Genomic DNA, 57,671 nt, shown 5'->3' with positions numbered 1-57,671 from the left:
AACGCTTTCTAGCCGTAGAAAATAATTTGATATAATACGGATTAATGCTATCGGTGAAAAATTCTCTTGTAATATCAATACATCGGAAATTTTGATGAATTGTCCCATGTCTTTACTCACTATTGCAGAGCACAGATTATCAAGTGTAACATAATCATTGCCGGAGGTTGAAAAGCATAGATCTATATCAGCAAGTTTAAGATCTTTTTTTTTTCCTAGATATAAAACTAATTTTTCAAGCTCTGAATATATAGGCAGTTTGCTATGATTAAAATAAGACTGCAAGTGGTAGATTATCTCACTTGTGCACTCTATATCATTTTGTTTCAAGTAACTTGATATAATATCACAAAGATTACTACCGCTGTCCTTATAGCAGGTAATGACACCGAAAATTTTTGAGCTTTCCATATAACTTTTAGTTGTAGAACTATATGGAAGATCATTTGCTATCATTACTATATAATGATCGCCTATATTATGATCCAATATGTTTCTTAACTCTTTAGATATACTTCCACTGACATTTATCAGCTTAACTAACCTTTTTTTAGTAAACATCGAAATGTTTGCCAACTCGGAAAATAACAAGCCAGGCGACTTATTCACTACTGCAAAATCCATCACCTGAACTGAATACTCATTCAAGTTGGCAATTATTTCCTGTACAAAAATATCGACCTTACTATTGTCACTCCCATGAATTAATACACCACTTAAAGTATCGGGTTTCTCAAGGAATTTTTTAACTTTAGATGGCGTGATTCTCATGCCATCTATATTATATTATCACTACTTGGTGGTACATCATTTGATTGCACATCAGTTTCCAACAATTCTGAGCTTTCTTGATTTGCTGTATTCTGCATATCATCAGACACTTCTTTCTTTCCCGTAACATAATTATAAAAATTTTTTATAGGCTGTCCTATATATCTAGAAAAAAATCCTTCGGCCATATCTTTCACTCCACAAATTAACAATTAGCACATAAAAACAACGTAGCAAAAACTACTTTACGCTCAGATAGTTACACTCATTTGTTAATGAATTATGAACTTCGGAGACCAAAATTAAGTCGATCTACTTAACACCAATCTTATAAAATAAGCAATGATTAAATACACAGCTGCGATAAGTATAATTGCAGGTCCAGTTAATAAGTCAAAACTTGCAGATAATATCAAACCTGATACTCCAGAAATCACAGAAAAAACTGTTGCAACAATAATCATTTGCATTGGAGTTTTTGAAATGAGTCTTGCTGATGCAGCAGGTATTAACAAAAATGCAGCAATGAGTAATATTCCTATTAATTGAGCAGAAATTGCAATAAAGATAGCGAGTATAATCAAAAATTCTAGCCTAACAAAATTAACATGTACTTTCTCAACTGTTGCCAAATCTTGATTAATCGAAATCATCAGCCAATAGCGCCATCTAAATATTAATATCAAAGTAACTATTACGGAGGTTAGAAAAATTGATATTATATTACTTTGGTCAATCATTAATATGTCACCAAAAAGTGAGCTAATAATACTATTATTACCTGATGGAAGAAAAGACATAAGTATTAAACTCGATGATAAAACTACATTGGTAACTATGTTCAATATCGTATCAGCAGAGTATAATTTATTAAAATTAAGAGAAAGTAGTATAGCAAACATAATTGCAATGAGCATTATACTTACCGATGGGCTGATATTAAAGATCAAAGCAAGTGCAATACCAAGCAATGAAGAATGGGACAAACTATCACCCAAATACGATAACCTTTGCCATATCATAAATGACCCTAGAGCTCCTGTGACTAGGCTAATCATAATTACCGCAATTAGACTGTTTATAAAAAAACTCTGTGTAAATATCTCTAACATGCTATCAGATAACTGACAACAAATCTATCTTCAGATATTAAAACGTTATGGGTTCTGCATGCAGAACCCGTCGTCATAAATTCAAAATTTAAATTCTTTTGCTCCATAAGATAAGACTTCATTGAACAATCGCGTATCTTACCAGTACCTATTATCAAAATCTCTATTTCCTCTGTTAAAAAAGATTTAAAATACTCCTTGTTATTTATATCACTTTCTTTCAATTTAATCACCTTTTCAGGAAAAATTATAATTGAGCCATGATATTCTTGATTATTTACCCAAAATCTTTCTTCCCTGTAACCATCTATAAGATTTTTCTTCTTGGAAATTAAGGGCATAAATCAAACCATTAATTCCGTGTCGCACACCCACCATTCTGGATATTCCTTTTTGATATTTGCCGCTGCAGCTTTTGCACTTTCTTCACTATCAAACATTCCAAAACACCCTACACCACTACCTGACATACGAGAAAGTATAGAGCCTTCTTGTGACTCTAGTGTTGATATTACATTCTGAATTTCAGGTACAAGACTTATTGCTGCTTCTTGCAGGTCATTTTTTGTCTCTTTAAGAAGCTCTAACAAATTCTCCTCAGTGTTATCACTCCACTTAATTGGCTGAGAGAAATCCTCTTTATACTTGGAAAATACTTCTGATGTATTCAAAAACTTTTTTTTCGGTTTCACAAGTACCAGACTTGTGGGTAAAGAGCATTGTTTAATGGGGCATAATTCCTCACCAACACCTCTGACAAAAACTGGCTTACTATCTATACTTGCAGGCACATCAGCACCAACGCTTAAAGCTATATCATTTAAAATTTGCCTATCAATGTTCCAAAGCTCTCCCAGCATGCGTATCACAGCTCCAGCATCTGAGGAACCACTACCAAATCCCGCAGCAATTGGTACATTTTTTACAACCTTCACAGTGACTTTAGTGCGTACAGGAGCATGCCTAAGCAGTAGACTCAATGCTTTCGTTATAGTATTATATCGATAATTTATTTTAAACTCAGAGTTTACAAATTGAACTGTAGAGTTATCATATCTAAAGTTTTTTTCTCCTACTTTTATCTCTAAAAAATTAGAAAGTTTAGCAAAGACAACCAAACTTTCAATTAAATGATACCCTCTTTCTTCTCTATTTATAATATGTAAAAAAAGGTTGATCTTTGTAGGAGCCTTTACACAAAAACTTTCCATCTGTATATCTTCACTAACACTATCTTATTTACTATACTTGAAATGCCACTTCAGTCAAACTTTATACACTCCTAATGAGATCAAATACCATAAATCCTAACTTCTCTGTATGGGTAAGTGCATCAGCTGGTACAGGTAAAACAAAGATCTTAATAGACAGAGTATTAAGACTTCTATTAGAGAATAAGAGAAATATTCTCTGCTTAACATTTACCAATGCTGCAGCAAATGAAATGGAGGATCGCATTTACAGTACACTTAGTAAGTGGGCAATATGTCCAGAGGGTATATTGGTCACAGATTTAGAACAATTAGCCCAGTGTGTGACCAGAGAAAATAAAGATTATTTAACAAGAGCAAGAAGGCTTTTTTCTGAACTGGAAAATATTGGTCTTAATATTCAAACTATACACGCCTTTTGTTACAAATTAATCTCCAGCTTTCCTACAGAAGCTGGTATCGCTCCAAATTGTACGTTGAGCGAATGTAAAGAATTGCATTCCATCGTATTTGAAAAAACGCTTCATAATGAAACTGTGCAGGACGATATAAATATCATTGCAGCTGAAATTGATGAAAACAAGCTGAGTGATTTACTCTATACCTTATGTATAAAGAGATCAGCTCTAGAAAATAATTTAGGGTATATCAAAGATAAACTAAGTGCCCCAGATAAGATTCACGATTTACAGAGTGAAACGATTGAGCAGATAAAAAGATTAGCTAAAATATTAAGTGAGGGCAGCAAAAGAGATCAGAGTTACAGTGCGATACTTTATGATTGGTGTAATAGCACAAAATCGTCCGTACCAAATGTTGTCATCCCAGTGCTTGACACTGGGATCCAGAAAAAAAGAAATATGGATCCCAGTGTCAAGCACTGGGATGACAACAAGATAGAGAACTTAGCTAAAGTATTTCTCAAATCAGAATCGTACGAAAAAAAGAGCATATCATCCATTATAACAAAGGGTGCTTTGGAAAAATTTGAAGACGTAGAGCAAATGATAGAAAGCATTCAAAATGCATTGTTTACCCATGTAAAGGATATAAATTCTTATCAAATATTCGCAAGAACCAGTAGTTTACTTAGTATATTTAAAGTATATGTTGATCTATATAATAGTGAAAAATCAAAGAATGCACTGCTTGATTATGATGATATCATCAATTTAGCAACAAATCTCCTTAGCAATCCAGGCTATAAAGATTGGATATTGTTTAATCTAGATCAAAAAATAGACCACATTCTTGTTGACGAGGCACAAGACAATAGTATCAGTCAATGGAAAATTATAACAAATCTCTGCAATGAATTTTTTACCGGTGGTGACGAAAAGAGAACTTTATTCGTTGTTGGAGATGTAAAACAATCAATTTACAGATTTCAAGGAGCAAATCCCCATCTATTTAATTACATGCAGCAATATTTTCACACGAAAACCGGTGGCAGAGATTGGGTATCATGTCAACTTGAAAAGTCATTTCGCTCAACTCCAGAAGTTTTGATGCTTGTAGACAGAATATTTAACAATTTTCGTGAAGAAATATCTTTCAATGATAACAAGATAAAACATATTCCATATAGAGAAAACGATCAAGGGTACATTGAAATCTGGCCGTTACTGCCAAGGTATAAAGAGGAAGAGCAGCAAGCCTTACAAATTCATTTAATACAGAGGAAAGATTATGTAGTAACAGATCGATTACTTGCTCAGGCAATAGCCCAAAGAATTCACAATTGGTTAAACGAAGGGCGGATTTTAGTCGCCAAAGATCGTCATATAGAACCAAGGGATATTATGATTTTGGTACGGCAGCGAAATGTATTAGTTGATTACATAATAAGTGAACTAAAAAAAGTAAATGTACCAGTTATAGGCCGAGATTATTTTAGAATTATGGATTACATAGCTGTGCAGGACTTAATAGCTTTAGCTGAATTTTTGCTCCTCCAGGCAAATGATCTTGCTCTTGCAAATGTTTTAAAATCACCGCTATTTAACTTCACTGAGGATGATTTATTCAATATTGCATACGATCGTAAAGAACAGTCGTTGTGGGAAAAACTTCAAGATTATCAGGAGATTATCTCTAATGAATTAAACTATCTAATTAATTTATCTCAGACAGAATCCCCCCTTACACTATTCACGCATATATTGCGCACAGGCAAGAAGAAATTTGCTGCAAGGCTAGGTCTTGAGTGCTTCGAGATTCTAGACGAATTTATGAACCTCGTATTGCAATTTGAGCACCCATCTCTTCAAGCATTTGTTCAGTGGATCAAAGAAAATAATCCTGAGATTAAAAACGATATGCAATCAGAACTCAATGCTGTACGAATAATGACAATTCATAAATCAAAAGGTCTACAAGCTCCAATAGTGTTTTTAGTTGACACAAATACAGTACCAAGAAACAGCGAAAATATTTTGTTTGATGCAACGGAAGCACCATTTTGGTGTGGCAAAAATAGTAATGCTTATTGTAATCAAGTAAAAAGAGAGAAAAAACTAGAGGATTATAACGAATATTTGCGTTTGCTGTACGTGGCACTTACGCGTGCTGAAGATGAGTTATACATTTTAGGCAAAGAGCCAGTGCAAAAGGGCTCTTGGTATGATCTAGTTATTCAATATGGAGCATTATATGAGAGGAAAAAACTATACTTACAGCCGATATTTAAAGAAAAAGTTGAAGTGCTATGCATGAATGCAAACTACCCTTCTATTTATAAAAAACGTGATTATTTTGATGTTCCAGTGATTTCACCTCCATCAAACCTATCAATGTCATTGCAGCACGTAACGCTGGAACCTGGAGAAAAAAAGCCAGTGTCAAGCACTGGGATGACAGATGAGAATGCTGGAATGACAAAAAGGAGCATTGGGACGACAGACAGCTATGCAAGAGGCTTAATAATTCACAGTATATTGCAATATATGCCCAAGATAGAGAAAGACAGGAGAAAAAATTGGGTTAGGAAATATCTTGATAGCATAAACACTAGTGAAGATAAGGATGAAATTTACAGCAAAATATTAACCTTTAATGAAAAATATGATTACCTGTTCGACTTGGAGGGCAAATCAGAAATTCCACTTAGTGGAACAATTGACGGAAAACCAGTATTAGTGCGGCTAGACAGACTGTGTATAACAGAAGACAAAGCAATCATAATTGACTATAAATCACACCATAACGTTTCTATTTCCTCATTAAATGAAATAAAAAAGCAAATGTTGATCTATAAAACCTTAGTGCAAGAAGTCTACCCAGATAAGCAGGTAGAGTGCGTGGTTATTTGGATGGAAGATTTAACCTTACAATCTTTGATCTAAACTCAAATGTTCGTATAGTAGCTACTTGCATTTGTTGTAAACTCACTTTTACTCTATAGTTATCTTTTTACTACTTTATCTATTTTCTGAACTGATTTTCGTATTAGAAAACATCCAATAAGAAGAATTATAAAAGGAATAAACCATAAAATGTAGGTACTAGATTTTACAGGTGGTACAATGATAATTGAATCTCCATAAGAATTTTTTAACTCTGAAACTATTTGCTCGTTAGTATATCCATCACTGATCTTCTTGCGAATTGTCTTACGCATACCATATGCAACTTGAGACTCAGATTCGGATAATAATTCACCAGAGCATACTGGACACTTTATTACTGCAAATAAGCTACTTGCTCGCTCTTCCATGCTTTCGTCTCTTAGTTTATCATCCAAAGTAAAAGCATTTATGCTTAAATGGAATATCAATGTAAAAAGTAAGCTAATTACTATTCTCATTCTTGGTGAATTGAGTGATAAAATCAGTAGTGGATAATTTTCCAATAAAGCCTGAACCTACATTATTGTCGTACTTTATTGAAAATTGAATGTCGTTATCAGTGATTTTTTCTGATAAGGAAGATATTGATTTTTCCAATTTATCTGCAGTCTTTGAATCATTAGTCATAAACGAAATTAATTCTTTATAATTTGATATGGCTACATTGATTTTATCTTCAAATGAAGATGTAACTAAATTGTAATTACTTACTCCACCATTCGCAGCAATAGAAAAGTTATTACTCTCAATCAAAAATTTTTCTATGTTGAAATTAATCTTAGAAGCTGAAATATGGTTTACAAATTCATAATCTAATTTAGCGTCGACACTAAGGTAATTTTCAGGACTTGCAGTATGTTTATAACGGTAAGTATAAAAATCAAATTCTAGTTTAGTATTTTCATTCAGTTCTTTATCAAAGTGAAATTGAATGTAATTACTTTTATCATTCACTTCAGTTATAACACTTTGCTGATTTTCTAAAACATCACATTTTAATCCATAATCTTCGTAACGAAATGTATCTATATAGTCTATTACAGTGCTATTTCTGTTGAATTTTAATGAAGATAGTAAATCATTTAGTTTAACAACAAAGTGGCTACTCACGTGTGTGTGACACTTTATATTCTTTTTCTCATCACTACGGACAGCAATGTTTACTTTATTGCTTGGTATATAGATATATACTGACTTATCAAATAATCTGTTTTTTATCACTAAAGCTTCAGATGAAACAGTTAATTGCTCATTAGAAAATTTTGGATTCGTTACACGAAAAACTAGGTTAAAAGGAAATCCCTTAAAATCATGTGAAATATCAACTTTTTCGTCATTAATGTAATCAGTTAAAAGACTTTTTACCTTAAATGCAGAAAAATACCAAAAACCACTATACGCTAGAGGAATAAACAAAGGTAAGGAGATGAGAATATAGATAAAAATTTTACGCATTATCCTCTTATTTATCTAATGATATATTTCTTGTACCTCTGGGCACGGTTACGCACAAACCGTCAATATCTTTTGTGATTTTTATTTGGCATCCAAGCCTCGATGTCTCTGTTAAACCGAAAGCTAGATCCAGCATGTCATTTTCCTCATCAGATATAGGATTATGTGTTTCTACAACATCATAAGATTTTGGATCAACAATCACATGGCATGTAGAGCAAGCAAGAGAACCTTCACATGCACCTTCAAGCAGATCTGGATCACTTCTATGGGCTAAATTAAGAAGAGTTTCTCCCTCTGCAGCTTCATAACTTTTCTTACTTCCATCAGGTAAAATAAAAGTAACGGATGGCATACTATTAAAATCTCTACTAATTTCTCTATATTCTACAAATAATAACTAATATTTGCAAACTCTTTGTAATTCCATTGCCTATCTCTTGTCATCTATATTCCTATCAAGAAAGTAAGATAGATACCACCAGCATCTCACAGAGTTGCAAGTATAGAATTTTCTTAGTTTTAGATTTTACTAAATATATTACTGAATTAACATTATTAAACTTGATCTGCCATTTCTTCTGATCTTAAGTTATAATTTTACTAATGCCATTTGATTAATTGCAACTTCAGCATTGCTATCTTTCAATAAATTTGCAGGACTATTACAATGGTATATGATTGCAGCAACAACAATACAACAAACTCCAATTCCTATCCCTAACGCTAACATTCCTGAGTAAACTGCAATAGCTACTTCTAAAGCAACTCCTACTACTGCTAACGTAGAAGCAACTATGATAGAAGTATTACGACACTTAATACGAAGCTCATTTAGTTTATCTAATGCAGTAGTACCATCTTTATATTTTAGCTCTCTTAGTACATCTTTATTTTCACATTTGTTAAGCAACTTCCAAGCATAACTTAACCTTGACGCTTGACCATAAAACCCCTTCTCAACATATTCAACCAAGAGATCAAACGGAGTTTCACCTTGGTCATTTTTAACATCAAATCTCGCACCTGCACTCACAAGTGATTCAACTTTGCAAAGCATTGACTTATCGAAGTGCAAGTTTCTTAAAGCATGATGTAGAGCTGTATCCCCACTTTCATCTTGATAGTCAATTTTATTTTTATGTAAAAAGCAACCAAAAATCTCTTCATTGCAATCGCTTGTCACGATATTTTCTAAAGTAATACTTGAAATTTTTATGTTATTTTCGACTAGGAGATCTAAAGCTTCTTTATGGTTACATTTAACAATAATATCTACTAGTTTATTTAATGCAGGTGTACCTTCTAGCTTCTTTAGCTCATCAGTTTTACAACAACTAAGCACCACCGAAAGATTATTTAATCTTTCTATTTTTTTCTTACGAGAGCAGTATGTAGCATAATTGACCAAGAGATCAAATGGAGTTTCATCTTTGCTATTTTTAACATCAAGCCTTGCACCTTTACTAAGAAGTGACTTGACAAAACCTTGGTATTTTGATTTATCCAAATCCAACCATTTTAATGTATGATGTAAAGATGTATTTCCTTTTTCATCTTTATAGTTGATATTTAATTTATCTAAGCACTCATTAAAAAAATAATCCAAAAAATTTTCAGATTGGTATTCATAAGCATATCTTAAGATTTCATTTAGTGATATTTCTATCCTTCCTTCAAAGAGCTCGAAAAATTCCACACGATCGTACGTAATAGCAATTTGCACTAGAAATGTAATGTCACCAGCAGCAATTGTAACTTTCTTTATTATATCACAAAACTCTTCATACTCATTTGACTGGATATTTAACAACAATTTCGGAATAGTGTCTACATATTCGAGTTCGGTTAATTTTTCAGTCTCTTTAGCTTTGCCCATCTTGCCTATTTGTTTAAAACGCTTGATTACCCTTTCTGATTCCTCTTTGATTAATTTTTGACTTTTCAACAAATACATATTTCATATTTCATAAAAAATTTTCATTCTTTTATTTTCTTGTTTAAGTTTACTTATCAGTTCCATCAGTTTTGCCCGCAACAACTCCAGTTCATCACTACAATCCCCATCCTCATACTTTCCTCTATCGTACTGGCTTCTTGTTGTTGGGTTAGATAACACTTCGTGTGCTACTGATATTTCCTTGAACTTTGTCAATTTCTCTTCAAGTTGAGTCCGTTGATCTTCTTCCGACTGTGATAGTAGCTTTCCGTCCTTCTTCTTTCCTTCTAGCCTATCTAGCTCTTTCACTTCCTCAAGCAATTTATCTGGATGAAGCTTCAATGCTAATTTGCGATATGCTTTTTTTATCTCATCGTGAGTAGCATCTCTTTTTACTCCTAATATTTCATAATAATCAGGCATTTGTTTCTCCACTATTTTGATACATTTTTTATAACATTAGTAATACTATGTCTTTAAAAGAATTGGTACTATATAAGTATTTTAGCAAATATTATAATATTTATCAACAAATTGAGTGAAAATTTAAAGAGTTATTTATGGTAATTGAGGAGCTACAACCGCACGACGTCTGCCGTTAATAACTATTTCACCTATCGCAACTGCTGCAAAAACAAAACAATAATATACTTTTGTTAGTACGATGATAGGTGACAGAGAGGCAATGCTGCTTGCTAGTAATACGTGAGAACCATAAGGTAAGATACTTTTTGTGATAGAAGTAAATATCTCTAATAAGTACGCACTACGGTGTGGTGCAATGTTATATCTTTGCGCAAGCCTTTTAGCAATATTACTAGTTAATAAAATAGCAACAACATTGCTGGAAACTAAAATAGTAAACAGAGATGATATTCCCGCAATCATAAATTCAGCTTGAGTTTTTGTCATATTCACCTTATCGGTGAATATATCTATCTTTTTCTGACTGTATTCGTACATTAAGTGGCTTAATCCACTACTGAAGAGAATAAATATCATTACTTCATTCATCTTATAAAAACCCCTATATATGTCACGAGAATATTCAATAAGAGAATAATCAAAAAAAGCTATTCCTAATATCCCAGCAATAACCATATTAATAGCTAATGTTACCAGAGTGTTTATTTCAAATAAACCCATAATTATTAAAGATATATAAGGGATAATTTTGATTATGGATAAATAATTCAGACTTGAGATAGAAACAACTTCTCTACTATTTGAAATTATTACCAGATAAATAAGTATTATAGCACCTGTAACAGATCCTGTCTTGAGAGTGAGTTTTATTTTATCCTTTACTGAAGCTCCTTGTGAAGAAGTAGCTGCAATAGTAGTATCAGATATCATTGAAAGGTTGCTGCCAAACATAGCTCCACCTATCACAGCTCCAACACCCACTGCACAATCAAAAGCTCCATTTTGTGCTAAATTAACAGCTATTGGTGTTATAAGTGCAATAACTCCGATTGATGTGCCGATTGCACTTGAAATAAAAGTAGAAAGTAAAAACATTCCAGGAAGTAATAATCGTGCTGGAAGAAAGCGAATAGTTAAGTTAGTAATAACATTTATACTACCAAGCGATTCAGTAATAGTAGAAAATGCTCCAGCAAATAGAAAAATCAAACACACGGTAAGAGTAGTTTTATTACCCATACCTTTTATAAGTGTATCAATACTATGCTGAATTTTGTTTTTATTGAATAGAACAGCAAAAAATAATGCTGGTAATAAGCAAACTAACGGTGAAATTTGATGAAGAGGATTGCCAAGTCCGATAAAAGAAAAATAAATACCACTTCCAAGGTATAAAGCTAGAAAGATAATGAGAGGAAGAAATGCAAACACTTATCGTAGTTGAACAAATCGGAAGTATACTAGAACAAGCTATTTTAAGCAATCATCAATATATTGTTTTTCTACCAATTTTGAACATCTTAAGCCATCTACTTTTGAATAAATTCCATTTGCATTTCTTGTATACTATCCTCTATTTGCTTTATTTGTTCTATTAGCCTTTCCTCTAAGTCAAAATTACCGCCCAGCCTTGCTTTAATTTTTTCTTCTTGTAATACATTTAATTCTTTCCGTAATACTATGTTATTCCAGACAGTTTCTGCCGATCTCTTCTCACTTAATTGACTATTTAGTACGCTAGTTTTTTCAAATATAAACTTTATAACACTAGACTCCTGTAGCAGAATTTCTTTATTAAAGTTGCTCTCATTAGTTACCATATTAATTACGCACTGTTGTAATTTTTTCATCTCATTAGTAAATTCGAAATGAGAAAATTGCTCAAAAAATATAGGACGGTTCAAGATTTCAGGAAATTCTACGGCTATACGCAAAATTATGGCCTGATTTTGCTCTGCTTCAATTAGCTCTGGAGATTTATTGTAAAGATACTCACCTTTTGTTGCTTTGCTATTAAAAATCAGCTTTTTAAAGTTTCTTCTTAATTCACTGACCTTATTGTAAAAATAATCTCTATAATACCTTCTAATACTGCTGTTACCGATAGCATTGACATATTTCATGAACTTGTGCTCAAGAATTGAATATTTTTCCGGAGCAAATTTTTCATAATTTTGCAAATTGCTACCAATTATGTGATGCCATAAATATTCAGAGTGCAGTTCTGTTGAGCGGTTAAAAGCGGATAGTACATCTTCCGTCTTATATTCTAGTTCATTGCATATATCGTATGGGTCCTTGTTGCTTGGCAAAGTCACGAACTTCAATGTGTATCCAGGCTCCAGTATCGGCAGAACAAGTTCTGCAATTCGAATAGCAGCATGACATCCAGGACTATCGCCATCCATACAGATAGAAATTTCTTTAGCAAGTTTCCAAAGATTTTTTATCTGCTCTGCAGAAATTGCGGTACCAAGCGGAGCAACTGTATTGCTAATTCCCGCTTGATGTAGTGCTATTACATCCATATATCCTTCAACAACAAATAGATGCTGTTTTTTGCGTATTTCACTCAAAGCAAAGTTTAATCCATATAAATTTTCTCTTTTCTTAAAGAGCTGACTCTCTGGGCTGTTTAGATACTTCGGCTGTTGCTCAGAGTTCAGCGCACGTCCGCCAAAACCAATAACTTTGCCCGTGATGTTGTGTATAGGAAATATCAGCCGATCATAAAAATAATCACGAGAATTCTTATTTATTAACCCAACATCGATCAAAATCTCGTCTTTAATACCAGAGGAGTTCAAATATTCCTTCAAGCCAGAACTTGGTGCATAACCTATCTTAAATTTATCTATGATTTTGAGTGAGATCTTGCGCTGCCTTAAATAAGCCATAACACCTCGATTTTTCTGCGCGAACCAACTTGCAGCTAAATTCAGTGCTGAAAACAGTTTGTCATTTTCTTTAGCAAAACTGAGGTTTTTGGGTAACTCAACACCTGCAACAGATGCCAATTTTTCCAACGCTTCCTTAAAACTTAAGCCCTCAGTTTGTGAAATAAATTCAAACGCATCACCATGAGCTGAGCAACCGAAACAGTAATATAAGCCCTTAACATTGCTGACCGAAAAAGATGGAGTTTTTTCGTTATGAAATGGGCAGAGTCCAACAAAACTATCTCCTCTTTTTATTAACCTAACTTTTTTTCCTACTATGTCGGACAACAATAATTTTGACTTTATAATATCTATATGATCCATTTTACCGAATGAGTAGTGGTAGGATAAAAATTATATAGAATTTATGCATATCTGACTCGAAATTTATTCAGAAAGATCAGGAGAGCTTGACAAAAAGCTCAAAATAAATTACCCATATAAATACCCTTAAGTTGCAATTTCTTATATGTCAGATGTGATATCAGTTGCTTCAGACCACGCAGGTTATGAACTAAAATCAGAAATAAAGGCTTACTTGGAAACTTTAGATTATACAGTGATAGACCGTGGCTGCACTGCTGAACAAAAGAGTGTAGACTACCCTGACTATGCTGCTGAAGTTGTAGAAGATATAACAAACAAAAAAGCAAATTATGGAATATTAATTTGCGGTACAGGTTTGGGCATGAGTACTGTGGCAAATCGTTTTGAAGGAATCTACGCTGCTTTATGTAATAGTGTTGAGATCGCAAAATTAGCTCGCGAGCATGGCAACGCGAATATACTTTGTCTTGGTGCAGGGTTTACTGCGAGTGGATTAGCAAAAGACATAGTCAAACAATTCCTCGAAACAGAATTTTCAAAAGAAAGTAGACATAAAGAACGCCTTGATAAACTTAGCAATATTAGCAAGAAAAAAACCACAAAAACTTATAACGAAGATGAAATATCAAAATTCGCTAAAATAGCAGGTGAATGGTGGAATGAGAATGGCAAATTCAAGCCATTGCACATGATGAATCCTGTGAGAGTATCATACATCGTTGAGAAAATAAAAGAATTAAAAAAATGCGATTTAAAAGAACTATCATTGCTCGATGTTGGTTGTGGTGGTGGCATTTTGTCAGAGTCAATGGCGCGTATTGGTATTAGCGTTGCAGGAATAGATGTATGTGAGGAAAACATAAAAGTGGCACAATCGCATGCGAAGAAAGTAGGGTTAAATATAGAATACACACACACTAGCATTGAAGAGTTAAGCAATGACAAGAAGTATGACGTGGTTTTGTTGATGGAAGTGGTTGAACATGTCGATAATTTAGAGTTTTTCATGAAAAAAGCAATAGAGCTGTTGAAGCCAGAAGGGCTAATTTTTATATCGACGATAAATAGAACTATTAAATCCTTCTGTCTTGCAATAGTCGGCGCAGAGTACATATTAAACTGGCTGCCAAAAGGCACACATAATTGGAATAAATTTCTCAAGCCATCAGAAATTGCAAATCATCTAAGGGAAAACAACGTAATACTGCAAAACATGGCTGGTATGGAATATAATGTAATAAAGCGTGAATGGAACTTGACCAAAGGTGTGGATGTTAATTATATACTTTGTGGAAACGTTGTAACTTGAAATCTCATTCAAGTACTAGAAGGTAATGCAAATATTTTAGGCAGTTTTACTTTACTTAGCAGCTAATTTATCATATGTATTTCCATAGGATATCGCTATATTAGAATATGTTACAATTACTAACCTTACTTGCTGTTATCACTTCGGTTGTATTTTTTGGTCATCTAGTTCCAATGGAAGTGAAAACCTTCTTGTATTCAATAAGCCTTAGTATAAAAGAGATCTTACTATTTATAATGCCTTTTATTGTTTTTGCATTAATCTTTAGTAGTGTTAACAATCTTAAGCAGTCGGCTATAAAGTTTATATTGTTACTTATTATAACGATTTTCTTGTCGAATCTAGCTTCAAGTTTAATAGCTTATTCTGTTGGGTATTTCATCACACAAAACACTTATTCAATACAAGATATAACATATGAAGAAACAATTGTTCCTTTATGGTCATTTAGGATACCTGCATTGCTTTCTAATTTTTATGCCCTTGCTTGTGGATTTGTGTTAAGCATATTAGTGTCCACAATATTACCAAAAAAAAGCAAAGAGCTCTCGAACAAAATGTTAGATTTAACTCTCTTTATTTTGAAGACATTTTTGACGCCAATTATTCCAATGTTTGTACTTGGTCTTGCTTTAAAAATGGAACATGATCAGGTTTTACCCATAATATTTAAGGATTACTCAATAATTTTTATTATTATATCATCTGCAACCTACCTTTATGTTTTTCTCTTATATGGAGCAGCAAATTCGTTCAAGATCACAAGCTGGATAGCTAGTATAGGTAATATGATACCAGCATTTATTACTTCAATGAGCACAATGTCTAGTAATATAGCTATGCCGCTTACTCTTGAAGGAAGCAAAAAAAATGTAAAGCAGCATGATATAGCATCGTCTGTTGTGCCAATAACTGCTAGCTTTCATTTAGTAGGTGATTGCTTTTTTATTATAATACTATCAATGATAATGACTTTTGGTGGTGCATTGTCTGCAACAGACTATGTGACTTTCCTTCTCTACTTTCTGTTATTTAAATTTGCTATTGTTGCAGTTCCAGCGGGAGGGATTATGGTAATGTTGCCTGTTCTTGAGAAGTATCTTAAATTCTCCCCAGAGATGCTTTCATTAATTACAGCATTGTATATAGTATTTGACCCAATAATAACTTCAGCAAATGTTATGGGTAACGGTGCGTTCACTATGATGTTTACAAAGCTCTATGATAAGCTTAAGTGATGTCCATTCTAGCAATTAATACTGTAGGTGCTGGTAGTTCAATAGCAGTAATTGATTACGATGGTAATTGTTTTGTAGAACGCAATTCTGCAAACAATAGTCATGCAGAATCATTTTTTCAAATACTGAATACTTTGTTTGATAAGCATAATTACAGCTACGATAAAATAGACCATTTAGCAGTGATAGTTGGACCAGGAAGTTTTACTGGAATCAGAGTTGGTATATCAACTGCACAAGGTATAAATCTTGCTACAAATAAGCCGTTATATGGGGTTAGTGCCCTGGAAGCTCAAGCATATGCAATATCGCTACTTTGTACAAATAGCAAAAAAAATATTAAAGCTATAATCGAAGATGATCAAAAGTTTTATACGCAGTTATTTGATTTCAATTTGTTACCGCTATCAAATCCTGCTGTAGTAAGTGAACTCCAGCCTGAAACGCACTGCATTACATATATGGATTGCAGTTTACCAAAGTTGGATGCTAGCCATGCAGCGCTATTAGTCCGTTATAGACTAAAAAATAAACAAAAATTAAATGGAGTTGAGGCTCTATATTTAAATGAGCCTCAGTATATGAAATCGTTGCCTATTGCGTAAACACTATTAATTTGGCCAAGTTTGTACATTTGACTTACTCTTTCTTCTGCTACTTCTTTTATACTCATATTTGAATTTTCTACCTCTATAGCATTTTGTGGTACAAACAAATCTTCCTCCCTAAATTTAATACTATTTATATTAGTAACCTTCCTATTTTTTCTTTGCTTTTTTGATATAGTACGCTCTTGTAATATCAATGGATTGCACCTAAGTACTATAGGGAGGATTTTTGTGCTCATTTTTTTACTAAGTTCTACTACTGAGTTATATATTCTTATGTTGTAATCATTATTTTTAATTAATTCATCAACAAATATATAATTTTTTGAGTCAATAGGATAGGCTTCTATTGCCTGAAACATAACATGTGTAGTGTTATATATTCTATCTCGAGCTTCTTTGGAAGTTTGATTATATTCAAGTCCACTTACAATTACTGCATTTATCATACTAGATAATACTATTGCTGTAGAAAGTTTACCACTTCCTGGAAGACCAGTGATATATATGAAAAATTTTGTTAGCTGTTTTTTTATGTCAACGTTTATCATATTATTTTTAATATTAAAACCTACAATTATAATAACATAAAAACAAGGCTTTAAAACATATGAAATATTACATAAAAAGTCGCTTTTATAGTTAAAATACTATGTAATCTAGAAATGTAAACTCTAATCACCTAAGGCAAGTAAAAGTGCTTAGTATTTTAACGTAGGTTCACCTTTTAGTTTGTAATAAACTTTTTTTTACGTATAAATCTTTAGAAAATTTTAGTCAAGAGCTATGTTATTAACAAATAGTGAGTTGAAAAGAGACCTAGTTAACGCCTATCAAATTTTATCTTATCTTAAATTAGATGATCATACGTATACTCATCTCTCTGTACGTTCTGAAGATAAAAAGTCATTTTATGTTTATCCGTTTGGTATACGTTTTTATGAAGTAGATGAAAGTTCATTGATGAAAGTATCGTTTGATGGGAATATAATTGAAGGCAAAGAATATCAATATAATAAAACTGGCTATGTAATCCATGGCTTCATTTATCAAGCAAGGAAAGATATTCAAGCAATTTTTCATCTACATACACCTTCTATTGTAGCAGTTTCTTCTCTCAAGGATGGATTACTCCCAATAAGTCAGTGGGCGCTGCACTTTTATAATAAGGTATCTTACCATGATTATAATTCCCTGGCACTTGATGATACAGAAGGAAAAAGATTAATAGCTGATTTGAAAGAAAATTTTGTGATGTTAATGCGTAATCATGGATCTATAACATGTGGTCAGACTATACAAGAAGCAATGTTTTATACGTATCACTTAGAACAAGCTTGTAAAACTCAATGCCTGACGCTAGCAATGAATAGGGAATTGTCAATTCCAAGTGAAGAAATTTGCTCAAAAGCCGTAAAGGATCTTCTGTCTTTCGAAAGCAATCTTGGTGAGAGAGATTGGCACGCATGGGTTAGGTTGATTAAAGGTAAGTTATAAAAGTTTCTGACTCTTCGATAGATATTAGATTTCTTGCATAACCAGCCAGTCTGAAATCCAATAATGGTTTCACACGCTGTAACTCTTCAATTCATGTAAGAAGTCTAATGTCTCCATCTCTACTTAAGTTAACACCCTTAACTAAGCAGATACAAGTAAATATAGCCCTTCCCATAATAGTCCAAAAAGGTCATAAGAAAGAAGAATCGACAGCATGACGAAAAGATTTGAATAAAGGAATGTTTTTCCTGGTTCTGTTTTTTATAGCAAACCAATAATGTTCAGTTTTGTTAAAATCTGGAGAATATGGAGGAAGATATAAAATTTCTGCACCAACTCCTTTAGCAAATCTTATTAGACTTATGAAAAGTAGCATTATCAAGGATAACAGTTTGTCCAGGTTCCAAAATCGGTGTCAGAAACTGCTCAAACCATTTATTAAAGATATCCATATTGCAGTGGCCTTCAAAGGTTAACGGAGCAATTATTTTTCTTCCACTTAAGGCTGCAACCATGCTAATTCGTTGAGTTTTCTTCCCAGATTTTAGGGCATAAAACCGCTGTCCTTTCTGGCAATACCCATAGGTTCAGTGTCCAGACTCATCTATATACACTAATTCTTTAGGTTCTTTTGTTGCTATAACCTTTGAAAATTGAGCTCGCTTTTCTTCATTTCTTTCTTTATATCCGTAGGTCTTTTTTTTCTTGTGAATCCTATATTTTTAAGTGCTCGATGAATTGTTTGTCTACTAATATTGCCCCAGCATCTCTGACTGAGTTTTGCCACCTTGCTCATTTGCAAATTCGGCAAATGCATTCCAGTCGGTAATTTTATGCCACGCTTCCAGGCTTTTTTGACTGAAAATCTCCCGTTTTCTCACGTCTTTTCTTCCACTCATATAAAGTTGTTTTTCCGATCTTAAATCTCTTGGCAACAGTTTCTCCACTCTCTCCTTCATCCAATGCTTCCATTACCTTTTTTCTTAAGTCATAACTATATGCTACTGGCATCCTTACCTTCCACTACTATCAATCCATATCTTACTCTTTTTGGACTATTATGAGAAGGGCTATAACTAGTAAGTTTTTTCAATCCTGCTCCACAGCAAATTTTAATGCTATGTGAGTAGTTATAGTGCTGTTAACAATTAAAATGACAAAAACTAAGATGGTGATTAGTAGTGTATAAATATTCAAGGATAAATTTTCAAATTGAGTTAGCAATTTGAAATATACAAAAGTTGGCATTATCATTGGCAAAACAAGAATTTGCGACACTCCTGATGCTAAGTTATTTCGACCAATCATCAATGCATTTCCAGTAGCTGAAATATTAATGATTATCAGCGTATTAAATAATAAAGACACTCCAACTGCTATTGAATGTTCAATATTATTGCCTAGAATTGCAAAGCTGAACATGAAAGAAATCACTGAAATCGGTAACCCAAATAACAACCAGTGAGCGAAGATTTTATAAGCAACTATCAGCCTAGAAGAGAGTGGCTGTAAAAAGATTTGCTCTAATATTCCATCATGATAATCAGATGTAAATAAATTATTTGTAGAGATCTGCAAAACAAATGTAGCACATATCCATGTTAATGTTAATATGACTTCTTGTTTACTGTTGTTTTCAAGTGTATATGAAGATAAACTTAACATTATAATAAAAATACATACTATATAAGTAAGATTATTATCATTTATTACTAATTTTTTTACCAAACTAATCATACCAGGATTTTAAATGTTTATTATAAATTATAGTGTTTACTTTGAGGGTAGTATAATTTTTTGTGTTTACAAGTTATATAAGTTTTAATATATTTTATTGATAATGCTATGGAAAAATTAATAAAAATAAAGTTACCGGAAGATTACGTTCCTTCAGAAAATGAAGAATATATGAACGTAAAACAACTGGAATACTTTAGCTTAAAGTTACAATCAATACTCTCTGAACTGGAGAAACAAGATCTAGAAGATAGTAGTATTTATTCTGATAGTGAAAATGGAGAATTAATTAAGCGCCGAAAAGATAGAAAAGAAAAAATTAAGGAGGCGTTGGAAAAAATAAAATTAGGCATTTATGGTTACTGCGATGGAACGGGAGAAGAAATAGGAGTCGAAAGACTTAAAGCTAATCCGCTTGCTATGTATTGTATTGAAGAACAAGAGAGAATAGAAAAAGAAAAGAACGTGTATAACATTAATGATTAGAACTTGTCGGGAGTGTTAAATAAACTGTGTCAAACCGAGAAGTAAAGTAATAAATTGATAAAAAAATGGAGGTTTGACAATGAGTCAAGCAAACACAACTACCGGTTTGGTAGACTATAAAGAATTAGAAACAAATATCTTATCATCTATACGAGAAGGAAGACCATTGATAGGAAGAGATGGAGCATTAACACCATTTATAAAAAAACTGCTAGAGGGAAGGCGAGATAGAAAACCATTTGTCGGCTGAAAGCGAAGAAAACAACCGAAGAAATTCAAAGACTTTACGGACAAGTATTTGAACTATTGACACCAAGAGATAGAGAAGGAAGTTTCGAGCTACAAGTAGTCAGAAAAAGGCAAACAACCGAACTTGAAGCAAAGGTTTTAAGTACATATGCCAGTGGCATGGGATATAGCATCGCATGTAGAAGAAATATAAAATATCTGCAGCAGAGATATCAAGTATTACTGACAAATTGTTACCGGTAATCAACGAATGGCGCAGTCGTCCGCTGCAATCTGTATATCCAATAGTGTTCATGGTTTTTTAAGGTCAAGGAGGACGGGCATTGTGTAAGCAAATGTATGTATAACATATTAGCAAAATGGCAGAAAAGAAGTTTTGGGTTTTTATTTGGCTGAAAGTGAAGTTCTGGTTGGGAGTACTAAATGACCTAAAGGAGAGAGGAGTAGATGATATTCTGATAGCTTGTGTTAAAAAGCTTTCCTACAGCTATAAATAGCGTATTTCCTAAAGCAGAAATGTATAGTACATCAGATAAGAAATTCACTGAAATATGTATCGAGCAAAAGTTTTCATGAATGATTTGAAAAAAACATATCAAGTAGAGAAATAGCCGAGAATTATTTACTTGAACTGGAGGAAAAATGGGGAGAAAAATATACTTTAGTTTTGGGAGAATAATTGGGAAAATCTGTCTAGTTATTTTAAATATTCCGGCCCTGTAAGAAAGTTAATTTATACCACAAATCCTATTGAAGGGTTACATAGACAGATCAGAAAATTTACTAAAACTAAGGGCTCATTTACCAGCACAAATGCCTTGCATAAACAGGTATATTGTGCTATAAAGAAGGCAGGAGAGAAATGGACTATGCCTATACATGATTGGGCTTTAACTATCTCTCAACTTGATATCTTTTTTCCTGGTAGGTTAAAAATCGAGTTGAACTAAAAATGCGATTTGACACAGTTTATTTAACACTCCCTGCAACGGAGTTATCGTAATAACACCCCTTATGTACGTTGCATGAGCAAATTGGTCAAATATACGAAAGAGTTATAATACAGATTTTACTCAAAAAATATTGAAACAATCTCACACATCTTAAACTAAGTTCTCAATTTCTCAAAGAAATCTTTTAACAAAAGAGAACATTTTGTTTCTAATATTCCACCATAAACTTCAGGTATGTGGTTACAGAATTGAAATATTCTAGTGCCGTTTTCAACTCCTCCACCTTTGGGATTGTAAGCCCCGAAGTACAGACGTTTAATTTTTGCAAAAGAGATAGCTTGAGCGCACATCGGGCACGGCTCTAACGTTACGTACATTTCAGCTTCATAAAGCGTGGAAGTTGAAAATGCTTGTCTAATTGTTAACATTTCTGCATGTGCAGTTGGATCATTAGATATATTGTGTGCAGAGGAGATGATATTGTTTCCATTAACTATTACAGCACCTATTGGCACTTCGCCATCTTTCTGAGCAAGTTTTGCTTGCTCTATGGCAAGTTCCATGTATTGGTACTTAAACATTAGGTGCTTGGGTAAATATAATTTTCTTTTCTTGGCTTTTCTATTTTTTCTAGGTTATAGAATTCACTAAGGACTATTGTCCTTTTTACAAGGCTATCTATTTCTCGCTTTAAATATTTTTTTATTTCTTCTACCGATTTTAGTTCGTTTATAGCTACAACTACTTCTTCCATTATATCCTCTATAATTTGATCCTCCTCTAATTTATATATTATTTGTTCTACATGCCTATTCAATTCCTCGAAGGTCGCAGATCCATATGTAATGCTATCTTTACTATTTCTTAGTAACATTTTTTACCTCTCTATTAGAATAGAGTTTATTCAGTTCTATTAAACTCTATTGTTAATAGCTGCCTTAATAAATGATGTAAAGAGAGGATGAGGAGAAAATGGTCTTGATTGAAATTCTGGATGAAATTGCACACCAATAAACCATGAGTGATTTTTTAGCTCCACTGCCTCTATGCATGTTTTATCTTCTGATATACCACTGCATATCATTCCATTCTCTTCTAAGTTATTTTTATAATCTAAATTAACTATATATCTGTGTCTGTGTCTTTCTGAAATAGTGACACTACTATACACATTTGCCATTTTTGAATTTGGATTTACATTACACTTGTATGTTCCAAGTCTCATGGTTCCACCAAGATCAACGTTCTTACCATCAGCGAGCTTGATGATTGGGTGTTTGCAAGTATAAAATTCTTCAGAGTGTACATCTTCAAGCTTAATAACGTTACGAGCAAATTCAATCACTGCAAGCTGCATACCAAGACATATTCCTAAAAAAGGAATGTTATTTACACGGGCATAGTTTATTGCTAATATTTTACCTTCTATTCCGTTATCACCAAATCCTCCTGGAACAAGGACTGAATTAGAGCTTTGTAATTTTTCTCTGATAAACTTTGCATCTATAGATTTTCCATTCTCTTCTCTTGAGTTGACCCAATTTATCTTCACTCTAGCTTTATTACTAATTGCACCATGGTTTAATGCTTCAATCAGTGATTTATATGCGTCAGAAAATTCAGTATATTTTCCTACTATGGAAACGATAACTTCTTGTGTTGGATGTCTCATAGAGTGTACTATTTGGTCCCATTCAGGTAAGCTTGGTTTTGGCTTACTTAAGTGAAAGTGATCCAAAATTTGTGTCCCGAGCCCACATTGATTATACAAGGACGGTAACTCGTATATATGGTTTACATCAGGAGCAGGTATTACGTTAGATAAAGAAACATTGCAAAGATTGGCTATCTTTTCTTTTTGATTATCGGAAATTTCTTTTTCACTGCGACATAATATAATATCTGGTTGTAACCCCGCAGAGTTTAACTCTCGAACTGAATGCTGTGTCGGTTTTGTCTTTAATTCTTGTGCTGCAGTGAGATATGGTATTAAAGTTAAGTGAATAAGGATAACTTTTTGCTTTCCTAGTTTATAATTAACTTGGCGTATAGCTTCCAAAAACGGTTGGCTTTCAATATCACCTACGGTTCCGCCTATTTCGCATATTACAAAATCTAAATCTTCTGTACCATTAAAAATGAAAGATTTGATTAAATCTGTCACATGAGGAATGATTTGCACAGTTTTGCCTAGATAATCACCACACCTTTCCTTCTTTAATAATTTATTATATACTTTACCAGTTGTTATATTGTCGTCCTTGGTTGCTTTAATTTTAGTAAAACGCTCGTAATGTCCAAGGTCTAAATCAGTTTCAGCACCATCCTCAGTAACAAATACTTCCCCGTGCTGAGCTGGGCTCATTGTTCCAGGATCAATGTTGAGATATGGGTCAAGCTTTCTGATGCGAACATTGAATCCATGAGCTTGAAGAAGTGCTCCCACACTTGAAGCAACTAAACCCTTACCAAGTGATGAAACAACTCCACCTGTAACAAAGATAAACTTGGTTTCTTTCATTAATTTTCAAATGGAACAGAAGTTGATTGGCCTTCTTGCTTCTTTTCTGATATAATCTTCTCTGCAATTGATTTTTTATGTACATCTTTTGAACATAATCCTGATAGTAACAGTGTATTTATAATGAACAGCCCAGCAACTATAGAAGTTATTCTACTGAGTGGATTTTCAGAAGACTTTACCGGAATTATTGAATTCATTCCCTGTTGTGAATTACTAAAGCCACTTAATGAACTACTTCCAGGTGGCTGCAGGAGCACTAAAATTACCAATACAACAACTAATATTATTTGAAGTACACTAAGTACTGTTACTGACATTATAAATAGAGCTAAAAATAAAGATTTTAGGAGCATAAGGATCATAAGTCAAGAATATCTTTACCCGAGTAACTTGACTACTGGAACCCAAGTATGTATTAAACCTTATTTAAATTATGAGCTATCACATTCTAAAATACAAAGATTATGAACCAAAAATGGATGAAAGTTCTTTTATCGCAGATGGTGTGCGTATTATAGGTAACGTTGAAATAGGAAGGAATGCGAGTATCTGGTTTAATTGTGTGATCAGAGGAGATGTTGGATCAATCGAAATAGGTGATGAAACGAATATTCAAGATGGCACCGTAATTCATGTAGATAGAAATCCAGGCGGTGACACGATTATTGGTAGTATGGTGACGGTTGGACATTTTTGTGTGTTACATGCATGCACGATACATGATAAAGCATTTATTGGTATGGGCTCTGTTATAATGGATCATGCGATTGTCGAGTCTGAAGCTATGGTAGCTGCTGGTTCACTGGTGACACATGGAAAAGTGATAAAAAGTGGTGAAGTATGGGCTGGCAGGCCAGCACAATTCTTCAAAAAAATGTCAAATGAAGAAATAAAACATATTACACAATCTGCACAAAATTATATCATGCTGATGAAAGAATATAAGGCTATATGCTAGGTTGAGAAATCTTCAGCTCTGATGCACATTCTACGTTAACTACTTCAAAAGTTTCTTCAACTATATAATGCTTATCAATATAAGCTTCTTCAACTCTAGGAATATGCTGATTAATAAAACTACCTCTGACTAGAATATCCTTTATTGGCCAGTTTGTTTCTGTTGGAGTACCTGATAGCATAGCTGCATATTGTGCTTTTGCTGATTTTAGAGAAAAAGACATAATATTGTTTAAGTTAAGAAAGAAATTTACACGACCCCTGCAGTATTCAAGCGATTTGCCCACTGGATAATATGGTATTTCACCTACAACCTTTCTTATTAACCAATTGCACTCTTTGGTAAGTATGCTTGCTTCTTTTGGAACTTGTAGCGGTATTATAATATCATTGCTAATTCTATTTTCCTCTTGAGAAAAAAGTTCGGTGTAAGCTCCTTTTTTTCTGTGTTTCTCAAAATACTTAGGAAAATAAATATTGAGATATTCAGAGTGTAATTCTATTCGATTTTTCTGATCATTTTCTAAGATAAACGTATATTTATCACCATTTTGCTTAAGTTCGCATAACTTAAATTTACTAAGGTCAGAGTCTGGAAATGGCTTTTCAATTTCAAAAGCAAGTGTAAGAGTGTGCGTTGTGTGATCAAATTCATTTTTTTCTTGTAGACCATCTTGTAGACTATAGTACTTATTTTTTTCATACTCTTTTCCTTCTATGTTAGCACTCACTTCCTCTTCATCCAAATTTTCAATAGCATCAAAAAATTCTTCTTCATCCAGATCTCTTTCTTTTTCACCTGGCTCTTGTTCTTTCAGAGAATCATACCATACATCCTCTTCATTAACTTTCGCCTCTATTGTATTTTCTACACTTATTTTTCTTGTATGATCATTTCCATTGCTAGCAGTTGTTTGATAATGTGTATCGTTAGTTTGAAAAAAGCTCTTTACTTTTGATATTAAGCTAATCCATGAAAGTCTGACTTGATTAAGTAGCCATTTAAAACTCTTCATTGTTTTATCCCAACCTAATTACTAAAAATTGTAACAGAATAAATTAAATATGTCAATAAGATATACAAATTGTACTAACTGGAAATTAGTGGCAGCACTTAACATCTGTGTAAATTTTGACATAGGCGTTTTCTGCATTTTAACCAAATCAGTAAGGAGAACACCATTGATATTCTCCTTTCAGAAGCAACTTGAATAAAACTGATAAAGTTTGAATTAAAGTGTGATTAGGAAAGTGAGTGATGAGAACTCTTTATTTGGACTTCTTTTGATTCATCTATTTTAGTATTAGGTCTTAGTGCTGCATATGTAGCACCACCAGCTACGAGTGCAAATGATGTAGCTATGCCAATTATTGCTAACATACTTAGTCTAGTTGTATGTTCAAGTATAGTACTTGCTACCAGCCCAACAGCAAGACCAACACCAATAACAGCAGTGTACAACATTCTAGGATTATTTGAATTAGGCATATAGCTCACTAACTCTCTGCAACACTTTTCTGATTCTTTCTTTATGTCCTCGAGCTTATTTAGATCTTCTTCTTCTATTTTAGCATTTAATTCTAGTTTCTTACATAATTCTTGCATTTCTTTTACTTGTTTTTCTAATTTTTTTAAAAAATTTATTATTTTTGTTCCTTGTAATTTTATTATTGTTTCCTTAAGTAGTAACGTTGATATTGGCATTGCTATTTCTTCTATCTCTTTTTCTGTTTTCCTTTCCAATTCCACTACTTTTTCTATTCCTTCGTCTGATATTTCAGTGTCTTTTTTTAGTTCTATTTCAAACTTTCTTTTTTTTAACTCTGATTTTGCTTCTTGTAATGATTCTAATGCATTCCATAGCTTTTCACCAGAATTCCGACTCCGTTTTGGTGACATTTGTTGACTACTTTTGGACTTTTTTGGTGACATAAGCTGAAATTTAATTTCTTTGAGCTTTCTTGCGCTTTCACCTGCATTTACTTTAGCCATAATAAACCTCGCATATTAAATAATGCTATTACATAATATCTTTAAAGCTCAAGGTCAAATAGTATCTTTACATAATATAAATCATAAACAGAAAATTTTAGTGTAAATTGCCATATTTACTTTGTGCTACGGTTTGAGATAGAATAACAACTTGCTTCAAATATGGAAAGGCAGTACAACTCTATAATCAAGTTACTGAACTCTCATTTACTCCTCTTTTTTTGTAAAACAATCTACAATTCATTAGAAGATCTTCAGATAGACGTTGATCATTGGTTGTGTTTTTACAATGAGACAAGACCTCATTCTAGTAAATATTGTTATGGCGATGTAGACTTTCCTGAATAGAAAACATATTGCTTTTAGAAAAATATTAGTAGCATTACATAAGAGACTGATATTAGTTTTCAATTTTTCTGTTAGTTAATTCTTGCTTGCTAGATTAAGTTGTGTCTGGTAACCATAATGGCAAATCTTGTTAATTTGAGGCGTGGATTTTAGCCTCTCTCATCCTTACATTAGTTACATATTCTTTCGCAGAGGGCTAATGATAGCAATGAATTTATTAGTAAAATTCAGTAATTTATAACTGACAATTAGAGCTGTTAATTAGCAACTCACTTTAAATAAGTTACTCAACTGTGACAGATTTAGCTAAATTTCTCGGACAATCTACATCTAACCCTTTTTTTTCTGCAATAGAATAAGCAAGAAATTGCATAGCAACACTGTAGATAATTGGAGAAACAAAATTGTCAACTTCTGGAAGTTGCACCACATCTATGCAAATTCCCTTTAAGAGCGGTGCTCCTTGCTTATCACTAAAGGCAATTACTTTACCTTTTCTTGCAATAATCTCTTGTATATTGGATAGCGTTTTAAAGAATAAATTATCGTAAGGAATAATTGCGATAACAAGTACAGTAGAGTCTATCAAGGCGATAGAACCGTGCTTCATTTCTCCCGCTGCAATACCAATTGTGTTGATATATGAAAGCTCTTTTATCTTCAATGCACCTTCCATTGCAACTCCATATGAGCTTCCTCTCCCAATTATAATTATATTATTGTGCTCTAATATACTGCCTGATATATGTTGTATTTCCATCACATTCAAAACATGCTCTACATGTTCGGGAATGGAATTAATAGCACCGCTTAGTTCCTTTATCCTCTCTCTACCCAGTATACCTTTTATTTTTCCAAGCTCTACAGCAAAGCATGCTAAAATTGCAAGCTGCGTAGAAAAGGTTTTTGTCGAAGCAACACCAATCTCAGGTCCAGCAAGAGTATGCAATACAATATCTGAGGCTTTTTCTATGCTGCTATTAAATGTATTAATTATGCTAATGATCATTTGTTTCTGAAATCTCGCATAACGTAGTGCTTCCATAGTATCTGCAGTTTCACCAGATTGAGAAATGAATAAGCCAATACTACCTTCTTCGAGCTTGACGCTGCTATACCTAAATTCTGACGAGATTTCTAGATATACCCGAATTTGAGCAATACTTTCCAGCCAACACTTTGCTATTAGTCCAGCAAAATAGGATGAACCGCATCCAACTATAGTAATGTAACCTAGTTCAGAAAATAATTCTTTGTTGATTTCTTTATATTGTTTATAAAATTGATTTATTGTTTTGTTTAATGCATACGGTTGCTCAAAAATTTCTTTTAGCATAAAGCTAGGGTAACCATTTTTACTAATTAGAAAATTTCTTGGACTGCTATTTTCTGTTCTGCGTTTAACTTGTATACCATTATTATATATACTGAATTCGTTAGATTTTATTACTGCAATATCATTATCTTCTAAATGCAATATTTTTTCTACAAATGAATTCAAAGTATTAGTATCAGAAGCAGCAAACACTTTATTACAGTTATATCCTATTGCTAAAGGCAAATTTCTTTTTGCAACAAATAAAGTATCTGGATATTCTGCAAATAATAAAGCCAAAGCAAGTGAACCTTGTAAATTGTTTAGACACTGTAATATAGAATCAACTGGTGATAACCCTTCATCAAGATATGAAGTTAATATGTTTGGTATCACTTCTGTATCAGTATCGGTGTGGAAAGATACTCCCTTTTCCTCCAGATCCTTTTTTAATATATTGTAATTTTCAATTATGCCATTATGAGCAACAACAACATTATTTATATAAATGGGATGAGCATTTTTAAGATTTGGAGCTCCATGTGTAGCCCAACGAGTATGTGCTATACCAACTTTGCTACTAGATATCTTGCTCTCATGAACAACTTCACACAATCTTTCAACTTTACCTTCTGATTTTTTTACTTCTATCTTACCTCTATTATTTATAATTGCTATACCTGAAGAGTCATACCCTCTGTATTCCAATTTTTGCAACGCGGTTAGTAAAATTGGTATTACTGAATCACCGCTACTTACTATACCTAATATTCCACACACTTCTTAAATTATGAAGCATTTTTGTCTTTTTTACTTTCCTCTAGTTTATTTTTCTTGCCATTCTTTTCAACTTTGCTTTTTTCAATAGATTTAGCTACTGGCTTTTGAATTTCTTTATTTAAGATTTCAGATATAGCAGACTTTAGGATTTTTATTTCAATTTTTGGTGCTATTTCTAGTATTAGTTGTGCATTTACTTCGTCAACTTTGTTTACTTCACCTATTATTCCACTAGAAGTAATAACCGTATCACCACGTTTTATTTGATCTATCATCCTTCTATGTTCTTTTAGTTTTTTGTGATTGGGGCGAATAATGAGAAAATAAAATACTACAAATATTAAAATGAGTGGAATAAAGCTAGCAACAGATGCTGATACATTGTTAGTCGCATCTGCCGCAAAAACCTCAGAAAGGAACATATTTAATCCCAATTATTAATGATAAAATTAAATAGATTAAGCAGCAATTACAATATCATGTCAAGTCTCTGAAAGAAATTAATTCAAATTAATAAGAAAGTTAAAGAATTTTAAGATGTTTCTGCTGTAATGGCGGGAGTGATGAGACTTGAACTCACGACCTCATGCGTGACAGGCATGCGCTCTAACCAACTGAGCTACACCCCCCATTGCTTTTTAACGTTTGCAACCTTAAAGCTAATCAACGTGTTGCCACTTGTCAATATTTTTTGTTTGCGCTTTTTTGTCTTTTTTATTACTATGTAAATAACTTAATTTCACACATGGCTTATGCAAGTAGTCCCGTTAGGGTTATGCCATGGAGGATAAACTATTTGGAGGAGTAAATATGACAAATTTGCCTAAAGTCACTATACGTGATTTAGCTGAATCTGGTGTGCATTTTGGCCATAAAGTTAGTCGCTGGAATGCGAAAATGGCCCCATATATATATGGTATACATCAAGAGAATCGTATACACATAATAGACTTACGAAAAACATTACCATTGTTAGAGGCGGCGATGAAAGCTTTATACGATGTTGCATCTCAAGATGGTCGCATTTTATTTGTTGGTACAAAATTTCAAGCTTTAGATATTGTTGCAAGTGAAGCAGTTCGTTGTGGTCAGTATTATGTAAATGATCGATGGCTTGGTGGTATGCTTACTAATTGGAACACTGTTTCTTCTTCGATAAAAACTTTGATACAATATGAGAAAATATCCAATGATGAAGATAGCATCTTAACAAAAAAAGAATTAGGAAACATTGAAAAGAAAAGAAAAAAGCTTGATAAAGAATTGGGTGGAATTAGAGAAATGGGAGCAGTTCCTGATATTTTATTTATTATTGATACTAACAAAGAGCATATAGCGGTTAAAGAGGCCAAAAAACTGGGTATTCCTGTAGTTGGAGTACTTGATACCAATTCTGACCCAGATGGTATTGCCTATCCTATACCAGGAAATGATGATTCAAGAAAATCAATAGAGCTCTATTGTAAATTAGTTGCTGATTCTATATTAGCTGGAATAGAGTCTAGTTTGACAAGGTCTAGAGTTAAGGATGATGAGCTTATTCAAGAAAAAGAAGAGGATATTGTGCAAACTAAAAAGAAGCGTATTAAGGTTGAAACAGAAAAGGAGGTAATAGTAAGTAAATGAAGATGGATTCAAGTAGTATAAGGGAATTACGCGATAGAACAGGGCTTGGCTTAAGCGATTGTAAGAAAGCGTTAGAAGAGTGTGATGGTGATATTAAGAAAGCCGTTGATAGGTTGCGTACAATAGGATTTGCTAAAGCTGACAAAAAGTCTGATAGAGTAGCTTCGGATGGGCTTATTGCTATGTGCTTGGCTAAAAATTATGGTGTATTGGTTAAAGTCAATTGTGAAACTGATTTTGTTGCTAGAAATGAGAAGTTCATAGCATTAGTTTCAAATTTAGCATCAATTGCTTGTCAAGAACGTTGTACTAGTCTTGATGAGTTAAAAAATGCCAAATATGAAGATGTTGGTACAGTGCAGGAAGCTATTATGAGTGGTACATCGGTTCTTGGTGAGAAGTTAGAGTTAAGCAATCTTTGCTACCTAGAGACTAAAGATGGGATTATTTCTGGATACGTACATGGTGATATGCCTGGCTTAGGTAAGATTGGTGCTTTAGTAGCATTGCAGTCATCTGGTGATAAAAAAGAGATTGGAAAGCAAATAGCTATGCATGTAGTTGCTATGAAACCTGAAGCTTTATCTATAAATGATTTAGATCAAGAAAAATTAAAAAATGAGCGTTCTATAATCGAGGAGCAAGTAAAGAGCTTAAATAAACCTGAAGAGGTAGCGAAAAAAATAGTAGATGGACGAATGGCTAAATACTATGAAGAAGTTGTTCTGCTAGAGCAGAAGTTTATAAAAGATGATAAAATGAAGATTGCTGATTTTATAGAATCAAGTGCTGTTAAATTAGCTAATTATAAGTTACTTACTTTGGATGGTGCAAATAAGTAACAAAACTTCAGAAGTAAAGTACCCCAGAGTGTTATTCAAAATCTCTGGGGAGGCTTTGATGGGATCAAAGCTATTTGGCCATGATATGGAAGTTATAGATAAACTATCCAAAGACATAGTTGAAGTTTGTAATCTCGGGGTTCAAGTTTGTATTGTTGTTGGTGGTGGGAATATTTTTCGTGGTGCATCAGCGTCTTTAAGTGGCTGTGAAAGAGCAAGCAGTGATTATATTGGAATGCTTGGTACTGTCATTAATGCTTTAATTTTGCAAAATTTTTTAGAAAAAAGCTCTATAGTCTCTAGGGTGTTGTCTGCTATACCCATGACTACTATATGTGAGCCTTATATAAGAAGGAAGGCTATTCATCATTTAGAGAAAGGTAGAGTGGTCATTTTTGCAGCAGGCACAGGTAACCCATTTTTTACTACAGATACAGCTGCAGCTTTACGTGCTGTTGAAATGAATTGTGATGTTATTTTAAAAGGTACTCAAGTAAGTGGTGTATATTCTGCCGATCCAAAAAAAAATGAGAATGCTGTGATGTATGATAGGCTTTCTTATACAGATCTGCTAACTCGTGATTTAAAAGTTATGGATGCATCAGCAATTTCACTTGCTCGTGAGAATTCTATCCCAATTGTAGTTTTTTCTTTAAAAAGAGAAAAAATGGTTGATATTATTAAGGGTCAAGGCACTTATACTATAGTTTCAGATTGTAAACATTAGGTAATTTATGTTAAACGAAATAAAAGCTAAAACAAAAGAAAGAATGCTAAAAACTATTCAGTCTTTTCACGATGATATGAAAGGTGTACGTACTGGTAGAGCTAACGCATCATTACTTGATGGTATAGTTGTAAATATCTATGGTGGACATCAAAAACTGAACCAAGTTGCAGGCGTTTCAGCTATAGATAACAAAACTCTATCAGTTAAAGTTTGGGATGCTACTGTTATCGGTGAAGTAAAAAATGCGATAATCAATGCTAACCTGAATTTAAATCCTGTTGTTGAAGGAAATACTATACGTATAGTTCTTCCAGACTTAACACAAGAAACTCGTGAAAAATTAGTGAAATTATTGCATCAATTTTCTGAAAATGCACGAGTTGCAATTAGAAATATACGCAGAGATGTTATGGAAGAAATAGAGGAAATGAAGAAAAATAAGGAAATCTCAGAAGATGATTTTCATGTTGCCAAAAAGGAAATACAAAACATTACTGATGATAATGTAAAAAAAGTCGATGATGACTTATCTATTAAAGAAAAGGATATATTGCATCATTAAGTTAATATGAAAGAATTTTTCAGTATTGAAAAACATAAGAGGATTCGATATAGATACAGTTGTATGAATGCTGTGATTCAGATCTCATCATTACGCACACATTTGATCGTTATACCTTTTGAAATCTAGAAAAAAAGCTTTTCAGTTTGATTTTTTATTACGATAATTAAGTTTACACTCTTGAGCGAAAACGATGCTGAAACGCCTTTTCCTTATTTTTGCATTTGTATTACTCATCCCACTGTCAAATGTTGATGCCAGAAGATATATCAGAATTGTTGGATCTTCAACTGTTTTTCCTTTTATCTCATTTATATCTGAAGAATTCAGCCGTATATTTTCCTTTAAAACTCCAGTTGTAGAATCGATAGGAAGTGGATCAGGGTTCAAAATGTTTTGTTCAGGAATAGGGGAAGGCACACCAGATATCACTACTTCATCTCGCCCTATGAAGGAAGTAGAGAGAGAATTATGTAAAAGAAATAAAGTGAATGAAGTAATAGAGATCATAATTGGCTATGATGGAATTGTTATTGCAAATTCAAATCAAAGCCATAGATTTGATTTTACAAAAAATGACCTGTTTGAAACTTTATCTTCATATTCTGAAGACAATGATAGATTAGTAAAGAATAACAAGAAATTTTGGTCTGATGTAAATCAAGCTCTACCAAAAACAGAAATTAAAATCTATGGCCCACATCAAAATACAGGTACACATGAAACTTTGATTAATTTTATTATGCTTGATCAATATTCATGTATGAACTCAAGGATTTTCAAAGAGAATTATCAAGACCAAGAAAAAAGAAAGAAAGCATGTAGTAATATCAGAGATGATGGAAGATATATAGAAGTTGGAATTAATGAAAACATAATAATACAAAAATTGAAGAGCAATAAAAATGCTTTAGGAATATTTAGCTTCAGCTTTTTAGCGAAAAACCAAGATGAGATTCAAGGAAGCACAATCGCAGGAATTGAGCCAACTTATAAAAATATATCATCGGGGGAGTATATGTTAGCAAGGCCTTTATATCTTTATATAAAGAAAGAACACTTAGATATTGTTGATGGATTAAGGGAATTCATTAGAGAAGTTATAGACTCTATTAGTACTGAAGGTGGATATTTATCTAGGCTTGGCTTAATTCCACTTTCAAGCGAAAATATGAAAAAAGTCTTGGAAAAGGTTCGTGATATAATATGATGACTTTGATATTTTTTTATTTAACACTCCCTTCCTTTCTGGATTACAGCGTCACGCGCTGGAATGACACCTATTTGTTTTAGTAGTTCCTTTCCTGTCATTCAAGTAGCCTTTTCTTGTCATTCCAGTGCCCAGACACTGGTGCTCACAAGCAAACTAATCATAGGAGGTATTATAATAAAAACAACGTTTTCAATGAAACTACATAAAGCAAGTGTCACGAACCGGAATGACACCTATTATTGTTTTTACTTTATATCTTTATTTGTCTATCTTATTTTGCCATTCTGTTGAACGAATACAGGAAAATAAACTGTAATATCTAACTTTGATGCAAAAAGATTAACATATAACACGTAAAAGTTACTGAATCACTTTAGCCATATATAGAATTATTTTGTTAAATATTCTCTACTCCCAGGTTTCATTATAGGTAATTGTTTTAATTCACTTGGCAGTTCTTCCTCGCTATAGTTTTTGATATTTAGTTCAATCAAAGATATTACAGGAAAGGGCAGTTTTGTTTCACTATTTCTCTTGATCAAAGAAGCTCCAGCAACAACTTTACCTCCCTTCTCTTCTGCACATTTTACTGCTTCAAGTGAAGATTTACCTGTGGTAATCACATCTTCAATTAATAAGATTTTCTCACCTTGTTTAATCTCAAATCCACGGCGTAATTCAAATTTACCATTAACACGTTCGCAAAATATTGTTCGGATTCCAAGCTGTCTACCAATCTCATAACCCACGATTATTCCACCAATCGCAGGAGATAGTATTAAATCTATGGGTTCAATAAGCTCTTTTCTTATTTTATTCGCCAATAGCTCACAAACGTTCATTGCTCTGCTTGGATTTTCAAAAATTTTAGCGCATTGTATGTAAGTGTTGCTGTGCAGCCCTGACGAGAGTACAAAATGTCCGTGCAAAATCGCACCAGCCTCTTCAAATTCTTTTATTATTGTATTATCTAATATCATTCTTGAGTTTGAAATTCTTTATTAATTATCTGCGTTATACAGATATCAGACCACACATTTATTGCAGTTTCAAACATATCAATGATTGTATAAATAGGCAAAATCAATCCCATAATGTACAAAGGAACATTCATTGATACCAAATAACTAGTTGCCATAAAATAGCACCCCATCGGCACTCCAGCGTTACCAATTGCAGCTCCTGTAGCTAAAAAAATCCATATGAACATCTCACTTAAGGAAAATGTGTGCCCATTCATCTCTGCAACAAACATCACTGTGATTAAAATAAATGCAGCACACGCATTCATATTGACTGTTGTGCATATTGGTAGAATAAAAGATGACAATTTCTTTGGTACCTTTAGCTGATTTTGCACACATTCTATAGTTGTAGGCAGCGTTGCACTAGATGATTTAGAAAAAAACGCAAGTGTAAGTGCTGGCATAACACCTTTCATCGTTTGAATTGGTGATATACCTTTATACCACATGAGTAGTGGCAAAATCACAAATGCTTGCACGAAATTTGCAGACATTATGCAAGCAAAATACCAAAAAAGACTATGGAATTCGCTGCCACCTTTTAACTCGTATAAAAAACATGTGATAAAAGACCATACAGCAAGAGGAATAAACTTTAATAACCCTTGAGCAATTCTAAGAAGTGTATCAAATAGTGCAGAAAATATTTGGTGTAATATATCTTGTTTTTCTTTTGAGAGCGAAATAATAGCTCCACCCATTAAAAAAGCGATCAGTATGCTGCCAATAACGTTATTTTCAAGAAAAACTTGCACAAAATTTGATGGAATGAGTGATTTTAAGTATGAAAAGTAATTGTGATTGCTGTCACTCACACTTTCTATTGTGTTGCTTATGAAATTTTTTCTTACTGGGTCTATGAATAAATAGAAAGATAACGCAACAAATGCAGCTACAATTGTTGTAAACAGCGTGTAAAACAGCGTCTTCTTAAGTAATACTTTAATTTCAATTGAGTCTTTAAGCCCTGAAATTGTGGACACTATAGATAGAAAAACTAAAGGTAAGCTAATCAATTTCAACAGACTGATGAATATATCGCTAAATAGCTTTGCTATTTCAAATATTACTTCATTGTTTAAATAGTAAGCAATTACCGCAAACAGTATAGAAAAGAGTATTGCAAGTTTGCGCATTGAAAATAAAACCTCAAAATGATATTATACAATAATTTTTGAAATTAGGTTAAGATAACTTTACAGGTTAAGTAAAGATGAGTAACATTTTATTATTAATTAAGTGTAAGGAGGGGTATGGATAAAAAAACTAAAGAAGAGTTAATCCTTGTTGGAATATTAATGGGAATGAATATTTCAATAGGAGTGCTTGTAGGTCTTGGTCCAAGTTTCGCAATTTTATCACCTTCCATTATAGGTGGAATTATTGCTGCTGTTTCTACAATATTATCTATCGCATACCTTACATATTGTGATTATAAGGAAGATAAAGTAAATCGAGAATGCATTTTCCCTATATTTTGTATGGGCGTTACTAGCACTGCAATCGGGATTGGTCTTGGTGCAGCTATAGGTGCTATTTTTCCTGGTGTAATGTTAAATACAGGATCAGCAGTTTTGATTGGTGCGACAATAGGAATTATTGCCCCAATTACAGGCCTTATTGTTGGAAATATGATTGTAGAACCTATGATTAAGAAAATAAATCACTACATTATAGAGCCGGTAATTGAAAAAATAAAAGAATGCTTTTCTTCAAAGGAAGCATAAATTATCCTCGCAAAATAGTGTACCTTGGACTTAAATTGAAGTGTACTCAATTGAAATAGGTCATATTAGAGAAGGTTAGAAGTTACCTACCCAAAACCCTTATCTCCCACTCAAGTTCAATGTTAAATTTATCTTTTACTGCATCTTTTACTCTGTTGCCAAGGTTTTCTAAGTCAAGTGCAGTTGCATTATTGTAATTGAGTAGAAAATTACAATGTTTCTTAGAAATTTTAGCTACACCATTATCTAATCCTCGGCAGCCAGATTCATCAATCAGTTTCCATGCCTTGCAGCCTATTGGATTTTTGAATATACAACCAGCAGTTTTTCCTCTTACTGGTTGACTTTTATTTTTTTTATCAATAACTTCTTTCAATCTTTGCAATATAAGCTCATACTCTGAACTTACTCCTTTAAATTCAGCTTCAATAAAAATCCACCTGCCTTTTAGACTATGTCCACGATAAAAATATCCCATTTCTTCACTGGAAAATTCATATAAATTCCCATCTTCTAGATTCACTGCCCTTATAAACTTTACAACACTCGCAATATCACTACCATATGCACCTGCATTCATCTCTATCCCACCGCCAACTGTTCCTGGAATTCCAGCAAGAAACTCAAGCCCACTAATTTGCTGTTCCCCTGCAAAGTAGGCAAGGTTACTAAGCAATGCAGCACCACCTGCAACAATGGAGTTATTATCTTTACATTTTATATATGCAAATTCCTTGCCTAATTTCACCGTTATTCCTCGAATGCCACTATCTCGAATTATTATGTTGGATGTTGCACCGATAACGCTAATTGGTAACTCCGCATCTTTTATCAAGCACATTAGATCTTCAATGTCACGTGGCTTAAATAGTACATCAGCTTGGCCACCAACATTTAACCAAGTCATTTTAGACATTGAAACATTATAACGGTAGATTCCACATACTTTAGGTAAGCTTATAAGCATTTTGATTTTAACTCTAATCCTGCATCCATACCCATTTTTTCTGCATCTTCTACAAACGAAGTACGCTCAGTGAAATATATACCTTTCTCATCTGCTAACATACAACAAAGATTCAGCATGTTTTCACTCACATATTCTGCTAAAGCTGCAAGCGGCGTAAAGCATGAACCATTTATTGTCTTCATGAAACTGCGCTCTGATTTTGCCCTTATAAAAGACATATTATTATTAATTTTCTCTAAAAGATCGATAACTTTTATATCATTCTTTCGGCATTGAATGCAAATTGCCCCCTGCCCTACTGCGTTTAACATGACTTTTGGTGATAATACTTCTGTAATTAAATGGTGTTTTTTTAATCTTATCAGTCCTGCTTCGGCTAAAATCATTCCATCAAAATTCTGATTTTGCAGTCTAGTTGTCACATTTCCACGCAGTGGCACTACATTTAAGTCTGGCCTGAGATTTAGTAGCTGAACTTTTCTTCTTATTGAAGAAGTTGCAATTGTAGCCTGCTGTGGCAAAGTTTTTAGGCTCTTATATTTATGAGAAATAAATACATCACATGGACTTAGCCTCTCTAAAACACAAGGAATTGTTAAGTCCTTCGAGAAAAACGCAGGTACATCTTTTAGCGAATGAACCGCCATATCTATATTATTTTTGAGTAATTCAGCCTCAATCTCCCTGAGGAACAGTCCTTTACCTCCTATTTCAGCAAGATTTACATTAACATACTTATCACCAGAAGTTTTGATTTTAATGATCTCAATAGATAGGTTAGGAAAAAACTCTAATAATCTTTGTTTTGCTTCCAAAGCTTGAGCAACCGCAAGATTGCTTCCCCTCGTACCTATTTTAACTATCATACATTCTTCATATTGTACATCTATATTCTATGTCCATTTTTTATTATCTCCAATTTAGTTATTGAACATTTTATAATTAGCTCCTAGTATCATGCACGTTAGTAATTGAGGAGTATGTATGTTTGATATTTTAAAAGACTCTAATGGCAAATTTAATAAAAAAAATGTTTTACCCCTTTTCAGTGCCACTGTAACTAGTATTATAATATTATTAAGTGCAACAGTAGTAATTCCAAAGTTTTTCTCTCATCCTTCTCTATCTAGTCCTCTCGGTTGGAAAGATCCAAGTTATAGTGAATTTCTTGCTACTCACATACCAGCTACCATAGTTACTTTCTCAATACTTGGTTTATGCATTTACCTTCCGATTGATAGCATTAGAAAAAACAAACAAATAGAGAATCTTAAAGCTAATTCTCAACCTAATTCATACATTTATAACACTTTAGTAAATGATGTTTCAGAAGAGCAAAGTATAGTATAAAGTACAATCAATTATAGATTAAGGCTTTAGAATCTTTTCATTTAGGTGCTTGTGATTAGCAACCATTCAGTTTACACTGTACCTAAGTATAGTTTAAATTTATGCTAAACAAGCTCATAGTTAAATCTCTTTCAGTATTACTAATTTTTCTACTATCTTTATATATAATACTACCAAATTTCTTTGATAATAAGTTTTTCACCTCAAAAAAGAGGATAAATCTAGGGCTCGACCTGAAAGGTGGATCATCTCTGCTTCTAAATGTAGACTTAGATTTTTACTTCAAAGAGAAACTAAGCATGCTAACCGATGAAATAAAAGAAGGTCTGTTAACACAAAAGATTGAATTTAGCGCAAAAAACGATAAACAAGTGGTTGTAACTTTAAATAATATTGATGATTACAAAAAAGTTTCAACGTTAATACATAAAATAAACCCAAATTTAGAATTGAGTAGAAAAAATACTGCAATTTTCATTTCATATAAACCGCATTATAAGAATTCATTAATCAATGAAGTAGTTTCAGAGTCAATAGTTAATGTTCAAAGACGCTTAGATAAGCTTGGTACTAAGGAAGTAAGTGTGCAAAAACAAGGACAAAATAAGATATTAGTCCAAGTTCCTGGAGTAGAAGACACTCAGCAGATAAAATCTCTGCTTGGCAAAACAGCCAAGCTGGCCTTCCATTTGGCAAACACCAATGTAGCTAAAATGCAAGATATCGATCATGACACTACGATTATGCTCAAGGATTCTTTGGGTAATTCCTACCCGATATTCCGCAAAACTGAAATAGGCGGTGATTCATTAGTTAACGCATCAGTTAGATTTGGCAATTTAGGTAAACCAACAGTACATTTCAAATTCGACAGCATAGCAAGTAAAAAATTTGCAAAAATTACTAAAGAAAATGTAGGAAAGCCTTTTGCAATTGTTTTAGATAACACAGTCTTAACTGTACCAACAATACGTGAACCTATTCTAAATGGAGAGGGAGAAATTAGCGGTAATTTCACTGAAAAACAAGCGAGTGAACTTGCAATACTTTTAAAATCAGGTGCACTACCTGCACCACTTAAAATAATTGAAGAAAAAAACATTGGTCCAAGCCTTGGAGAAGAGTCAATAAAAGCAGGAGAAATTGCAGCAATAATCTCTATCATAGCCGTTGGTTTATCTATAATCATTACTTACGGCAAATTAGGCTTATTAGCGTCTGTTGCACTCGTTTTTAATGTAATCTCTATACTACTCATTCTTACCTTACTTGAAGCAACTCTTACTCTCCCTGGAATTGCTGGAATTGCGCTAACTGTTGGCATGTCAGTGGATGCAAATGTTTTAATATTTGAACGCATCCGCGAAGAAATAAGAGCAGGAAAAAGAACAGCTCGTGCCATTGAAGAAGGATTTAAAAACGCAATAAAAACAATTCTTGACTCAAACCTCACTACACTGATTGCTGCAGGAATAATGTTCATTATTGGTAGCGGAGCAATTAGAGGGTTTTCTGTCACTTTATCGATAGGAATCCTGTGCTCGATGTTTTCTGCAATTATAGTCACAAAACTTCTGATAGAATTGTGCATTAACCCACAAAAGCTAGTACTTTAGTATCTGTTCAGCAGAGTGACAAAATAAGATAGACGAGAAAAGACAACTAAATGGTTGTCATGAAAGTAGCTATCCAGTCTTTTCGTCGTCAAAAACGTTGTAACATGCTCACCAATTTAGTGAGCATAAAACCAATATATTTGTGGAGGAAAAGGAAAAAAGAAACAGAAACCATCTTCAGGCTATCACAAAGGATATGGCCATAAGATTAAAGATATGGATAGATTTATCAAATTTCTGAATGGAAATCAGGATATTAGAATTGAAAAGATATTATTACTAAAAATTAAACATCAAACCAACTTCAATATTATGAGTGGATATATCGTCTGCAATAGGTGTTGGAATATTAAAGTAACGATAGCCGAGAAAGGTTTTAACTTCTGGAATTACTGAGTAATCAACACCAAGCTTTATTTGATAAACAAGCCAAGGAACATTCAGTGGCATTAAATTTTTAGATGATTTATCAATCCTTTTTAATCTAAAAACTGTTGATCCTATACCAAGACCAATATACGGAGCAAATTGAGTATTTTGAACATTAGGGTTATAGTAAAAATTTAATAAGAATGCAGATACACTTGCTGATTTATCAAATACCGGAGGAGAGTTACTATCTTCAATATTGACTTTAGAATACATGGTCTCAAAATCAACTCGGCCATTTTCTCCAGCATAGTAACCTACAGATATGCTGCTAAGCCACTGAAAATCAATTTTACCGTTAAATTTTTTTATGTTTTTAATTTCATCTCCTAAGAATAGGTCTAAAAGAAAACCACCATAACGGCCCTCAGCTAAAGCAAGAATTCTTTTTCCTATTGCACGTATACCCTCCACAAATACTTCTGAGCTATCAGAATATATCTTACCACCATTAGCACTAACATAGAAATCAAGTTTTTTTGATTTTTCCTTTGTAGGTTCAGCTTGATCTGCAATACTTGGCCACATATTTTTCTGATTAGCTACTTGGAAAACAGAAGGTGAACTACTTTCAAGTTCTTGACATTTTATTGGCACTTCTTTTTCAGTAACTTCTTCAGAATGTATCACACTTTCATTATTGTCCGTTTCTAATTTTAAGGGCTGCACTTGCTCAATGTGTGTATTGTTACTGATATAAGTAATAAAAAAATAGACACACGGAATGAAGATGAAAAATAAAGCAATAGATATTCTAATTATCATAAATGAATTATCACTTATAGTATAACTACTATATCATATATTCCTTTAATGTACAAAAATTAAGAAATAATATTTCCAATTAAACAATTATTTTCTATTCCTTTAACATGAGCTTTCACAATACTTTTAGCTTGAACTCTTGATGTAAGTTTTATTAATGCAAAATTTTCTGTTCTACCAATATTATTCTGCTCAACCAAAACGCTTTGCTCAGTGCCGAGCAAAGATTGATAAAAACTGCTCATCATTTCTTTATTTATTTCTCTTAGATGCTTTACTCGTTCTTTACGTACATTCTCTGGTATTTGTGGCATCCGTGCAGCAGGTGTGTTTTTCCGCTCTGAATATGGAAAAGCATGTAGATAAACTACATTTATTTTTTTCAGTAAATCAACTGTATCCTGAAACATTTCATCAGTTTCTGTTGGAAATCCAGCAATAATATCAGCGCCAAATGCTATATTAGGTCTTAAGCTCTTCATTTTATGATAAAATTCTATCACTTGTTCTCTATTGTGACGACGTTTCATTCTCTTTAGTATTAAATTATTACCAGACTGTAGACTCAAGTGTAAGTGAGGCATAAGTCTTGACTCATTAGCTATTAAATCCATTAGTTCATCATCAACTTCAGCAACATCAATAGAGGAAAGTCTTAGTCTCTTTAACTGTGGTATATCCTTTAAAACTCTTCTAATCATTGAACTGAGTGATTGCTTACCAAACAAATCTGTACCAAAGTCAGTAATATCAACACCTGTAAACACCACTTCTTGATACCCATTTTCTATAAAAATCTTAATTTGCTCTATAATATTGTTTACTGGCACAGATCGATTATTTCCTCTTGCCTCAGTAATTGAGCAAAATGTACAACTATGATTACAACCATTTTGAATTTCAATAAATGCCCTTGATTTATCTTCAAATCCATTAATGAGAATAGGTTCTACTTGGTTATCACTGACTAAGATTTCATCATTATTTAGTAGATAATTTTCAGCTCTTAGCTTGTCTTGATTACCTAGCACTTTACTTACACCAGGAATATCACTATATGATTTAGGATCTAATTGAACGGCACAGCCAACTACGATAATTTCTTTACTTGGGTCGTTTTTATAGATCTTACGTATTTTTTGCTTCACTTGGCGTTCTGCTTCGTTTGTCACTGCACAGCTATGCACTACAACAACATTTTCTCTCTTTGCTTTTTTTAATGCTTCTTTGATTAACTCACTCTCGTAGAAATTTAGACGACAACCAAATGTTATTACTTCATTCATGCTTTTGCTTTAATAGATCTAAATTATATCAAATATCCAAGCAAAATGACTATTTTTTTGGTAGATATTATAATTTAAGCATAACCTCTAGAGTTGAAAATCACAGGAAGAATTTGTAGATATACAGTAAGATCATTTAGCATTAAAAAAAGCTTAATGCCAATGATGTTAACCTCAAGCAAATATAAACCAAAAAACATTTTGCTAAACCTTGAAGCTCTACCATGCAAATTCATCTATATCATTTGGTACATAAGTGTCAGAATAAGCTTCATCCAAACTTTCTGCTTTCCATGGAAGCCATGAAGAAGGTTTTATCTTCTCTAAAACTTTACCTGGTATTGATGTTATCTCTTGCTTCACGTCTTCTTTTAATTTTTCTATTTGTAACCGAGCAAAATCTTCCACGCGAACCATGAGTTTATCTGTTAGCTCTTTTATCATGTCTTGATTTTGTTCTGCAACTTTCTTTGTAATAGGTACGACAATTTTACTTATAATCTCCGTTCCTAATGGAACAACGATTTGCTTTGCAACCTGATCACTAACAGGTTTAATAAGGTAATCTGCTATACTCTTTGCTGTATCTCCAGTCAGATTTGTTATTTTTTTTAAACTATCACCAATAATACCATAGTTTTTTTGGTACATCATATCTTCATCAGCAACTTCATATCTTCCTAAATCATCATACATTCCCATTTGTTGGTGAGACAATCCATTTGCATCAGATACATATCCGTATTTATTAAGTGAATTGGAATTAGAGCGCATAACATTTTCCTAATTACTTATATATGCCTATTTTAGCATGAAACAACTAACAAAACATTAACTTTTAAGAACTCTTCTCAATTAATACATCAATAAAGGTAAGACCATATAATTTTCTCCTTTCTTGATACTATTCTCCTCCGAACTTAGTTCACACAGTTATTCAGACACTTCTGAATTTACCACCCCCAATTCCACTGCTTTTTTATATTTTGACTAGGTCTTCTCCTACAATTAGATAATCAGTACTCTTATCTGAAATGTACCATATAACTACACCAAGCTACAAATATGACACAAGAGTTTAGATTATTTTAGTTATTCTCTTGTATAAGATACTCTTTATATAAAAAAGAGGACCATATGAGTGAAGCAACTTTTTCTGAAAAAAATCAGCTTTCTAGAGAAGACATAGCAGAGTTAACAGAACTTATGTGTCTTGAACGAAGTGAAGTAAGTGAAAGTGGAACAGGGCTATTAGAACTTATAGCTGAACAGGAGCAAATACTTGAGGATTTAGGAATAGAATCAAAAGAGCTTTTATGTTCTCAGCATACAGGAATGTATGAGAACCTTAGTCAGCCCTATTCTACGGATCTCGAGGTTTTATAGCAGATATATAGATTATCATTATTATTGATACCTACTCAAGAGTTGCTATGGCAAACAGAGAAAACTGCAATTACTGCCGCTAATCTTTTTAATATACCTTTCTTTGATGGTGCTATTATCGCGCATTTTGACTGATATGGGCTATGATAAACCAGAAAATCACAGCTATATTTAGGAATTGAGACAAGGCCTCATTTAGGTAAATATTGCTATGCAGACTTTTCTTGATAGCAAGCATATTGCTTTTTAGAAAAATATTAGTAGCATCAAACATAGAGATTGATATTAGTTTTTCTGTCAGATTAAGTTGCGTCTAGTACAACTGACTATGCAAATAAGCTAACAGAACTTGAGATATTTTAATTGTTAGTTTTAGGGTGTATTTTCGTGTTCATTGCTATGAATGGGCAGAGCTACCTCTTCGAGGTAGCTCATCGGATCACCTAAATCATGCTCTATTTCTACTTCAAACTTGAACCCTAACTTCTCGCAGAATTTATAGAAATATTCTTTAATAATATCAAATAAACTTATGCCATCAGTTTTATAATCTCTCAATTTCCGGGGCACAGTAAGTGACAATTTGCCATTTTTGTATATCACATCATCTTTCCCATCTTGAGATTCAAGTGTAAATTCCAGTGAGCTGGATAGATCACATACCTTGTCACCGCATTTACCGTCACTTTTTTGGAAGAGTATTGGTAGTGTCATATCAGATTTAACACTCACATTATTTGGGCTAATACAGTCAATACTTATTACTTTTGTAGGATTTGCCATCATGAATGAATGTTGGAAGAGTTCATCTTGAAACCCCGCATGTATAACAGCTTCATATCCTGCTTGATTACAATTGGTAACTAGCTCTCCTAAGATAGAGTCGCTTGGAACTTGAGCTTTAGCACGTTCAAATATTTCCTTAAAAACTGCTTTTGTAAATAGTCGATAATTTCCGTTCTCTTCCTTTGGTAATAGGTGAGCATAATCTGTACCAAGATTGTAAAATTTTTCAAATTTCTTTTTGTATTGGTCAGTTTTTTTATTATCAGGAGTTTTCTCGTTTTTGGAATGTTCATCCCAAGCTTTTCTAAGCCCATTTTCCTTAGCTCCTTCTGTTAAAACAAAAGTTAAAGTGCTATCTATACTTTTTTTGTTAACAATAAAGTTCATTCTATGAAAATCTAAGAACATTGTTTCACCAGAGTGTGCTAACTTGTTGCTTTTGTCAGCCCTTAACCTGCTAAAATCAAACTTTTCTGCCTGAGCTTTTAGTGTAACGACTGGATTTCCCTTTTTTTCCTGTATAGAGTTGTTCATTGTTAATACTTTGATATGAATTGCTGATAGTATAATAATACATAAAAATAGTTAATATGTCAATAATATACTTAACATAGACAGTCATAATAGGGTGACAGGATTTTAGTAAGGCTCTATTATGAATAAACGGTTTTACACAGTATGAATGTTGATGAGCAGTCAAGTGTGCTGACTTTTCTAAATAGTAAAATTGAGAATATACCAAGGTTTCATTCCGCAATATTGCCTAAACTTTGCGGCGGAGACAGAGTAATGGACTTGCTGTTTTATAGGCCTCTCAGTTATGTGGATAGAAGTAAATCACTACCTGATGCTCAAGTGGGAGAATTTACAACTTTTATGGCAAAAGTGTATGAGCACCAGCGCCCCACTGTTAGAGGTAGGCCATATAAAATAATCGTTGAAAGTGAAAGTCAGTATTTATTTATAGTTTTTTTTAATTACTCAGTTAAATATTTGTATAAATTATTTCCAGTTGGAACAGATATAGTAATCAGTGGTAAACTTGAAAAGTTTGCCGAACATTGGCAAATTACTCACCCAGATTACATGTTGTCTGATATCAATCTATTTAAAGAAATAGCCTGCATAGAGCCAGTTTACCAATTATGTCGCGGTATTACTAACAAGAGCATTAGAAACATAATAAGTTCTAATCTAAAAGATTTGCCTGATTTGCCAGAGTGGATAGATGAAACATTAATCAAGCAAAAGAAATGGCTGAATTGGAAAGAAAGCATCATAAGATTGCACAGACCGAGCTCACTCGCAGAAGCAGAAGTTTGCAGAGAAAGACTTGCTTATGATGAGCTATTTGCGTACCAGTTGGCACTAAAGCTTGCAAGGGAAAATCATGTAAAAAAAGAGGGAAAAGAATTTATAATATTGAGTAAATACAAAGAGCAGGTCTTAAATGAATTACCGTTCCAATTAACAAATGATCAAATTCGAGCGATAGATGAAATCTCAGAAAGACAAAAATCCAGATACCGCATGGTAAGTCTGCTGCAAGGTGACGTTGGGAGTGGCAAAACTGTAGTTGCACTCTTTGCGATGCTGAATGTGGTAGAAAATAACATGCAAGCAGCTCTAATGGCACCAACTACTATCTTGGCTGAGCAACATTATAATTGGATCGAAGAAGCTCTATCTTGTACTGATATAAAAGTTGCTTTGCTTACCGGTAAAACTGCGCGCAAGGAAAGAAAGATTATTATGAACGAACTTGCAAGTGGTATTTTAAATATAGTAATTGGTACTCATGCATTATTTCAAGCCAACGTTACATTTAAAAATTTAGGACTCGCAGTCATAGACGAACAACAGCGATTTGGAGTGATACAGAGGAATCGGTTGGTAGGAAAAGGAGAAAATACCGATATACTTTTTGTTACTGCAACTCCCATTCCAAGAACCTTGCAGCAAGCTATGTATGGTGATGTTGAATGTTCTATTTTAAGGGAAAAACCAAAATCTAGATTGCCAATAAAAACCGTTATTATGAACGTTAAAAAAGTATCAGATATTATTCAAAAACTGAAAGATGCTATAAATAGAGGCGAAAAAGCATATTGGATTTGTCCATATATAGAAGAAAATGAAGAACTCAATGTTGCCGCAGCAGAAATACGCTTTCAGGAGTTACAAAAGACATTTTTTGATAGAGTTGGAATAATACACGGAAAACTAACTCAAGATCAGAAAGATCAAGTCATGTTTTCCTTCAAGAGAAATGAATTTTCTCTGCTTGTTGCAACCACTGTGATAGAAGTTGGCATAGATGTACCAGATGCAACTATTATGATTATAGAGAATGCAGAACAGTTTGGGTTATCGCAATTACATCAGTTGAGAGGTAGAGTAGGACGAGGAAATAAACCGTCTTTTTGTGTACTGTTATATGACAATCTCAGTAAAAGTTCGTATTCAAAGTTAAAGATTATGTGTGAGTCACAAGATGGATTTTATATTGCTGAAAAGGATATGATGCTGAGGGGTAGCGGAGATATTCTAGGCACAAAACAATCAGGGTGCATGGAGTTTAAATTTGCTGATTTATATGAGGACAGAGAATTGCTCAACCTTGCATATAATAGTGAAAAAGGTACAATAGCTAATTTTGAATTACTGCTTGATATATTTGAATATAGAAGTAGACTACATTTTTCAAAATTTCAGTAATCTTTCAAGCCATAACCCTCATGAGTAGAAATTCCTTGACAGACGGGAGTATTTAACAAACCATATGCGTCAAGTTAAGGAAAAATAAGAGTGAAGAAGAAGTTTTTACCATAAGAATAAATTGTGCAGAGTTAATAGCAGGCCCTGTAAACAAAATGTTAGCAGGTCAAATTAATCAAGGGCAGGAAGTATAAAAATGGAAAAAAAGCGGTAACTTAGCCTAATAACAATAAATATATATAGAAGGTACCGTTTTAAAGAGCACAAAAGGAATACACAGTAAAAGCGAGAAGAAGTTGAGAGTATGTATGGAAGCAGTGTGGAGAAATGGCTGCCAATGATCAAAAATTTACTGCAATTACAGAAGTATACATAAGAGGTTTAAAAGGTGGTGTAAAAAGGGAATTTTGGCAAAATGACTTAAGTATGCACAACAAGATCCAGATTTGCATAATTGATGATCAGATGTCATTCATGCTCAGCCTATATATAGAAAAAATTCTCAAGCTCAAGAGGGCTTAGGGTGGAACTAAAATTCATGGACTTGTTGACGCACGTAATTAATTTCTTTTTTTAAGTTAATTAATGTTAACAAGCCACGCCTGCCTGTAATCAGGTTAATACCAAAATATAATGTAGGAGAAGAAATGGGCAGTGCTATGCAACAATTTTTGTTTCTTTCTAACCATGCTTCCATATGAAAAACATATGACATAAAAAGGAAAACAAAAAGCTAAGAACCTTGACGCGCTTTACATCTTGGCTTTACCTTATTTATAATATAAACCTTACCACCCCTTTTCACAACTTTACAATTTTTATCTCTGTTACGATGAGATTTTAGTGACCCTTTAACTTTCATATCTACAGTAAGAATAGAATTACCTTACATTATGATCACTGACAGAGAGTTAGTCAATTGATAAATTTTTCACATTTTATTAAAATACTGTATAATTGTTGCTGATACTTCTTCGATTGACCTTTGCGTGACATCAATAATTGGCCAGTTATTTTGCTTAAAGAACTCCTCTGCTTCTTTAATTTCCTTTTCTACTTTTCTAGGGTCAGCATATATATTATTACCTTCATTATTAATTGAAGTCAGTCTATTTTTGCGTATTTCTATTAGCCTTCTTACGTCTATTGTTACTCCTATAGTCAGTTTATTTTTTAATTTTGCTAAGTCGACGTAAAAGGGTATCTCGCTAACAAAAGGAACATTTGCAACTTTATAGCCTCGATAAGCTAAATACATACTGGTGGGAGATTTTGATGTGCGTGAAACTCCAACCAAAATTATATCGGCTTTATCAATATCTTGAATATTTTGTCCATCATCATGATTAATGGTATAGTTTATTGCCTCAATGCGCTGAAAATATTCGTTATTTATTTCAGTATATAGGTCAAGTTTTTCATCTTTTTCAATTTCAAGATAGGATGAAATTTCTCTAATAATATGTGATAATATTGCTCTATATGGAATTTTTAACTTGATACAATTATCTTTTAGATATTTTCTGAGTCCATCATCAGTAATAGTACATATAACAAAGTTATGCTCATCACTTTTTCTATTAATTTCCTCTAAAATTTTGTCAATCTGCTCTTCTCCTTTTACAAAAGACCAAACATATTCGATCGTTTCTACAGAACGAAAGTGTTTCAGAGCTGATTTTGCAACTGATATAACAGTTTCACCACTTGAATCTGACACTAAGTGTAGGTTAAGCTTTTTAAGGGTCATCAACGTTATAATAAAAATAATAGCAAGCAATCTGCTACTGAAATTGTGCTAATTTATTATACTACGTAAATATAGAAAAACTATCTTGTTGATAAAACTCAAACTAATTGATAAATTCTTAACACAATTATTCTCAAAATGAATGTTTTTATTAAAGCCTACAAATTTCACTTCTTTTGCTAAAAAAGCTCTACCTTGGCTTGGGGTTATTTGTTTCGCATGTTTTTTAATTGGAATGTTCTTGGCATTATTCTTCTCCCCAGGAGATTATAAACAAGGAGAAATTGTACGAATTATGTATCTTCATGTGCCTTCTGCATGGCTTGCTCTTGGAATATACGGACTCATTGCATCACTCAGTTTCATTTCGTTGGTATGGAACAATAGTGTTGCTAGTGTCTTAGCACATGCCGCTGCTCCTGCAGGGACAGTCTTTTCGGCAATATGCTTAATCACAGGTAGCATCTGGGGAAAAGGAACATGGGGTACTTGGTGGGTATGGGATGCAAGGCTTACTTCAATGCTGATTTTGTTTTTTCTGTATGTTGGTTATCTTTCATTGTGGAGCGCTTTTGATAATCAAGCAAGAGCAGAGAAATCATCAGCAGTATTTGCCATTTTTAGTGCTATAAATATTCCCATAGTAAAATTTTCTGTGAATTTATGGTCTACTCTTCATCAGCCAGCAAGTATTTTTAGAAAAGGTGGAGTAGCAATAGAAGGTTCTTTACTGCTGCCACTCATTGCAATGTTTATATTTTGTACCACACTTTTTTTAGTAGTGTGGATACTTAATGCCCTTCATTTAATTAATTTGCAGAAGATAAAGAGAGAAATCAGCATGCGATATTAGGTATATAGTTCCAGAGTGTAATGTTGTGAACAGCGACGGAAATTAAAATGTAGAGCAATCATCAGCAGAGACTAAGTGGTATAAAAAATAGCTGAAGAATGTAAAAAAGGAAGTGGTATAGATAAACCTGTTACCGATAGAGAAGGTGAAATTGATACGGGCGAACCTGTTACTGATGAAGGAGAGAATGAAAATGGAGAAATTACATCTCGAAAAGTAACCTCAGATTGTTCCAAGTATGAAAATTGTGGGCCATATTCTCATTTTTATAAAGTTGATAATGAGATAGGTTGTCAAGGTTTTAGTGCATCTGATTTACTAAAGGAATTATATCCTGAGATGTACAGTAATCCTAAGATTGCAAAATATATAGAAGAGGGAGCAAATGGTAATTATGGTGCAGTAAATTTTAAATTTGCCTTTACAGAGGATCTTAATTCAATATCCTGGCTTGGTAATATAGAATGTGAAAAATGTGTCGATGATCAAATAGAGTTAGCGTGTCAAGAAGAAGAGATTAAGAGTTTCTGTTACCCGAACGTTTACCGTAGTAATCCAGAATTCAACAAGAGCTTTTTTTCCAGAGGAGCATGTCCTAATCTCTTTAGAGAGTCCAGTGAAACAAGTGTTGTAAAAGCAAAACAAGTTGCACCATTGATACTTGTTAATACCTTAGGACAAATGATAGATAAAGAGGGTAATAACACTAAAGTATACTATGATGCATTGAAGCGTTATCTAAATGATGATAGTAAAATCAAGGATTGTGGAGATAATCAAAAGTGTAAGGATTATATTCCAATTATGGAGAAAGTTGCATGGAATAGTGATAAGGAAGTACTATTAAAAACTGCTGTTAATAATACGCAAGAAGCAAATCCTTACTATTATGGAAATGAGGATAATTCTACTTCCGTTGAATTTGGTTCTATATAATGCTGAATTTGTCTAATTTTTTCTACACTAGACACAATTTAGTCGTATCTGAACAAATACATAATCTATATAAAGAGGACGTAGGTACCATCTGTCCTTTTAAGGCATTTATGTCAATGATATGCGTAATCCATGATTTTAAACATGATGATCCTCCTAAGTAATACAAAAAAACTCAGAAAAATGTATATAGCTATGATAGAAGTTATCTATACATAAGTACAATATACTTTAACTAGAGATTATAAATTAATGAAGTTGAAAAGTCTGCAGACGAAGATAGATTTCGAGCTCTAGAATATCTTCACTATCAAAATAACAAAGCTGTCAAAATTTGTCAAGTAATTTTTATCGCAACTGTACAAACATTGCACAGGACAAATTTAAAATGCTGTAAAATGGTGTCTGTTCAGACGCATGTGAAACCAGTGCTTCTTTTCATCCCACTTCCATACGGCTAAAACCCTTTTCATAATCTCCTATCTATCATTTCTTAAACCACTCCCCTGAACGGATACAATTAAATACATTTTTAACATTTTTATAGAAAACTATTAGTATAGATTTGTATGCTGCCCTCATGGCTATTTTAAAATGTTTAATACTCCTTTTCATTATTTCTTGTACACATCTACCTAACAAGCAACATTCTGTTAATATAGACAATTATAAGCACGATTATTCGTTGCAACAATATAATACTCCTTTGAAGAATAACGAACCAGCAATACCAGAAATGATACCTTTACCGGTAGAGTTTCCCGATCTTACAACCAGTAATCAGTTTCTTTCGATTAATGTTGATGAAAAAGTACCAGTAAAGGATTTACTGATTGAGATAGGAAAACTTTCTGACGTTAACTTAGACATAGATCCCAAAATATCAGGTAATATTATTTTAAAGCTAAAAGATAAGAACATAAACGAAGTAATTCAGAATATAGCCAACAGCGCCAAATTGCGTTACTCAATGAATAATGGTGTAATTAGAATTGAACAAGATTTGCCATATGCACAAAATTATTACGTAGACTTCATCAATATTCAACACTCTGCGCAAAGGAGTTTTATCATTGGTAACAATATTACCGACAGTGATGGTGATAGAAACTATATGAAATCTCAATATAGTAGTGATTTATGGAATTCATTAGAAGAAGGCTTAAATGCAATAATGGATGTTAACGGAGTAGATGATGGTGAGTTTCTTTCATCCAACAGAGAAGCTGGTGTCATTATTCTAAATGCTAGAAAAGATATTCACAAAGCTGTTGAAGAATATATTAATAAAGTTAAGAAATTGGCGTCTTCTCAAGTAATGATCGAGGCCAAAATAGTTGAAGTTTTATTAGACGATAAATACCTTTCTGGTATCAACTTAAATGATTTGCATAATGAAACCAAATCTATAACAAATCAAGGTAACTCTATTATTGACCTAGCAATTAACTCTAGTGTGAGTGATTTAGGAGATTTAGTAAAAATTTTAAATAAATTTGGCACTTCAACCGTAATTTCAAGCCCTAGAGTACATGCTATAAATAATCAGCAAGCAATGATTTCATTTACTAAAAACCATATCTATTTTACTTCCGATATACAGAAAGATACCGGAAACTCCAATCATGCCTTAATTACCAAGATGAATAGCACTCCAATAGGTGTGGTGTTAATAATCCACCCAAGCATTAACATTGATACTAATGAAATATTCATGGATATACATCCAACCTTATCAAGAATTAACGATTACACTAAAGACCCAAATATAGAATATGTCGCACAGCAGAATAAAATGAAATTAAATAGTGACATTCCAATTATTGAAACCAGAGAAATGCACTCTACGTTAAAAATTAAGAGCGGCGAAGTTATGGTAATTGGTGGGCTTATAGAGCATAGAAAAGATAACCAAAACTTATTGCATCAAAAGTCAAAAAAACTGGCTAAGACAGTAGAAACCGTCATCTTCCTGAAAGCAACAATCGTACCAACACTTGGTTTATTAGATATAAAAGATAGGAATTTATATATATATTAAACGTATCCGTTCAGGCAATGGCATCAACTTAAGGAAAGATGTTGGGGTTGCTATTATGATAAGAAGAGAGTATCAGAATGATAATTAAGACAGCTTAATCACAAATCTGTTGCGGTAAATTTAAGTTACTTTAGTCATATATTAAAGTTTTTAAACAGGTCTTAGTTTACTTACTTTATTGTTTTCTTTATTATCAAATATTGCTTTAAATAATATGGAGGAGCACATTGTCAGCAATTGCCGTTATTGATTTTGGTTCACAGTTTACACAGCTTATTGCAAGACAAATCAGGGAAATGGGCGTTTACTGTGAAATATTTCCAAGCAATATCGATTTCGAAACAGTATCAAAATTCAATGGATTTATTTTTTCTGGAGGACCGCAATCTGTAAATGACAATTGCTCTGAAGTAAGTGAAGTAGCACATAAAATTATAAAACTTAACGAAACAATAAACACTCCTATACTTGGAATATGTTATGGACAGCAACTCATTTGTCATTATTTCGGGGCAAAGGTAAGAAAAGAATTCAATCAGGAATTTGGCAAAACTAAAATCAAGATACTAAAAGAATCCCCAATTATAAAGGATACTTGGAACGTTAATTCCGAAGTCGATGTGCTAATGAACCATGCAGACAGTGTCGAAACTATACCGCAAGGATTTACTGCTATTGCCTCAGGTATAATAAATCAAACAATCGCAATAATTGCCAACGAACAGCGGAAGATTTACTGTACTCAGTTCCATCCTGAAGTTAAGCCTACGACAAATGGTAGTAAACTTCTCTCTAATTTCTTAGATATTGCAAATTGTGAGAGAGATTGGACAATGAAGTCATTCGTTGAAAAACAGAAGGAAAAAATTCAAAACTTAGTAGGGGAGAAAAAAGTAATTGCTGCAGTAAGTGGGGGGGTTGATTCAAGTGTTGCAGCAGTTCTTACACACAAAGCTATAGGAAAACAATTAAACTGTATTTTTATCGATACTGGGTTATTGCGTAAGAGCCAGACCACTGCTATGTTAAAAGAAATTCCAATAAATTACGTTGATAAATCAAACTTGTTTTTAAGTAGGTTAAGGGGAATAACTGATCCGGAAGAAAAGCGAAAAATTATCGGCAATACTTTTATCGAAGTATTTGAAGAAGAGGCAAAAAAAATAGGTGATGTGGATTTTTTAATGCAAGGCACCATTTACTCTGATGTAGTTGAATCAGGGCACGCTTCAGGAAACACTAGTACAATTAAATCTCATCACAATGTTGGTGGGTTGCCAGAAAAAATGAATCTGAAACTAGTAGAACCTTTACGCTATCTCTTTAAAGATGAAGTAAGGCTGCTTGGCAAAGAAATTGGGCTTTCAGATGAGATAATATTTCAACATCCATTTCCTGGGCCTGGACTTGCAGTGAGGATCATAGGTGAGGTTGATGAAGAAAAGGTACGAATATTGCAAGAAGTAGATGAAATATATATCAACACAATGAAAAATTATGATCTGTATGATAAAATATGGCAGGCTTTTGCTGTACTGTTACCAGTAAAAACTGTGGGAGTTATGGGAGATAATCGTACATACGGATATGTTTGCGCTTTAAGGGCTGTGACTTCATCTGATGGCATGACAGCTGATGCATTTCCATTTGAAAATAAAGATCAACATTCGTTAGTATTTTGGAGGTTTTTGCAAGACGTCAGTAGTATAATTGTTAACAAAGTTTCCGGAGTAAATCGAGTTGTGTATGATTTAACTTCCAAGCCACCAGCAACTATTGAGTGGGAGTAGCAATAATTTCATTCCAGTTTCAGCTACTCGAATCACACCAAAGAGGCTGCTTGCATAACTCAAATTTTAAGGAAAACTATTTAATGTCATTCCAGCGCGTGACGCTGGTTCCTGGATCCCATTACTGGGATGACAACGAAGTTGAATGACACCACAGAGGCTACTTGAATCTAATTTACTATTCACAATCCCAGTTATTAGCTTGTTTTAATTGACTTTTTATCATAATCATGTAATAATTAAACATATAGTTTGATATTGAAGGTAAAATCATGACAGGAGAATGTGAATCACTGGAAACAGTACTGAGGACGATTGAGGCTAAGAAAGATTTAAATAAATATAATATAATTCAGAAAATACAAGAAGAACTAAAGGAACAGAATCAAGATCTATATCAAAAGTGGGAGAAAGGTAATTTTGATGTAAATCATGTATTTTATACTTTCCGATACGAAAAGTGGACGTTATTAATTCTAGCTGCTGATAATGGTTACAAAAAGACAGTAGGGTTTTTAATCGGAGCAGGAGCAGATGTTAATGAGAACAGTGGAATTGGGGAAACTGCTTTGCACTATGCTGCTTTGTTTGATAGAAAAGAGATAGTAGAGGTTTTACTCAAAGAAGGAGCAAAAGTTAATGCAGTAAATAAAGATGGAGAGACTCCTTTAGATTGTGCTAAGAGTCAAGACGTAGTAAAAGCTCTATTAGACGCAGGAGGAGGCTCTTTTGTAAAAGCGCGTAATAAAGCAAAGATTGCCGGTGGAGTAACTGGATTATTAGGCACTGCTATAGCAGTGGCACTTTTTACAACTGGAATAATTGCAGCTCAGTTGATACCTATCGTTATAGCAGTGGTTGCAGTTACAGCAGCAGCACTGGTAGTTGGTTGTGCTACATATGCATTGTTAAAGCCTAGTACTAAAGTTGGTGAAGCAGAAGAACCATCTGCCGTTTTAACAACAAATGAACAGCAAGGAGCTGCTTGACAGTAGAGCGTGTGACGCACAGCTGTATGAACATTATCTGTAGGATGCCAGTGTCTGGGCACTGGCATCCAGTTAAGTTGGTAAGCATAAAAGTAATGTAAAAATACAATGTTTTTGATGATGGAAAAATGGATCCCAGTGTCAAGCATTGGGATGACACCGAAGCTGAATGACACCTTCCTGCTAGAAAATGTTCGCACAGTTGTACATCACGCACTGATTGGATTTTTGCTTCGTGTAAAATAGTTTCAAGGCTGTATTTTCTTTATTTTGCTTATAGCTTCCACAAGCAATGCAAACATAAATGAAGAATACAAACATGCTTTTGGTAGTTCTATGTGAAGCCCTTCAAGTGTTAGATATACACCGACGAGTAAAATAAATAGAATGGCAATTACTTTTAAGCTTGGGTTGGATTTTATTACCTGAGCGGTATAACTTGATGAAAATAGCATCGCTAGTATGGAAAATGTAAATGCTATGGCAATGATTATCATATTGTGAGTTAATGCTATGGCAGTTAATATCGAATCAACCGAAAAAACTAAATCTATTAATATAATTTGTAGCACAACTAAAAAAAATTGTGATTTAACATTTGCCTTTGTTTTATTCTCCTTATGTACAAAAATGTCGCTCCATAACTCCATAGAGCTTTTAACAATAAGGAATAACCCTCCTGCAATCATAAGTAAATCCTTTACTGAGATATCCAGAGATACAGTGTGAAATATAGGCTTTTGCATTGATAATATATATG

56 protein-coding genes, 1 tRNA gene and 4 pseudogenes (2 of these 61 cut by a window edge) are annotated in these 57,671 nt (G+C 33.2%); 26 read left to right on the top strand and 35 right to left on the bottom strand.

All coding sequences use genetic code 11. The annotated features are described in order from the left end of the window. The 5 genes from holA to OOL05_RS02240 form a co-directional block, all read right to left on the bottom strand. Positions 1–771, bottom strand: partial view of a DNA polymerase III subunit delta gene (gene holA, locus OOL05_RS02260; protein ID WP_264375855.1) — the 5' portion only. Its footprint begins 249 nt before the window's first position; only the first 771 of its 1,020 coding nucleotides appear in the window; the start codon lies at positions 769–771; its stop codon lies off the left edge, out of view. 5 nt (positions 772–776) lie between these two features. Next, positions 777–959 (bottom strand): hypothetical protein, encoded by a 183-nt coding sequence (locus tag OOL05_RS02255; protein ID WP_015588477.1) that lies wholly within the window; start codon positions 957–959, stop codon positions 777–779. 114 nt (positions 960–1,073) lie between these two features. Continuing rightward, positions 1,074–1,883 carry a metal ABC transporter permease gene (locus OOL05_RS02250; RefSeq protein ID WP_007302687.1) on the bottom strand — a complete coding sequence of 270 codons (810 nt, stop codon included), beginning with the start codon at positions 1,881–1,883 and terminating at the stop codon, positions 1,074–1,076. Beyond that, positions 1,877–2,224: an Mth938-like domain-containing protein gene (locus tag OOL05_RS02245; protein WP_017532635.1), complete on the bottom strand. Its 348-nt coding sequence runs from the start codon at positions 2,222–2,224 to the stop codon at positions 1,877–1,879. Before OOL05_RS02245 ends, OOL05_RS02250 begins: the two co-directional genes overlap by 7 nt. A gap of 3 nt (positions 2,225–2,227) precedes the next feature. After that, the gene (locus OOL05_RS02240) at positions 2,228–3,094 is read right to left on the bottom strand and encodes a 4-(cytidine 5'-diphospho)-2-C-methyl-D-erythritol kinase (RefSeq protein ID WP_264730646.1); all 867 of its coding nucleotides are present in this window, start codon (positions 3,092–3,094) and stop codon (positions 2,228–2,230) included. A 74-nt stretch (positions 3,095–3,168) separates the two neighbouring features. Here OOL05_RS02240 and OOL05_RS02235 point away from each other — a divergent pair, with 74 nt between their 5' ends. Further along, positions 3,169–6,438, top strand: a complete 3,270-nt coding sequence (locus OOL05_RS02235) for a UvrD-helicase domain-containing protein (protein ID WP_264730644.1) — start codon at positions 3,169–3,171, stop codon at positions 6,436–6,438. Positions 6,439–6,497: 59 nt separating this feature from the next. Here the strand turns inward: OOL05_RS02235 and OOL05_RS02230 are convergent, their stop codons facing one another. From OOL05_RS02230 to dnaG, 7 genes and pseudogenes are all read right to left on the bottom strand, one after another. Continuing rightward, the gene (locus tag OOL05_RS02230) at positions 6,498–6,899 is read right to left on the bottom strand and encodes a cytochrome c-type biogenesis protein (protein WP_010401557.1); all 402 of its coding nucleotides are present in this window, start codon (positions 6,897–6,899) and stop codon (positions 6,498–6,500) included. Beyond that, entirely contained in the window at positions 6,883–7,896 is a 1,014-nt protein-coding gene (locus tag OOL05_RS02225; protein WP_064085306.1) for a hypothetical protein, read from the bottom strand. Before OOL05_RS02225 ends, OOL05_RS02230 begins: the two co-directional genes overlap by 17 nt. Positions 7,897–7,903: 7 nt before the next feature. Then, positions 7,904–8,251, bottom strand: coding sequence for a ferredoxin family 2Fe-2S iron-sulfur cluster binding protein (locus OOL05_RS02220; protein ID WP_264730642.1), 348 nt, complete (start codon positions 8,249–8,251; stop codon positions 7,904–7,906). Between the two features lie 237 nt (positions 8,252–8,488). Beyond that, entirely contained in the window at positions 8,489–9,853 is a 1,365-nt protein-coding gene (locus OOL05_RS02215) for a TomO hydrophobic C-terminal domain-containing protein (protein ID WP_264730640.1), read from the bottom strand. Positions 9,854–9,976: 123 nt separating this feature from the next. Next, a pseudogene (locus OOL05_RS02210) lies at positions 9,977–10,258 on the bottom strand (DnaJ domain-containing protein); the annotation flags it as partial. 135 nt (positions 10,259–10,393) lie between these two features. Beyond that, positions 10,394–11,692: a Na+/H+ antiporter NhaC family protein gene (locus OOL05_RS02205; protein WP_264730638.1), complete on the bottom strand. Its 1,299-nt coding sequence runs from the start codon at positions 11,690–11,692 to the stop codon at positions 10,394–10,396. A gap of 98 nt (positions 11,693–11,790) precedes the next feature. Further along, on the bottom strand, positions 11,791–13,524 hold the full coding sequence (gene dnaG / locus OOL05_RS02200) for a DNA primase (protein ID WP_010401576.1): 1,734 nt from the start codon (positions 13,522–13,524) through the stop codon (positions 11,791–11,793). A 145-nt stretch (positions 13,525–13,669) separates the two neighbouring features. Between dnaG and ubiG the strand changes: the two genes are divergently transcribed. The 3 genes from ubiG to tsaB all read left to right on the top strand — a co-directional run bounded on the left by ubiG (position 13,670) and on the right by tsaB (position 16,679). After that, on the top strand, positions 13,670–14,836 hold the full coding sequence (gene ubiG, locus OOL05_RS02195) for a bifunctional 2-polyprenyl-6-hydroxyphenol methylase/3-demethylubiquinol 3-O-methyltransferase UbiG (RefSeq protein ID WP_149168875.1): 1,167 nt from the start codon (positions 13,670–13,672) through the stop codon (positions 14,834–14,836). A gap of 107 nt (positions 14,837–14,943) precedes the next feature. Continuing rightward, on the top strand, positions 14,944–16,074 hold the full coding sequence (locus OOL05_RS02190) for a dicarboxylate/amino acid:cation symporter (RefSeq protein WP_264730636.1): 1,131 nt from the start codon (positions 14,944–14,946) through the stop codon (positions 16,072–16,074). Further along, positions 16,074–16,679 carry a tRNA (adenosine(37)-N6)-threonylcarbamoyltransferase complex dimerization subunit type 1 TsaB gene (gene tsaB / locus OOL05_RS02185; protein WP_264730634.1) on the top strand — a complete coding sequence of 202 codons (606 nt, stop codon included), beginning with the start codon at positions 16,074–16,076 and terminating at the stop codon, positions 16,677–16,679. Before OOL05_RS02190 ends, tsaB begins: the two co-directional genes overlap by 1 nt. On the opposite strand, the gene OOL05_RS02180 is transcribed toward tsaB, so the two are convergent. Next, positions 16,649–17,233, bottom strand: a complete 585-nt coding sequence (locus OOL05_RS02180) for an AAA family ATPase (RefSeq protein WP_264730632.1) — start codon at positions 17,231–17,233, stop codon at positions 16,649–16,651. The genes tsaB and OOL05_RS02180 overlap by 31 nt on opposite strands. A gap of 235 nt (positions 17,234–17,468) precedes the next feature. On the opposite strand from OOL05_RS02180, the gene OOL05_RS02175 reads away from it, so the two are divergent. Continuing rightward, the gene (locus OOL05_RS02175) at positions 17,469–18,179 is read left to right on the top strand and encodes a class II aldolase/adducin family protein (protein ID WP_139686912.1); all 711 of its coding nucleotides are present in this window, start codon (positions 17,469–17,471) and stop codon (positions 18,177–18,179) included. Positions 18,180–18,369: 190 nt separating this feature from the next. Here OOL05_RS02175 and OOL05_RS02170 read toward each other — a convergent pair. After that, positions 18,370–19,190: pseudogene (locus OOL05_RS02170) on the bottom strand (IS630 family transposase). Positions 19,191–19,268: 78 nt separating this feature from the next. Continuing rightward, complete coding sequence (locus OOL05_RS02165; RefSeq protein WP_007302672.1) at positions 19,269–19,916, bottom strand: heme exporter protein CcmB; 648 nt, start codon at positions 19,914–19,916, stop codon at positions 19,269–19,271. A gap of 108 nt (positions 19,917–20,024) precedes the next feature. On the opposite strand from OOL05_RS02165, the gene OOL05_RS02160 reads away from it, so the two are divergent. Then, positions 20,025–20,402 carry a TraR/DksA family transcriptional regulator gene (locus OOL05_RS02160; protein ID WP_007302671.1) on the top strand — a complete coding sequence of 126 codons (378 nt, stop codon included), beginning with the start codon at positions 20,025–20,027 and terminating at the stop codon, positions 20,400–20,402. A 79-nt stretch (positions 20,403–20,481) separates the two neighbouring features. Then, positions 20,482–21,601 (top strand): annotated as a pseudogene (locus tag OOL05_RS02155) (IS256 family transposase). 158 nt (positions 21,602–21,759) lie between these two features. On the opposite strand, the gene OOL05_RS02150 reads toward OOL05_RS02155, so the two are convergent. Genes OOL05_RS02150 through secG form a run of 4 tightly spaced genes read right to left on the bottom strand, consistent with a single transcriptional unit; the run spans position 21,760 to position 24,445 of the window. Beyond that, positions 21,760–22,167, bottom strand: coding sequence for a nucleoside deaminase (locus OOL05_RS02150; RefSeq protein WP_010404879.1), 408 nt, complete (start codon positions 22,165–22,167; stop codon positions 21,760–21,762). Positions 22,168–22,184: 17 nt separating this feature from the next. Further along, positions 22,185–22,478 (bottom strand): hypothetical protein, encoded by a 294-nt coding sequence (locus OOL05_RS02145; RefSeq protein WP_007302591.1) that lies wholly within the window; start codon positions 22,476–22,478, stop codon positions 22,185–22,187. A 39-nt stretch (positions 22,479–22,517) separates the two neighbouring features. After that, a complete protein-coding gene (locus tag OOL05_RS02140; RefSeq protein WP_264730630.1) occupies positions 22,518–24,125 on the bottom strand; it encodes a CTP synthase in 1,608 nt (535 codons plus the stop codon). Continuing rightward, positions 24,125–24,445, bottom strand: a complete 321-nt coding sequence (secG, locus tag OOL05_RS02135; protein WP_007302593.1) for a preprotein translocase subunit SecG — start codon at positions 24,443–24,445, stop codon at positions 24,125–24,127. Before secG ends, OOL05_RS02140 begins: the two co-directional genes overlap by 1 nt. 116 nt (positions 24,446–24,561) lie before the next feature. Here secG and OOL05_RS02130 point away from each other — a divergent pair, with 116 nt between their 5' ends. Further along, on the top strand, positions 24,562–25,086 hold the full coding sequence (locus OOL05_RS02130) for a gamma carbonic anhydrase family protein (protein WP_010404888.1): 525 nt from the start codon (positions 24,562–24,564) through the stop codon (positions 25,084–25,086). Here the strand turns inward: OOL05_RS02130 and OOL05_RS02125 are convergent. Next, complete coding sequence (locus tag OOL05_RS02125; RefSeq protein ID WP_264375861.1) at positions 25,076–26,101, bottom strand: hypothetical protein; 1,026 nt, start codon at positions 26,099–26,101, stop codon at positions 25,076–25,078. The genes OOL05_RS02130 and OOL05_RS02125 overlap by 11 nt on opposite strands. A gap of 49 nt (positions 26,102–26,150) precedes the next feature. Between OOL05_RS02125 and OOL05_RS02120 the strand changes: the two genes are divergently transcribed. Continuing rightward, a complete protein-coding gene (locus tag OOL05_RS02120) occupies positions 26,151–26,300 on the top strand; it encodes a hypothetical protein (RefSeq protein ID WP_264730628.1) in 150 nt (49 codons plus the stop codon). Positions 26,301–26,328: 28 nt separating this feature from the next. Here the strand turns inward: OOL05_RS02120 and OOL05_RS02115 are convergent, their stop codons facing one another. Next, positions 26,329–27,078 (bottom strand): hypothetical protein, encoded by a 750-nt coding sequence (locus OOL05_RS02115; RefSeq protein WP_264375862.1) that lies wholly within the window; start codon positions 27,076–27,078, stop codon positions 26,329–26,331. A 213-nt stretch (positions 27,079–27,291) separates the two neighbouring features. Between OOL05_RS02115 and OOL05_RS06755 the strand changes: the two are divergent. Then, positions 27,292–27,468 (top strand): annotated as a pseudogene (locus OOL05_RS06755) (IS481 family transposase); the annotation flags it as partial. Between the two features lie 241 nt (positions 27,469–27,709). Here OOL05_RS06755 and glmS read toward each other — a convergent pair. The 3 genes from glmS to OOL05_RS02100 form a co-directional block, all read right to left on the bottom strand. Beyond that, positions 27,710–29,521, bottom strand: a complete 1,812-nt coding sequence (gene glmS / locus OOL05_RS02110) for a glutamine--fructose-6-phosphate transaminase (isomerizing) (RefSeq protein WP_264375863.1) — start codon at positions 29,519–29,521, stop codon at positions 27,710–27,712. Between the two features lie 8 nt (positions 29,522–29,529). After that, on the bottom strand, positions 29,530–29,943 hold the full coding sequence (yajC, locus tag OOL05_RS02105; protein WP_264730625.1) for a preprotein translocase subunit YajC: 414 nt from the start codon (positions 29,941–29,943) through the stop codon (positions 29,530–29,532). Positions 29,944–30,073: 130 nt separating this feature from the next. Continuing rightward, a tRNA-Asp gene (locus OOL05_RS02100) sits at positions 30,074–30,150 on the bottom strand. Positions 30,151–30,331: 181 nt separating this feature from the next. On the opposite strand from OOL05_RS02100, the gene rpsB reads away from it, so the two are divergent. The 5 genes from rpsB (at position 30,332) to OOL05_RS02075 (ending at position 34,491) form a co-directional block, all read left to right on the top strand. Continuing rightward, on the top strand, positions 30,332–31,147 hold the full coding sequence (gene rpsB, locus OOL05_RS02095) for a 30S ribosomal protein S2 (RefSeq protein ID WP_139686382.1): 816 nt from the start codon (positions 30,332–30,334) through the stop codon (positions 31,145–31,147). After that, positions 31,144–31,989 (top strand): translation elongation factor Ts, encoded by an 846-nt coding sequence (gene tsf, locus OOL05_RS02090; protein WP_264375865.1) that lies wholly within the window; start codon positions 31,144–31,146, stop codon positions 31,987–31,989. The genes rpsB and tsf overlap by 4 nt, the downstream gene beginning before the upstream one ends. Then, a complete protein-coding gene (gene pyrH, locus OOL05_RS02085; protein ID WP_010407219.1) occupies positions 31,973–32,716 on the top strand; it encodes a UMP kinase in 744 nt (247 codons plus the stop codon). The genes tsf and pyrH overlap by 17 nt, the downstream gene beginning before the upstream one ends. 7 nt (positions 32,717–32,723) lie before the next feature. Continuing rightward, entirely contained in the window at positions 32,724–33,281 is a 558-nt protein-coding gene (gene frr, locus OOL05_RS02080; RefSeq protein ID WP_017532537.1) for a ribosome recycling factor, read from the top strand. 193 nt (positions 33,282–33,474) lie between these two features. Next, positions 33,475–34,491: a substrate-binding domain-containing protein gene (locus OOL05_RS02075; RefSeq protein ID WP_264375866.1), complete on the top strand. Its 1,017-nt coding sequence runs from the start codon at positions 33,475–33,477 to the stop codon at positions 34,489–34,491. Positions 34,492–34,883: 392 nt separating this feature from the next. On the opposite strand, the gene pyrE is transcribed toward OOL05_RS02075, so the two are convergent. Both pyrE and OOL05_RS02065 read right to left on the bottom strand, forming a co-directional pair. Further along, a complete protein-coding gene (gene pyrE, locus OOL05_RS02070; RefSeq protein ID WP_010402118.1) occupies positions 34,884–35,474 on the bottom strand; it encodes an orotate phosphoribosyltransferase in 591 nt (196 codons plus the stop codon). Further along, a complete protein-coding gene (locus OOL05_RS02065; RefSeq protein ID WP_264375867.1) occupies positions 35,471–36,655 on the bottom strand; it encodes a dicarboxylate/amino acid:cation symporter in 1,185 nt (394 codons plus the stop codon). The genes pyrE and OOL05_RS02065 overlap by 4 nt, the downstream gene beginning before the upstream one ends. A gap of 117 nt (positions 36,656–36,772) precedes the next feature. On the opposite strand from OOL05_RS02065, the gene OOL05_RS02060 reads away from it, so the two are divergent. Continuing rightward, on the top strand, positions 36,773–37,246 hold the full coding sequence (locus OOL05_RS02060) for a hypothetical protein (RefSeq protein WP_264375868.1): 474 nt from the start codon (positions 36,773–36,775) through the stop codon (positions 37,244–37,246). 82 nt (positions 37,247–37,328) lie between these two features. Here OOL05_RS02060 and murB read toward each other — a convergent pair whose 3' ends face one another. Together murB and hemC are read right to left on the bottom strand one after the other, a co-directional pair. Continuing rightward, positions 37,329–38,213 carry a UDP-N-acetylmuramate dehydrogenase gene (murB, locus tag OOL05_RS02055; RefSeq protein ID WP_264375869.1) on the bottom strand — a complete coding sequence of 295 codons (885 nt, stop codon included), beginning with the start codon at positions 38,211–38,213 and terminating at the stop codon, positions 37,329–37,331. After that, positions 38,204–39,082 carry a hydroxymethylbilane synthase gene (gene hemC / locus OOL05_RS02050; protein WP_264336279.1) on the bottom strand — a complete coding sequence of 293 codons (879 nt, stop codon included), beginning with the start codon at positions 39,080–39,082 and terminating at the stop codon, positions 38,204–38,206. The genes murB and hemC overlap by 10 nt, the downstream gene beginning before the upstream one ends. Before the next feature lie 118 nt (positions 39,083–39,200). Here hemC and OOL05_RS02045 point away from each other — a divergent pair, with 118 nt between their 5' ends. Together OOL05_RS02045 and secD are read left to right on the top strand one after the other, a co-directional pair. After that, positions 39,201–39,566, top strand: coding sequence for a hypothetical protein (locus OOL05_RS02045; RefSeq protein WP_264336278.1), 366 nt, complete (start codon positions 39,201–39,203; stop codon positions 39,564–39,566). 101 nt (positions 39,567–39,667) lie between these two features. Next, positions 39,668–41,182 carry a protein translocase subunit SecD gene (secD, locus tag OOL05_RS02040; protein WP_264375870.1) on the top strand — a complete coding sequence of 505 codons (1,515 nt, stop codon included), beginning with the start codon at positions 39,668–39,670 and terminating at the stop codon, positions 41,180–41,182. A gap of 279 nt (positions 41,183–41,461) precedes the next feature. Here the strand turns inward: secD and OOL05_RS02035 are convergent, their stop codons facing one another. The 3 genes from OOL05_RS02035 to OOL05_RS02025 form a co-directional block, all read right to left on the bottom strand. Then, positions 41,462–42,376, bottom strand: a complete 915-nt coding sequence (locus OOL05_RS02035) for an outer membrane protein (RefSeq protein WP_010402131.1) — start codon at positions 42,374–42,376, stop codon at positions 41,462–41,464. A gap of 59 nt (positions 42,377–42,435) precedes the next feature. Further along, the gene (mtaB, locus tag OOL05_RS02030; RefSeq protein WP_010402133.1) at positions 42,436–43,662 is read right to left on the bottom strand and encodes a tRNA (N(6)-L-threonylcarbamoyladenosine(37)-C(2))-methylthiotransferase MtaB; all 1,227 of its coding nucleotides are present in this window, start codon (positions 43,660–43,662) and stop codon (positions 42,436–42,438) included. A gap of 219 nt (positions 43,663–43,881) precedes the next feature. Beyond that, positions 43,882–44,436 (bottom strand): hypothetical protein, encoded by a 555-nt coding sequence (locus tag OOL05_RS02025; RefSeq protein ID WP_264377991.1) that lies wholly within the window; start codon positions 44,434–44,436, stop codon positions 43,882–43,884. A 363-nt stretch (positions 44,437–44,799) separates the two neighbouring features. Between OOL05_RS02025 and OOL05_RS02020 the strand changes: the two genes are divergently transcribed. Further along, entirely contained in the window at positions 44,800–45,048 is a 249-nt protein-coding gene (locus OOL05_RS02020; RefSeq protein WP_007301923.1) for a hypothetical protein, read from the top strand. A gap of 372 nt (positions 45,049–45,420) precedes the next feature. Here the strand turns inward: OOL05_RS02020 and OOL05_RS02015 are convergent, their stop codons facing one another. Next, positions 45,421–46,368: a hypothetical protein gene (locus tag OOL05_RS02015; RefSeq protein ID WP_264730620.1), complete on the bottom strand. Its 948-nt coding sequence runs from the start codon at positions 46,366–46,368 to the stop codon at positions 45,421–45,423. 144 nt (positions 46,369–46,512) lie between these two features. Between OOL05_RS02015 and recG the strand changes: the two genes are divergently transcribed. Both recG and OOL05_RS02005 read left to right on the top strand, forming a co-directional pair. Beyond that, the gene (recG, locus tag OOL05_RS02010; protein ID WP_264730618.1) at positions 46,513–48,552 is read left to right on the top strand and encodes an ATP-dependent DNA helicase RecG; all 2,040 of its coding nucleotides are present in this window, start codon (positions 46,513–46,515) and stop codon (positions 48,550–48,552) included. Between the two features lie 327 nt (positions 48,553–48,879). After that, a complete protein-coding gene (locus tag OOL05_RS02005) occupies positions 48,880–49,074 on the top strand; it encodes a hypothetical protein (protein WP_264331209.1) in 195 nt (64 codons plus the stop codon). A gap of 211 nt (positions 49,075–49,285) precedes the next feature. On the opposite strand, the gene ykgO is transcribed toward OOL05_RS02005, so the two are convergent. Together ykgO and OOL05_RS01995 are read right to left on the bottom strand one after the other, a co-directional pair. Then, complete coding sequence (gene ykgO / locus OOL05_RS02000; RefSeq protein ID WP_006015378.1) at positions 49,286–49,414, bottom strand: type B 50S ribosomal protein L36; 129 nt, start codon at positions 49,412–49,414, stop codon at positions 49,286–49,288. Between the two features lie 69 nt (positions 49,415–49,483). Beyond that, on the bottom strand, positions 49,484–50,302 hold the full coding sequence (locus OOL05_RS01995) for a pyruvate, water dikinase regulatory protein (RefSeq protein WP_264331331.1): 819 nt from the start codon (positions 50,300–50,302) through the stop codon (positions 49,484–49,486). A 142-nt stretch (positions 50,303–50,444) separates the two neighbouring features. On the opposite strand from OOL05_RS01995, the gene ccmC reads away from it, so the two are divergent. The 5 genes from ccmC to OOL05_RS01970 all read left to right on the top strand — a co-directional run bounded on the left by ccmC (position 50,445) and on the right by OOL05_RS01970 (position 56,911). After that, the gene (gene ccmC / locus OOL05_RS01990; RefSeq protein ID WP_264375876.1) at positions 50,445–51,155 is read left to right on the top strand and encodes a heme ABC transporter permease CcmC; all 711 of its coding nucleotides are present in this window, start codon (positions 50,445–50,447) and stop codon (positions 51,153–51,155) included. Positions 51,156–51,494: 339 nt separating this feature from the next. Next, positions 51,495–52,091 (top strand): hypothetical protein, encoded by a 597-nt coding sequence (locus OOL05_RS01985; RefSeq protein WP_241653902.1) that lies wholly within the window; start codon positions 51,495–51,497, stop codon positions 52,089–52,091. A gap of 565 nt (positions 52,092–52,656) precedes the next feature. After that, a complete protein-coding gene (locus OOL05_RS01980) occupies positions 52,657–54,132 on the top strand; it encodes a type II secretion system protein GspD (RefSeq protein WP_264730616.1) in 1,476 nt (491 codons plus the stop codon). Between the two features lie 227 nt (positions 54,133–54,359). Further along, entirely contained in the window at positions 54,360–55,922 is a 1,563-nt protein-coding gene (gene guaA / locus OOL05_RS01975; RefSeq protein ID WP_264375878.1) for a glutamine-hydrolyzing GMP synthase, read from the top strand. A 272-nt stretch (positions 55,923–56,194) separates the two neighbouring features. Next, a complete protein-coding gene (locus tag OOL05_RS01970; protein WP_264730613.1) occupies positions 56,195–56,911 on the top strand; it encodes an ankyrin repeat domain-containing protein in 717 nt (238 codons plus the stop codon). A gap of 248 nt (positions 56,912–57,159) precedes the next feature. Here OOL05_RS01970 and OOL05_RS01965 read toward each other — a convergent pair whose 3' ends face one another. Continuing rightward, a protein-coding gene (locus OOL05_RS01965; RefSeq protein ID WP_029237607.1) for a TerC family protein crosses the window boundary here: on the bottom strand, positions 57,160–57,671 show its 3' portion. The gene runs 181 nt beyond the window's last position; 512 of the gene's 693 nt are visible here — the last part of the coding sequence; the start codon falls outside the window, past its right edge; it ends in the stop codon at positions 57,160–57,162.

The sequence above is a fragment of the Wolbachia endosymbiont (group B) of Episyrphus balteatus genome, assembly GCF_947250575.1.
Classification (GTDB): Bacteria; Pseudomonadota; Alphaproteobacteria; order Rickettsiales; family Anaplasmataceae; genus Wolbachia.
Note: the sequence above shows the minus strand (reverse complement) of the source record. Positions and strands in the feature narration are given on the sequence as shown.

Bases quoted from the DNA above. Each gene is read 5' to 3' on its own strand.
- OOL05_RS02255 (WP_015588477.1), bottom strand. From the start codon at position 959: ATGGCCGAAGGATTTTTTTCTAGATATATAGGACAGCCTATAAAAAAT.
- OOL05_RS02250 (WP_007302687.1), bottom strand. From the start codon at position 1,883: ATGTTAGAGATATTTACACAGAGTTTTTTTATAAACAGTCTAATTGCG.
- OOL05_RS02245 (WP_017532635.1), bottom strand. From the start codon at position 2,224: ATGCCCTTAATTTCCAAGAAGAAAAATCTTATAGATGGTTACAGGGAA.
- OOL05_RS02240 (WP_264730646.1), bottom strand. From the start codon at position 3,094: ATGGAAAGTTTTTGTGTAAAGGCTCCTACAAAGATCAACCTTTTTTTA.
- OOL05_RS02235 (WP_264730644.1), top strand. From the start codon at position 3,169: ATGAGATCAAATACCATAAATCCTAACTTCTCTGTATGGGTAAGTGCA.
- OOL05_RS02230 (WP_010401557.1), bottom strand. From the start codon at position 6,899: ATGAGAATAGTAATTAGCTTACTTTTTACATTGATATTCCATTTAAGC.
- OOL05_RS02225 (WP_064085306.1), bottom strand. From the start codon at position 7,896: ATGCGTAAAATTTTTATCTATATTCTCATCTCCTTACCTTTGTTTATT.
- OOL05_RS02220 (WP_264730642.1), bottom strand. From the start codon at position 8,251: ATGCCATCCGTTACTTTTATTTTACCTGATGGAAGTAAGAAAAGTTAT.
- OOL05_RS02215 (WP_264730640.1), bottom strand. From the start codon at position 9,853: ATGTATTTGTTGAAAAGTCAAAAATTAATCAAAGAGGAATCAGAAAGG.
- dnaG (WP_010401576.1), bottom strand. From the start codon at position 13,524: ATGGATCATATAGATATTATAAAGTCAAAATTATTGTTGTCCGACATA.
- ubiG (WP_149168875.1), top strand. From the start codon at position 13,670: ATGTCAGATGTGATATCAGTTGCTTCAGACCACGCAGGTTATGAACTA.
- OOL05_RS02190 (WP_264730636.1), top strand. From the start codon at position 14,944: ATGTTACAATTACTAACCTTACTTGCTGTTATCACTTCGGTTGTATTT.
- tsaB (WP_264730634.1), top strand. From the start codon at position 16,074: ATGTCCATTCTAGCAATTAATACTGTAGGTGCTGGTAGTTCAATAGCA.
- OOL05_RS02180 (WP_264730632.1), bottom strand. From the start codon at position 17,233: ATGATAAACGTTGACATAAAAAAACAGCTAACAAAATTTTTCATATAT.
- OOL05_RS02175 (WP_139686912.1), top strand. From the start codon at position 17,469: ATGTTATTAACAAATAGTGAGTTGAAAAGAGACCTAGTTAACGCCTAT.
- OOL05_RS02165 (WP_007302672.1), bottom strand. From the start codon at position 19,916: ATGATTAGTTTGGTAAAAAAATTAGTAATAAATGATAATAATCTTACT.
- OOL05_RS02160 (WP_007302671.1), top strand. From the start codon at position 20,025: ATGGAAAAATTAATAAAAATAAAGTTACCGGAAGATTACGTTCCTTCA.
- OOL05_RS02150 (WP_010404879.1), bottom strand. From the start codon at position 22,167: ATGGAACTTGCCATAGAGCAAGCAAAACTTGCTCAGAAAGATGGCGAA.
- OOL05_RS02145 (WP_007302591.1), bottom strand. From the start codon at position 22,478: ATGTTACTAAGAAATAGTAAAGATAGCATTACATATGGATCTGCGACC.
- OOL05_RS02140 (WP_264730630.1), bottom strand. From the start codon at position 24,125: ATGAAAGAAACCAAGTTTATCTTTGTTACAGGTGGAGTTGTTTCATCA.
- secG (WP_007302593.1), bottom strand. From the start codon at position 24,445: ATGTCAGTAACAGTACTTAGTGTACTTCAAATAATATTAGTTGTTGTA.
- OOL05_RS02130 (WP_010404888.1), top strand. From the start codon at position 24,562: ATGAGCTATCACATTCTAAAATACAAAGATTATGAACCAAAAATGGAT.
- OOL05_RS02125 (WP_264375861.1), bottom strand. From the start codon at position 26,101: ATGAAGAGTTTTAAATGGCTACTTAATCAAGTCAGACTTTCATGGATT.
- OOL05_RS02120 (WP_264730628.1), top strand. From the start codon at position 26,151: ATGTCAATAAGATATACAAATTGTACTAACTGGAAATTAGTGGCAGCA.
- OOL05_RS02115 (WP_264375862.1), bottom strand. From the start codon at position 27,078: ATGGCTAAAGTAAATGCAGGTGAAAGCGCAAGAAAGCTCAAAGAAATT.
- yajC (WP_264730625.1), bottom strand. From the start codon at position 29,943: ATGTTCCTTTCTGAGGTTTTTGCGGCAGATGCGACTAACAATGTATCA.
- rpsB (WP_139686382.1), top strand. From the start codon at position 30,332: ATGACAAATTTGCCTAAAGTCACTATACGTGATTTAGCTGAATCTGGT.
- tsf (WP_264375865.1), top strand. From the start codon at position 31,144: ATGAAGATGGATTCAAGTAGTATAAGGGAATTACGCGATAGAACAGGG.
- pyrH (WP_010407219.1), top strand. From the start codon at position 31,973: ATGGTGCAAATAAGTAACAAAACTTCAGAAGTAAAGTACCCCAGAGTG.
- frr (WP_017532537.1), top strand. From the start codon at position 32,724: ATGTTAAACGAAATAAAAGCTAAAACAAAAGAAAGAATGCTAAAAACT.
- OOL05_RS02075 (WP_264375866.1), top strand. From the start codon at position 33,475: ATGCTGAAACGCCTTTTCCTTATTTTTGCATTTGTATTACTCATCCCA.
- pyrE (WP_010402118.1), bottom strand. From the start codon at position 35,474: ATGATATTAGATAATACAATAATAAAAGAATTTGAAGAGGCTGGTGCG.
- OOL05_RS02065 (WP_264375867.1), bottom strand. From the start codon at position 36,655: ATGCGCAAACTTGCAATACTCTTTTCTATACTGTTTGCGGTAATTGCT.
- OOL05_RS02060 (WP_264375868.1), top strand. From the start codon at position 36,773: ATGGATAAAAAAACTAAAGAAGAGTTAATCCTTGTTGGAATATTAATG.
- murB (WP_264375869.1), bottom strand. From the start codon at position 38,213: ATGCTTATAAGCTTACCTAAAGTATGTGGAATCTACCGTTATAATGTT.
- hemC (WP_264336279.1), bottom strand. From the start codon at position 39,082: ATGATAGTTAAAATAGGTACGAGGGGAAGCAATCTTGCGGTTGCTCAA.
- OOL05_RS02045 (WP_264336278.1), top strand. From the start codon at position 39,201: ATGTTTGATATTTTAAAAGACTCTAATGGCAAATTTAATAAAAAAAAT.
- secD (WP_264375870.1), top strand. From the start codon at position 39,668: ATGCTAAACAAGCTCATAGTTAAATCTCTTTCAGTATTACTAATTTTT.
- OOL05_RS02035 (WP_010402131.1), bottom strand. From the start codon at position 42,376: ATGATAATTAGAATATCTATTGCTTTATTTTTCATCTTCATTCCGTGT.
- mtaB (WP_010402133.1), bottom strand. From the start codon at position 43,662: ATGAATGAAGTAATAACATTTGGTTGTCGTCTAAATTTCTACGAGAGT.
- OOL05_RS02025 (WP_264377991.1), bottom strand. From the start codon at position 44,436: ATGCGCTCTAATTCCAATTCACTTAATAAATACGGATATGTATCTGAT.
- OOL05_RS02020 (WP_007301923.1), top strand. From the start codon at position 44,800: ATGAGTGAAGCAACTTTTTCTGAAAAAAATCAGCTTTCTAGAGAAGAC.
- OOL05_RS02015 (WP_264730620.1), bottom strand. From the start codon at position 46,368: ATGAACAACTCTATACAGGAAAAAAAGGGAAATCCAGTCGTTACACTA.
- recG (WP_264730618.1), top strand. From the start codon at position 46,513: ATGAATGTTGATGAGCAGTCAAGTGTGCTGACTTTTCTAAATAGTAAA.
- OOL05_RS02005 (WP_264331209.1), top strand. From the start codon at position 48,880: ATGGCTGCCAATGATCAAAAATTTACTGCAATTACAGAAGTATACATA.
- ykgO (WP_006015378.1), bottom strand. From the start codon at position 49,414: ATGAAAGTTAAAGGGTCACTAAAATCTCATCGTAACAGAGATAAAAAT.
- OOL05_RS01995 (WP_264331331.1), bottom strand. From the start codon at position 50,302: ATGACCCTTAAAAAGCTTAACCTACACTTAGTGTCAGATTCAAGTGGT.
- ccmC (WP_264375876.1), top strand. From the start codon at position 50,445: ATGTTTTTATTAAAGCCTACAAATTTCACTTCTTTTGCTAAAAAAGCT.
- OOL05_RS01985 (WP_241653902.1), top strand. From the start codon at position 51,495: ATGTACAGTAATCCTAAGATTGCAAAATATATAGAAGAGGGAGCAAAT.
- OOL05_RS01970 (WP_264730613.1), top strand. From the start codon at position 56,195: ATGACAGGAGAATGTGAATCACTGGAAACAGTACTGAGGACGATTGAG.